The following is a 57,671-nucleotide window of genomic DNA, read 5'->3' on the forward strand; positions in this document are numbered from 1 at the left end:
AGTCCCAAAGTACTAAAAATGGTGCTGGAAGGCTTACTCCAAAAGGGGTATCAAGTAGATTTAATATCTTCCAAAGGTGGCACACTGGATGAATTACTGCATTACAAGAACTTGCGTAAGTACTCTTACTCTTACCGTTTTTCCAATAATCCAGCAATAACAATACTGCGCTATAGTACTGTACAGATTTACACCTTTTTATTGGCGTTCCGCTGGCTATTCCATAAAGATGTGGTATTCTACATCAACACTTTACTTCCTATCGGACCAGCATTAGCCGGGCGCATCATGGATAAACACGTAGTTTATCATTATCACGAGAACGCATTTGCAAAGGGGGCATTCTATAAGGCACTGGCTACTGCCATGCAGAAGTTAGCACATGAAATCATCTGCGTATCAGAATATCAAGCATCATTCCTGCAACGGAAAAAAGGTGTAACAGTTGTACCCAATGCTCTGCCAAAGAATTTCGTAAACAGACTGACTCCCAATCTTCAAACAGCCTTTGAGCGAAAACAGATTTTAATGCTCGGTTCATTGAAATTGTATAAGAGTCCACTAGAGTTTATCGAACTCGCACAAAGATTACCACAGTTTACTTTTGAATTAGTGGTGAACGATACGCAGGAAAACATTAACTGCTTTATGAAGGAACACAAGATAAATATCTGCAAAAACCTGACCATATATCCTCGACAGAATGATGTTGTACCTTTCTACAATCAGGCTTCACTCGTTTTGAATCTTTCCGATAAAGAACAGGTAGTAGAAACATTCGGACTGACGGCATTGGAAGCAATGACTGCCGGATTGCCAGTGATAGTGCCCACAGAAGGAGGAATTGCAGAAATGGTTGTAGACGGAGAGAACGGTTACAAGATAGACGTACAAGAACTGGATAAAATAGCCAATGCCATCAAGAATATTCTATCGGATAAAGCACTATACACACTATTGGCAACTAATGCTTTAAAATACTCTGAAAAATTTAATGCTGGCAATATGATTGGACAAATTACAAAAGTACTCGCCACATAAAAAACAGGCCACTTTCTGAGCCGCTGCATAATGTTGCACCTCAAAAAGTAGACACTGGAAGGTAGAAAAAAGATAGAGATTGGTTATCTTCGTAAGTGGATAAAGGAAGCGCCCTGTAGAGAGGGGGTAGCCCGAACGAAAGGGCGCTTCCTTAGCCCGTTTTGATTACCCCTGTCATCTACCGGAAAGGAGAAACTTTTATGGCAAAACATTTGAATCCATTGGAAAAAGAGTTCTTGATACGTAAGTTCAAGAGCAATTCCTTGATTAAGTTAAGTGACTTCTGTACAGTCAACAACATCTCTGACACAGCCTTCAAAAAATGGATAAGGCAGTATGATGAAGGTGGCTTAGAAGGTCTTGCGCGTGCTGACGCAGAGCTAAAGGGTGTTCTTCCTGAGGGTCTCAACCCTACGGAAGAAGCCTATAAGCGGGAGATTCTGCGACTCCGCATAGAGAACGAGCGTTTAAAAAAAAATTATGTGGTACGTCAGACCGAGGATGGGCAAACGGAGTATGTTCGTTTAAAGCCGAAGAATTTAAAATAGTCGATATGTTGTCAAGAGACTTTGCGATAGCGGATATCTGCCCCATGATGGGTGTGAGCCGTGCCGGCTATTATAAATGGAAGAGGCGTGAACCTTCTATGCGTGACATCACTAGGGAAGCGATGGTCGAAATCGTCGAACAGATCCATACGGAGCATCCGTCACATGGATACCGTTGGACGGCTGCTTATATACGTCATAATCTCAACCTCATTCTCAGTGACAACTTCGTCTATAAGTGCTTCCGATATCTTGGAATACAGTCTGAAACCTGCCACAAGGTGCATTATAAGCCTCGCAAGGTACGTGATCGATATCCTAATCTGATATTTTCCACATGGGATACGGTCGACCGTCCCCGCCAGGTGATAGTATCTGACATGACTGTACTTAAGTTCTGGATATTCTATTTTGAGCTGACTTTCTACTTTGACGTATTCACTAAAGAGATATTGTCCTGGAAGTTGGCCGAGCGTAGGGGCGCCCGTGAACAATATGTGGATGGATTGAAAGAGGTAGTGACCCTGTTGAAGGGCTCTTCCGAGTCTGTTGTACTTCATACGGATCAAGGCAGTGTTTATTCATCAATGGCTTATAATGACCTTATAAAAGATACTGTGATAGTAAGGTCTATGTCACGTGCCGGGAAACCCACAGACAATCCCGTAAATGAGGCTCTTAATGGATGGATAAAAGAGGAACTGATGATAGACTACCGAATTGACAATTGTCGTTCGCGCGATCAGGTAAGAACTGTTTTAGAGAACTACATGGAATACTACAATAAGCAGCGCCCCTGTTTTGCTATTGGGTATGATACTCCCGTAGGCTATCGGAAGAGATATTACAAAGGTGAATTAGACAGAAAAGACACTTTTTCTAAGAGGGAACTATCCGAATTACCGAAATTTGTACAGAAGAGGAAAAATCATGCTGATAATCAAAAGGTTGAATAAGATGTCTACTTTTAAAAAGAAAAACTTGTGAAAATAGATGAGAATGTCTACTTTCGCAAAAGAGAAATTAAGAAAAAGTGTAGTATTGACTACTTTTAAAAATAGTATTAACTAAAGATTATTTTTAGTGTCTACTTTATTGAGCTGGTACATAAAAATGGATCAATCATCGAAAAAATGCGCCAAACACCTTAATCTATCATCGAAAAAGTGTAATTTATCAGATAAAATATCATCGAAAAAGTGTATCTTTGCTGCGGACTATTTTTTGCCAAAGTATATTTAATCGCAATGATATGGAAAGAAAAATTATAGAAGAACTTAAGAAATGGAAAGATGAGCCCGGACGTAAACCACTCATCCTGTTGGGGGCACGTCAGGTAGGAAAGACTTGGGTAATGAAGCATTTCGGACAACTTGAGTTCGTAAATGTAGCTTATGTCAATTGCGATGAAGAACCCTTGGCGAAAGAATTGTTTGCCGCAGATTACAATATTCCAAGAATCTTATTAACGCTACAAGCGATAACCGGAACAAAAATAGAAGCAGGCAAGACACTGATTATTCTTGATGAGTTGCAAGAAGTCAAGCGTGGGTTGCACAGCTTGAAATACTTTCAAGAGAATGCACCCCAATATCATGTAATGGCGGCAGGTTCTCTGCTGGGCATAACAATCGGACGCGGTGAACCATTCCCTGTTGGAAAAGTCAACATTCTTCGAATGTATCCTCTTGATTTTGAAGAATTTCTGATGGCTGCAGGAGAGGATTCTTTGAGTAACCTCTTTCATCAGGCTGATTGGGAGCTGCTGAATATACTCCAGACCAAATACATCGACTTTTTGAGACAGTATTATTACGTAGGTGGAATGCCCGAGGTGGTGGCTGATTACGTAAAAAACCACGATTTGCAAAAAGTGAGAATTAAACAAAATGAAATACTCGACGCTTACCGACGTGACATTTCCAAACACGCCACCGCTACTGAGAGTATACGTATTGGTCAAGTGTTGCAATCTCTTCCTTCACAGTTGGCCAAGGAGAACAAAAAATTCATCTATAATGTACTGAAAAAAGGAGCACGTGCCACCGAATACGAGTTAGCCATCCAGTGGCTAATTGATGCCGGTATCGTCCATAAAGTTTGCAGGATAAAGGAGCTGCAAATGCCCGTGAAATTTTATGAAGACTTGGGAGCATTTAAACTATTCCTACTTGATTGCGGTCTGTTGGGTTGCATGACAGAAGCACCTGCCAGTCAGATGCTGGTAGGGAATAATGTATTCAAGGAGTTTAAAGGAGCCTTTACGGAACAATTTGTACTCCAGCAACTCGTTTCTATGGGTATTTCGACCTACTATTGGAGTAACGATTCGACCCCTGCCGAGATAGATTTCGTTATCCAAACGGACAAGCGTGTCATCCCCATCGAGGTAAAAGCCGAAGAGAATGTAAGAGCCAAATCCATGTCTGAATATATTAAGAGCCATCCGCAGTATGCATTGAAAGGATTACGCATATCAATGTTAGGTTATCAGGAACAAGATTGGATGGAGAATATTCCTCTGTTTGGTATTTCTAAATACTTTGCATCGAAATAACTTTCCGCTGCAATCTCGATTTGGATTTTCTGAAATAAGAACAAGCCTTGAACCCTTCTCTTCTTACGAAAAAGTAAAAGTAGTGCCCCTGTATGCACTATCGAACAAAATGTTGCAAGAATAAACAAAATAACGAAAGCGATATATTAGTTTTTGTTTAAATTTTCCTCCTATACTCCTTTAATAGCTTACTCAAAAAGATTCTGCAAGCAAAAATAATAGCAGAGAGAGATTTGCGCAGGAACTTCCTGCGTAATTCGTAAGCTATCCAATAAAAGCATCTAATCTTTTTATATTTATGAAACAAGTAGCTATCGTAGGCATCCAAGGTGTGCCTGCTAAATATGGCGGCTTTGAGACTTTAGTGGAGAACATTATCGGTGATAACTGTTGTCCCGAAGTCCGTTATACCGTTTTTTGTAGTGGTAAGGATTATGCCACACGCATGAAAACCTACAAAGGAGCACAACTGAAGTATATCCCGCTATTCCATGCCAATGGGATGCAAAGCACTCCTTATGATATCCTGTCGATGCTTAGATGTTTGCGAAGTTATGATACCGTAATCATATTAGGTGTGTCAGGCTGCATTTTTCTACCAGTCTTCAGACTGTTGTATCGGAAGCAATTAATAGTGAACATTGACGGGTTGGAACACCGAAGGGGCAAATGGGGTAAGTTTGCCAGATGGTTTCTGCGAACAAGTGAAGCGATGGCCGTACGCTATGCTGACGTAATTATAGCCGACAATAAAGGAATACAGGACTACGTATGGAATACGTATCATAAGAAAGCCGAATTAGTAGCCTATGGAGGAGATCATGCACAAAGAAATGTCACCGTAGAAAGACAGAACGAGATTCTGGGGCAATACGGAATCGCTCCTGGAAACTACGCCGTCAGTGTATGCCGTATTGAGCCGGAAAACAACTGTCATCTGATCCTGAAAGCCTTTGATACTTCTGGAAAGAATCTGGTGTTTGTGGGAAATTGGGAACGGAGCGAATACAGCCGACGGCTCAAAGAAGAATATTGCGGTCGGCAAAATATACAGATGGTAGACTCTGTGTATGACCTTGATATACTCTATGCACTGCGCAACCAATGCAGGTGCTATATCCACGGACATAGTGCAGGCGGCACAAACCCTTCGTTAGTGGAAGCTATGTTTTTCGGCAAACCGATTTTAGCTTACGACGTGATTTATAATCGTGAGACAACAGAAAACAAAGCTCATTACTTCAAAACAAGTGAAGAACTGGTAGAATTGCTACATGACAACCCCGAGGACGGATACAAGATGCGGGAGATTGCAAAGCAACATTATACCTGGGCTTTTATAGCTCAACAATATAAAGCATTACTTTCATCCCACAAATAACTAACCATCTTCACAAAAGAAAACTCATCAGTAAAATATTTTATAAGCTATCCGTACTTATCGAATTATTTATAGCGGCAAAGTGCCGGAAACAATCACCCTACCTGGTGATTGTTTCCGGTACTGTCTTTATAGAAGAGCCATAAGAAGGAAAACATTCATCATTTTCCTAACGTCCAGTTAATAGCATTCCTGAACATCTTCGTGAAGTCTTCCGTCTCATACAGCCTCTTGCTGTGCCCTATCTGGAAATAAACATTGCGCGCTTTTTTACCTTCGTTCACCCATACCACAGGATGATCGCCCATCTTGATGTCCGAAGCAGGCGTATAGGTAGCCTCATCAACACTGGCTAACACACGCACATTCAGACGTGGACTCTTGTCATAAGTGTACCACTCATCATCAGGCACCACGAAAGAAGCCTGCACTCCCTTCATCACCGGGTGTTTCTTATCCTCCACAATCACCGTACCATCAGCAAGCGGCGCTATATAATTCTGGAAACGTACACCGCCCATAAAATCAGAGAACCATTGCCACAAGGGAAAACCATCAAACTCACCCAGCAAAGTGGCATGATGGAAACCGATCCAACCGCCTTTACCTTCCTCTATATATTTAACGAAAGCATCTTCCGCCTCTTTCGGCCATGTATAAGGAGGATAATCCAACTGGATAATCAGATTGAACTGAGACAGATAAGTCTCCGTAATAGGTTTGGCATTGTTTATCTCGGTAATGCTGAAATTCATCTTTCCACTTTCATCGGTCAGCCACTTCAGACCCGCATCCGTAAATCCACCATGCTGACCACCTCTTTCCGTCAATACCAGCACCTTAGTTCTGTGCTTCTTACCAAGCAGATTCTCTGCCACCGTACGACGTAAATCTCCTTGCTCATTATCACCACTATAGTCCCAATACATACCACCCAATAAATCTCTATCCAGGATATATTGACACTTGATTGCCAGTGAACGGGCATTTTCAAAACCAAATACCAGCGTATCATTCTTATTAACCAGATAAGGAACCTGTGCAACCGTATCCCACTTTTCAGTATAATCACCACTGGTGCTTCCTACCTTATTAAAATCCTGGAAACTGGGATAGCCATCTCCACCACGGCCATAAAAAGGCATCCCCATCACCAGCATGGAAGGAGGTACACCGGCTTTCAGATGCGCAGTAACAGCCTCATCCGACGTAATGCCTCCGCTGTTTGCAGACCGATAAAGTGCCGAATGGTGTTTCGGGGCAGAGGCCATGTCATAAGCCATGATATTCACAAAGTTGATAAAAGGAAGAATAGCTTTGAAGTCGATATACTTCGCTGAAGCCACAGTGGCAAGTGTCAGTTCTTTCTGATCACCTATCGCTGCCCTGATATCTTTCATCAAAAGCGTAAAGTTCTCCGTGTCATCGGGTGAAGCTGAAATGTTCGCCATTGAACTCGTGGGATATTCCCAGTCGATATCGATGCCATCCAGGTCAAATTCCTTCACTACCCGGTCGCAATCCTTAGCAAATGCCCGGCGATATTCATCATTGGCAGCCATTTCACTGAAACGTCCGCTACCCCATCCGCCAACAGACAGAAGTACTTTCAATTCGGGATTTTGCTTCTTCAGGTCCACAATCTGTTTCAAGCGTTCTTCATTGTCAATCCTGACGCCATCAAAACTTTCGTTTACATGACCGAAAGCATAATTGATATGCGTCATGTACTGGGGGTCCGGCATGATGTCACTCCAGGAAGTTACATACGCCACAATCACTTTGGAACTCAAGGGGTTCGCTGTGCTTTCCCCCGACTTGGTGGTGCTGCATGAAGCCAATATGGCTAAAGCAACCGCCATCATCATTCTAATCTTCTTCATAAGTATTATAATTAATCAGCTGTTTGACGAATACGTGAACCTATCAATGCGTAATAGAGCATAAATATCTCGCCCAAAAGTACAATAAACCAAGACCATCTCCAACTTCCGAGCACATCAGCCAGTATTCCCTGCAACAAAGGCAGGATGGCACCACCCACTACACCTATCATAAACACCCCGGAAGCCACAGACGTATATTTACCCAAATGGGCTACGGACAGGGTAAAGATGGCTCCCCACATAATAGAATGGAACAGCCCGACTGCCGTCAGCAACCACGGATTATTCAGAAGGATAGCCAACAAGGCAAGCACTCCTGCCGAAACCGTAGTTACAACCAACTGCACACGAGGAGAAATCTTACTCAAAGAGCTTCCTACCAACCGCCCCACGAGCATCCCACCCCAATACAGGGTAGCCATTAATGCCGGAGATGCATAATTCATTTCAATGGCATACAGATTGATATTGGCACCTATACAGACTTCCACGCCCACATAACAGAAAATAGCACAGACTCCTAAAGTGAGATGCCGGAACGACCAGATACTCTTTTCCAGCTTCTCACCTTTCTCTATGCGGGTTCCCTGTATATCCGGCAAGGATAGTTTCATTAACAGGAAAACAATCAAAGAAATCACCACTATCAACACCAGGAACGGAACCATCAGCTGATCTATCCGGATATCTTCCATTGCCAAGCCACCGAAAACAACACCCGTAACAAAATAAGGTGCCAAAGTGGTTCCTACGGAATTGGCAGAGCCACCAATGGCAAGACGTTGAATGGCTTGTGTACCTTTCACATGGCAAGCCGTGAGATAAGGATTGATAACCACCTGCAAAATGGTAGCAGAGGCTCCCACCACAAAAGACCCCAAAAGGAAAATAAAGAAACCACCGGGAATAACATTTCCTCCGACATGCCAGTTGGCTTCCGGAAAGAAAACCGTAAAATAAGAGGAAGCGAAAAATAACCCCAAACCAACCACCATTACCAACAGTCCGCGCATCAGCGTACCTTTATAGCCATATTTACTAATCCAGGACGACCCTACCCGACCACAGACCGGATAAGCCAGGAACCAGGAAAAGGTGATCAATGTGGCGAATGTGTTTTTCAGGCCACCCACTTCGGCAAGGAATGTTTCTTTCAACGGTCCCTGGAACTGAGTATTGGCAGTTGTGAGGAAACCGACAATGAAGAACAGGAATACCATTGTGATAAATGGTCCCATATAGTTCACTTGTTTTTCTTGTTGTGTCATAGTATCATGCATTAAATAAAAGAAATTCGCAATTCGGGTGAAGCTGAAGTACCGATGCAGGAACTTCCGGTGTAACGGGCCCTTCCAGCATTTTCCTGACGATATCCGCCTTGTTCGCACCTTTGGCAACCAATAAGATTTTACGGGCCTGCATGATGTTCCTGATTCCCAAGGTAGCACCACCCAGTTCTTTCTCCGGTGGTGTATTCGTTTCCCGTCGGATACGTTCTTCCAGTTCAGCATTCATTTGAGTCACCCATGTTTCTCCGCCTAAGGGAGAACCTGGTTGGTTAAAACCCAGATGACCATTCTCACCCAATCCCAAAATCAAGAGGTCAATGCCTCCACGGCTCTCTATTTCTTGCTGGAAGAGCTTGCAGGCTTTGTCAAAAATGTCAGAGACTGTAGGTAGCATCAGGAAGTTGTCTTCTTGGATGCCCAGCGTATCGATCAGTTCTGTCTTCAGCATTGTGTAACATGCACCTGCATACTCACGGGGTACATTAGTCACCTCGTCCAGTCCGAAGAAGGTAACAGAAGAAACATCAAAAGGATATCGGGAATAGATTTCTCCAACCAAACGGTGCAGGTTGCCGGTAGTGCGCCCTGTAGAAAGTCCGATAACACTTTCCGGCTTATTCAGAATTTCACCAATAATGCGCCATGCAGCGATACAATCAAATTCTTTTTCACTCTTTGCTATAGTTATTTTCATGAGTCCACTTTCTTATCACTAATCATTAATCACTCTTTACATATTTATCGCCACCGCACCTGCACCCAGCAAACCTATAAAACCCGGGTTCAGTTTAGTGATTACCACACCATTGGTTACAAAGCGCATCGTAGTAGGATGAAGTTTCTCCAGTATTTTCTCATGGATATATCCGTCGGACACAATGCCTCCACCCAATACCACCGTATCAGGATCAGTAACCCGTACCAGATTCATGATAAGATTTGCCAAAGCTTCCGAGGCATTTTCAACCAGAGCCACACACAGAGGATCTCCTTTCTGGCTTAGCGCAAAGACTTCGCTGATCAGTACCCGTTCTCCCTTTTCTGCCGGGATATGCAGATTCGTTTCATACCGGTTGCGGAGAAGACGGGCGCAATTATCAAAACCGATACCGGCGGCAATGGCCTCCACACAATCCATTCTTCCACAACCACACTTAATGCCGAGGTTCACCCCCACACGCACATGCCCCACCTCACCCGCGTTGAAGTGGCTGCCACGTATCTGCCTGCCATTGATAACCGTACCGACAGCAATACCTGTACCTACATTAATATAAATAAAGTTCTTGGAAATTTGTCCGAATCCCCAGACGCGTTCGGCGCGAGTGGCGCTTTTCACATCATTATCTATATGGCAGGGAATACCATAAATATCCGACAATTCCTTTGCCAGTGCTATCGGTTGTGTCCGGCTCGGATCAATCTGTAACCAAATACCCTGATTAGGATCTACACGACCTATCAGCCCGACTCCCATACCGACAGGTTTCTGGTCGCACCAGCCCACCGTACGGATATAATCATCGAGTGATGACTTTATGATTTCCGAAGCAGCTTGCTGATTAAAATATCCGGAGTCATATTTCTTATACCTTAAAATATTACCATGGCTGTCCACCTCACCAATCAGTAGCTTGGTTCCACCCAAATCAAGACCTAAATAAGTTTCCATTCTTTATTGCGTTTTTTATATTGTTTACTGTCCACAATATTACGCACTATCAGGAAAACGGAAGTTGATTATCTAACAAAAAAGGTTTGATCCCTGTCCGTGGTGGTTAAAAAGCTATCTTTAATACTTTAAATCTTGCTGGGACTCGTACCAAACTGCTTTTTAAAGCAAGTACTGAAGTATTTTGAGTCAGAAAATCCAACCATGGAAGATACTTCACCAATCGAAAATCTTCGGGAAGCCAGAAGTTCTTTCGCCTTATTCAAACGGACAATACGGATAAAATCATTGGGTCCCTGCCCGGTCAAGGTCTTGATCTTATTATAGACGGAAGTACGGCTCATGCCCAGCATACGGCAAAAGTCGTTGATAGAGAATTCTGAATTAGAAAGTTCTTCATCGATCACTTCCATCACTTTATCCATAAACTCCTTGTCCAGCTGGCTGGTATAATCTGTATCTTCCGGTGGAGTATCCATGGACAACACCGTATCGCGAAGATGCTGCCTGTTCTGGAGGATATTCCGTATCCGGACTTTCAGGACAGAGAGGTCGAAAGGTTTGATTATATAATCATTCGCCCCGGCTTCGAGTCCGAATATGATATTCTCCCTTTCACTCAGAGCCGTCAATAGTATCACAGGAATATGGCTCGTATCGACAGAAGATTTCAGTATACGGCACAATTCATCACCTTCTAACACGGGCATGACAATATCCGAAATAATGATATCCGGGTTGATCTCCCTCGCCATCTGCAAAGCCTTCCCGCCATCGGGCACTCCGATTACTTTATATTCTGATGACAAACTGTTCATCAGATACTCCCTCATATCTTTATCATCCTCAGCCAGAAGCAACACATACTTGCCGGCATCTTCCTGCTCCGGGAAGGTATCAACAGCGGGTATTTCCTGAGTATTTTCTTTTCGCTCAACAACGATCCCCGATTTTATCTTCAACGGGAATGTAACGGTAAATGTCGTCCCTTTACCTTCCGTACTGCTAAACGAAATATCACCGTGATGCTGCTTCACAATCCTCCGTGTAATCATCAGTCCGATACCTGAACCCGTTTCCTGAAAGTTCATGGCATTCTGTGCCCGATAGTACTCATGGAAGATATTTCCTTGTTCTTCCTTCGGAATGCCGATACCTGTATCTTTTACTTCAATCAACCATTTCTTCTTCGTTGTTCTTACCGTAATATAGATAATCCCTTTCTCCGTATATTTCAAGGCATTCGAAAGGAGATTGTCCACAATATGATCCATCTTATCCCGATCCATCCACACCTGCGGCATGTCCGCCTCTGCCTTCAACTGAATTTCCACTCCCTTTTGCAGGACGGCCATGTGGAACTCCGCTATCTTTTCTTCCAGATAAGCTTTGATATCGTAAGGAGAGACTTTCAGGCATTCGGCATGCAGTTCCGTTTTCTGTAAGTCCAACAACTGAGTAACCATACTCAACAGTTTCTCGGCATTCTTCACAGCTACCGCCACTATCTTCTTACTTTCTTCCGGAAGTTCCCGCTGTGTTTCAAGTTCGCTCAGGGGTGCCTTTATCAGACTGATCGGGGTGCGTATATCATGCGCTATGCTGATAAAGGAACGTATCTTCTCCTTTACCCGGTCTTCATTGGTCTTATGCCTCCGATACTGCACAAAGATGTAAACAAAAACAGAAAGCAATATAAAATAAAACAGCAATGCCCACCATGAAACCCAGTAAGGACTATTGATTACCACCTTCAGACTGCGCTCCCCTATCCGTTGCCCGGTATATTTATCAAATGCCCGCAACCGGAATGTGTATGTACCGGAAGAAAGGTCCATATAGTTCACGCTCCGCACCGAATTGGAATGTTCCCATTCTTCATTATGCCCCTCCAACATATACTCATACCTGATTCTGTGCGGAGCCATAAAATTGATGGCAGAGAAAGAGATGGAGAATGAATTCTGATTATAGTTCAAGCCGATCTTCTGCGTATCGTTGATATTAGTCTTTAAAAGGGAACCTTTCATACCCGCCTTCACCGACTCATAAAGCAATTTAAAATCTGTTAGTATCAGTTTGACAGGACCATGCTGTCCGAAGTCCAGCGAAGGAGAAAAGGTGATCACTCCCTCCGCCGTACCCCAAGCAAGACATCCGTCATTCAGTTTAAAGGCTGCATTAGGGTTATAATATCCCCAGGTGATATCCAGAAAATCATTTGCACTGATCAGAATATCTTTTGATAAGTCCAGACAATAGAGCTCTTTTTCCGTACTGAACCAGATACGGCCGTCGTTATCTTCCAACAGGCTATTGATGGAATTGGAGGCAAGACCGTTATCCGTAGTATAGACACGCGCCTCTCCTCTATCAGGGTTGAAACGCACCAATCCTTCTCCGTCGGTGGCAAGCCATATATCCCCGGATGAAGATTGCAATAGACATCGGATAGGATAGTGCAGGGAAATGTCCCCGAACTTCTGGTGCCACTGTATTTCCCCCGTAGCTTTATCAAAAATAGCCAGACCACTACATCCTGCTATCAGTAATGAACCGTCTTTACCGGCCCTCAAGTCTCCTACACAATCAATCGGATAATAGGTATAAGTATCCGTCAGCATATTATAGCGTGTAAATTCGCCTTCAATACCTCCTACCCAAAGACAATCACCTTCCGCATGGATAGCATAAATGTAATCGGTTGCCACACCCTTGTCCGAACCGGTTTTCCGTTTTTCCATCTTTTGCACCTTACCTGTTCGCTTATGAATGGCATAAAGACCGATGCCATATCCGCCGGCCCAGATGTTTCCTCTTGAGTCTTCAGCAAGAGCCAACACTACTTTAGAGCCATGCCCTGTACCATCCAGGAAGTGCTTCCATTGGCGCTGTTTGGATTGGTAAAGGCTGATCCCATTGTTTGTGCCATACCAGCAATCTCCCTCCGAATCCTGAAATATGACATTGATATGATCCGATTTCAGGGAATTGGTATTATTCTGTTCATGCTTCATTCTCCTTACATCAGGAATATTGGGGTCTAAATAGCTGATGCCATTGGTGGAGGTACTCACCCAAATGCCGCCAAATTCATCTACACAGATATCAGAAACGGTATTACCATTCAGACTTCTTTCATCATCTTCATTGGTGATATAATGCTTCAGAAGTCGTTCCGTGGTTCTGTCTATCTGGAAAACACCGGCACCATCGGCTCCTATCAGCAAGGTGTTATCGGGAGCCTGTGCAAAAGCGCGAATGGGAACATGGGGGATGAACTCTTTGAAAGACCGCACTTTCCTTGTTGATTTGTCCACGACAAAAGCCCCGTCGGAAAAAGTACCTACAAATAATTTATCTCCGGAAGCATACAACGATTTGACATGCATTTCCGCGGGAAGAGGTATCGCTTCCTCTGAAGAAAAACCGGTTTTATTCGCTCGCTTCAGCCGATAGATACCTTGATTGGTTCCGGCACAGAATTCGGTATCATCTGTCTGCACCATGCAATTGACGCATTGGCCCTCCAACCCGGCAAGCAATAAGCCGGATTCTTCTTCCCAACAGTAAACACCCGTTGACATACACACCCAAAGGCGGTTGTCCGCATCAAAAAGGATATTATTCAAGACCGGAGAAGAAAGATATCCGGATGCATCGACACGCAGTTGAAAAGCATCCGTCCGGTTATCGTACGCGTATATCTTCCCGTTCTTCAAAGCAATCCAGATATTCCCCGAATAATCGCAGGTCATGGTAGTGGAAGACAGGATATGATCTTTGGACTCCACCGTTTCGTCCAGCTGATAGTGTTTTATTTCATTGCCGTCATACCGGTCTACCCCCATATGGGTATAGGCCCATATAAAACCGGCAGAATCTTTACTGACCTGGAACACCTGCCGACTGCTCAACCCTTCTTTTATACTCAGGGGACGAAACGAACCGGCAAATAAAGTGAAGCATTGAAGGAGAAATATAAGTAAGATGAAAATGTATTTTATCATAATATCGTTATTATCTGCCTGCATTACACATTTATAGGTTTCGCGGATGCAATATTAGACACAAATATAAAAAAAGTGGTTTAAAAACTATCCAAATAGGTTTGATTTCTATTACTTTTGTCCATCAAACCAATAAACCGTGATAAGCCATGCTCAGCAAGCTTAAATTAAACCAGCTCTATTTCAAAGACACGCAGTTCGCTAACTTGATGACGCGACGCATCTTCAACGTCCTTCTGATAGCCAATCCTTATGACGCTTTCATGCTGGAAGACGACGGACGCATTGACGAAAAAATCTTTAATGAATATACTTCACTTTCTCTGCGCTATCCACCCCGCTTTACCCAGGTATCGACTTGTGAGGAAGCCTTGGCACAACTCTCTACCGTACCGTTCGATCTCATCATCTGTATGCCGGGAACGGGAGATAACGACAGTTTCGATGTGGCGCGACACATCAAGAGCCTTTACGAACATATTCCCATGGTGATACTGACCCCTTTCAGCCACGGCATCACCAAACGCATCGCCAACGAAGACCTGAGTCCTTTTGAATATATCTTCTGCTGGCTGGGAAACACAGACCTACTGGTGTCTATCATCAAACTGATAGAGGACAAGATGAACCTGGAACACGACGTAAATGAAGTAGGTGTGCAGGTGATTCTGGTTGTGGAGGACGGTATCCGTTTTTATTCATCCATATTGCCCAACCTCTATAAGTTTGTATTGAAGCAGAGCCAGGAGTTCAGTACCGAAGCATTGAATGCCCATCAGCGGACGTTGCGTATGCGTGGACGTCCGAAGATTGTACTGGCCCGTACGTACGAAGAAGCTATAGGCATTTACGAGAAATACAAGAATAATATATTAGGAGTCATTACCGATGTCCGCTTTCCACGTGTGGAACGTGGTGAAAAGGACGGACTTGCGGGTATCAAGCTTTGCGCTGCCATCCGCAAGGAAGATCCCTTCGTACCGCTCATCATTCAGTCGTCCGAATCGGAGAATGCGCTTTATGCTTCAAAATATGGCGCCGCCTTTATCGATAAGAATTCCAAGAAGATGGACGTAGACCTGCGACGCATCGTATCGGACAATTTCGGTTTCGGTGACTTCATCTTCCGCAATCCCGACACGCTGGAAGAGATAGCGCGTGTAAAGAACCTGAAGGAATTACAAAACATCCTTTTTGCCGTACCGGCAGAGTCATTCCTTTATCATATCAGCCGCAACCATGTCAGCCGTTGGCTCTATTCACGCGCCATGTTCCCGGTAGCAGAGTTTCTGAAACCTATCACCTGGAACAGTTTGCAAGATGTGGATGCCCACCGTAAAATCATCTTCGAAGCAATTGTGAAATACCGCAAGATGAAGAACCAGGGTGTGGTAGCCGTGTTCAAGCGTGACCGTTTCGACCGCTACTCCAACTTCGCCCGCATCGGTGACGGTTCATTGGGAGGTAAAGGGCGCGGCCTCGCTTTCATCGACAATATGGTGAAGCATCACCCTGAATTCGAAGAATTCGATAACGCCCGCGTTGCCATACCCAAGACCGTAGTGCTCTGTACTGATGTCTTCGACGAGTTTATGGAGACAAACAATCTGTATCAGGTAGCCCTTTCGGATGCGGAGGACGATGTGATTCTGCGATACTTCCTGAAAGCGAAGTTACCCGACCGACTGGTAGAAGACTTCTTTACCTTCTTTGATGTAGTGAAGTCTCCGCTTGCCATCCGTTCGTCTTCTTTGCTGGAAGATTCACACTATCAGCCTTTTGCCGGAATATACAATACGTATATGATCCCCTATCTGGATGATAAATACGAAATGCTTCGTATGTTGTCCGATGCCATAAAAGGCGTGTACGCTTCGGTCTACTTCCGCGACAGTAAAGCATATATGCAGGCCACAAGCAATGTCATCGATCAGGAAAAGATGGCGGTCATTCTGCAAGAGGTAGTCGGCAACCAATATGGTGACCGTTACTACCCCAGTATGTCCGGTGTGGCACGCTCGCTGAACTATTATCCTATCGGTGATGAAAAAGCCGAAGAAGGTACTGTGAACCTCGCCCTCGGTTTGGGAAAATATATCGTAGACGGTGGCATGACGCTCCGCTTCTCTCCATATCATCCCCACCAGATATTGCAGACCAGCGAAATGGAAATAGCACTGAAAGAGACGCAAACCCGTTTCTACGCTCTCGACCTACGCAATGCCGGACATGACTTTTCTATGGACGACGGCTTCAACCTGTTGAAACTGCACGTGAAAGAGGCGGAAAAGGACGGAGCACTGAATTATATAGCCTCTACCTACGATCCCTACGACCAGATTATCCGTGACGGTCTATATCCCGGCGGGCGCAAAGTCATTACCTTCGCCAATATCCTGCAACACGACGTTTTCCCGTTGGCACGCATACTGCAACTGGTACTGAAATACGGTGAACAGGAAATGCGCCGCCCCGTCGAAATAGAATTTGCCGCCACCATGAGTCGGGAACAGGACAAATCGGGTACTTTCTACCTGTTGCAGATACGTCCCATCGTAGATACGAAAGAGATGCTAGATGAAGATCTGACAGCCATACCGGATGATAAAGTACTGCTTCGCTCCTACAATTCCCTGGGACATGGAATTATGAATGATATCTATGATGTCATCTATGTGAAGACGGATGATTACAGCGCATCACACAATCAGGAGATTGCCTGGGAAATAGAGAAACTGAACCAGCAATTCCTTGATGAAGGCAGGAATTATGTTCTCGTTGGGCCCGGACGTTGGGGTAGCAGTGACACATGGCTGGGTATTCCTGTAAAATGGCCACATATCAGTGCCGCCCGCGTCATTGTGGAAGCCGGATTGACGAATTATCGCGTAGATCCCAGCCAAGGGACCCACTTCTTCCAGAATCTGACTTCGTTCGGTGTGGGCTACTTCACTATTAATGCCTTTATGAATGATGGCGTGTATGATCAGGACTTCCTGAATGCACAACCGGCCGTACACGAAAGCAAGTATCTGCGGCATGTCCACTTCGAACAACCTGTAACAGTAAAGATGGATGGCAAGAAGAAGCTGGGTATTGTACTCTTACCCGGTGAGTGAACATGCAAAAGATGCCATCTTTTGATGTAAAACATGCCATCTAATGATGTTAAAGATGCCATCTTTTGTAGCGAAAGATGGCATCTTTTGTATGACAGGTCAGGGAGAACAGAGGAGAAGATAGTAATGAAAGGGGCGAAAGGTATTAATCTTTCTGCTGATGCAGTATAATCATCACCACTTCGCTGGGGGCAAAGAGCCGGATATTCTTATTGGATGTACCGATGCCATTGGTTATAATCATCGGTATGTGATGCGAGTTGTATTTCAATCCGGTGCGGAAACGCTTGCCATAATGGGATGGAATGATCGGTGCGTACAAGCCAAATAGAGTGACCTGCCCTCCATGAGTATGTCCGGCAAGTACGAGATCGGTATTCGTAATGGGAACATCTTCCGCATAGTCAGGCGTATGCGTCAGCAGAATGACAAAATCATCGGGTGAAAGTCCAAGTGTGGGAGATGTGCCATTCTTCTTTAAATTGAAAGGATTACGCACACCGGCAATCAAAATTTCTTCTCCGTTCCGTCTCAAAGTATCTACTTTATGTTCCAGCAAGTGCATACCGTACTTCTGCAATTCACGTACAATATCATCATAACAGGCTTCATAGTCATTATTGCCCAGTACGACATACGTCCCCATCGGTGTTTTCACCCCGGACAGGGCAGCCAAAAGGGGCTGAACATATTCGCAACCTTCATGCAAGTCACCACCTATCAACAAAGCATCTGCATGCTGGCTATTGAGCAACTTGACTAAATTGGCCAGTCCCTTCTCTTTGAAAAGACTTCTATAATGCAAGTCGGATATAAAAGCAATACGAAAACCATCGAAAGCGGTCGGTACATCGGGATGGGTAAATTCATAAGTCCTTACCCGGCTGATGCCTTTATATCCGGAACCGGACTTGGAAGACGAAAACATACTGCTACCCGACTTACAGGAAGAAAAGAATAGTAAGGAAAGGACGCATATATAAAATAAATTCTTCATCATAGGCAAGTATATTATTCATCGCAAATGAGCACATTATTCATCATAAACGAACACAAAGATAGGCATTTTCTGTATCTTTGCTACAAAATTGATAAATGAAAACTTACTTCTAAAACCGGAATATGAAAGAGATCAAACAGAATTCCCCCCGTGCATGGCTCCTTGCAGCCCGTCCCAAAACCTTGACGGGAGCTATCATTCCTGTGCTGATAGGTACTTCACTGGCATTTGCCGATGGACAATTCAAAATTGTTCCCGCTCTGCTGTGTATGCTCTTTGCCTGCGGTATGCAGATCGCCGCCAACTTCATCAACGACCTCTTCGACTTCCTGAAAGGTACCGACCGTACCGACCGCCTGGGGCCGGAACGTGCCTGCGCACAAGGCTGGATTACACCGGGAGCCATGAAAGTGGGAATCGGTGTCATTGTCATTCTTTCCTGTCTTTCCGGTCTCGGACTGCTATACACAAGTTGGGGAGAACTGCCCCATGGTGGATGGGAACTCATTGTGCTGGGAGTATTCTGCGTAATATTTGCCTTTCTTTATACCACCGTCCTCTCCTATCAAGGTTGGGGCGACTTACTGGTGCTGATATTCTTCGGCTTTGTTCCGGTAGGCGGCACATACTATGTGCAGGCATATACATTCACCCCAAACGTCATCATTGCTTCGCTCATCAGCGGACTGGTAATAGATACCTTATTAGTTGTGAACAATTATCGCGACCGCGATCAGGATGCCCTCAGTGGAAAACGTACGCTCATCGTCCGTTTCGGAGAACCTTTCGGCAGATACCTTTACCTCTGGCTCGGCATCATCGCGACGTTGCTTTCCTTCTGGTTTGCCCAAGGCTGGAACTATGCAGGTATCTTCATGCCTTTCACCTACCTTTATTTCCACGTAACTACCTGGAAACGCATGGTAAAGATACGAGGCGGTAAAAAATTAAACAGCATACTGGGCGAGACTTCGCGCAATATGCTGTTTATGGGGATTCTTCTTAGTGTTATAATAGCAATGATGAAATGAGAGTTATCATCTCTTTCCGTACATCTTCTCGTAATAGTGCTGATAATCACCGCTGGTTACTTCTTCCACCCAGTCCTGATTATTCAGATACCACTCGATAGTCTTCACGATACCGTCTTCGAATTTCGTTTCGGGATACCAGCCTAAAGCGGCAGTGATCTTTGCCGGATCGATGGCATAGCGCTGGTCATGGCCGAGACGGTCTTTCACGAAGGTAATCAGGTCTTCATTAATCCAGCTGATATCAATCTGACCGTCTTCATCCTTCACTTTCTTCTTCAGAACTTCACGATATTCCGGTTTCTCTGTCATCAATCGGTGGATAGTGGCAATAGTCAGCTTCACGATTTCGAGGTTGGTCTTTTCATTATGACCGCCTACATTGTACACTTCACCTTCTACGCCTTCGCGAACTACCAGGTCGATAGCTTTGCAGTGGTCTTCCACATACAACCAGTCGCGCACATTGCTACCGTCACCATAAACAGGAAGCTTCTTTCCTTCCAGAATATTCTTGATAATCAGCGGAATCAGCTTTTCGGGGAAATGATACGGACCGTAGTTATTGGAGCAGCGGGTAATGGTTACCGGCATCTTATACGTATCATGATAAGCCATAACCACCATATCGGCACTTGTCTTGGAAGCACTGTAAGGACTGTGCGGGCAAAGCGGAGTTTGCTCCGTGAAGTATCCTTCGGCACCCAATGAGCCATATACTTCATCGGTAGAAACCTGATGATAGCGTACACCCTTGCGCCAGGTAGGATAACCATTTTCATCCTTACCCGTCACCCAGGCACGACGCGCTGCATCCAGCAGGTTCTGCGTACCCAGAATGTTAGTAACCAGGAAAAGCTGCGGATTTTCAATACTGCGGTCTACATGACTTTCAGCGGCAAAGTTCACCACATAGTCGAATTTGAACTTGGCAAACAGTTCGTCAGCCAATACACGGTCGCAAATGTCACCCTTCACGAAGATACAACGTTCATCATCAATGTCTTTGGCGATGGTACCGAGGTTGCCGGCATAAGTCAAAGCATCCAGTATCACAAGCTTGACATCATCATGCTTTGCCAGAATGTGCTTGATATAATTCGCGCCGATAAACCCGGCTGCACCGGTTACGAGATAAGTCTTCATTGATTTATGATTTATGATTTATAATTTATGATTTTCTCAACGGTGGGAATTGGCAAGTTCCATCAGGTATGTACCGTATTCCGTTTTGCCGAGTTGTTCACCAAGACGATATAACTGATCGGCATCTATCCAACCTTTGCGCCAGGCTATTTCTTCGATACAGCTGACGCGGAAACCTTGTCGGTTCTGTATGGTAGCCACAAAGTTGCTTGCTTCCAACAGACTGTCACAGTTACCCGTATCGAGCCATGCAAAACCACGGCCGAAGATTTCAACTTTCAGTGTGCCTTCATCCAGATACAGGCGGTTAAGATCGGTGATTTCATATTCGCCACGGGCAGACGGCTTCAAAGCGGCAGCCTTGGCAGTGACAGTAGAGTCATAGAAATAAAGACCGGGCACGGCATAGTTGCTTTTGGGTTGCGCAGGCTTCTCTTCGAGCGAAATGGCTTTGCCGTCGGCATCGAATTCCACCACGCCATAGGCACGCGGGTCCTTTACATAATAGCCGAAGATACATGCGCCTTTTTCTATCGAAGCGGCACGCTTCAGCATAGCAGAGAAGCCCTGACCGTAGAACATATTATCACCCAGGATAAGACATCCCGGTTCACCGTTCAGAAACTCGGCCCCCAGGACAAAAGCCTGTGCCAGTCCGTTGGGTTTCTCCTGTATCTTATAAGAGAAGGACATTCCGAGCTCTTCACCCGTACCGAGCAATTCGCGAAACATGGGTAAGTCACGTGGAGTGGAAATAATCAACACTTCGCGTATCCCCGCCAACATAAGCGTGGAAAGCGGATAGTAAATCATCGGCTTGTCATAAACCGGCATAATCTGCTTGGAAATAGCCTTTGATAAGGGGTAAAGGCGGGTGGCGCTACCACCGGCAAGAATAATTCCTTTCATATTTCAGTTCTTTTTTCGGTTGATACAAATATAGAATAAAATAAGAAGGAGGACCAAGCCCCACGGCTCTCAATTTGCTATTCAGACCGCAAAGATAATGCAAAGCAAATGTAGTACAAAATAATTTAATTTATTTTTAGGAGCTTTCTCAACCTGCCAACTCTATTACTTCAAGATCCTTGAACACTCCATTGTCAACAATGAAACGGACCATTGTGCGTACCTTATGGAATCCGGACATACCTGCGGCACCCGGATTGATGTGCAGCATATCCAGTGTTTTGTCATACTTCACCTTCAATATATGAGAATGTCCGCTAATGAAAAGTTTGGGCGGACGCACCAGAATGCTTCCCCGTATGGAAGGATCGTAATTGCCCGGATAGCCGCCAATATGTTTTATCAGCACTTCAGCACCGTCAACAGTAAAACGGTTGATTTGCGGATAAACCTGACGGATGTCTTGCCCGTCAATGTTGCCATACACGGCACGGAAAGGACGGAATGCCGCCAACTTCTGCGCCACTTCCAGCGAACCGATGTCACCGGCATGCCAGATTTCATCACACGTTTCAAAATATTGCAGATACTTTTCATCCCAATATCCGTGTGTATCGGATAATAAACCAACTTTTGTCATCTTTCTTTTGTTTATCTGTGCAAAGGTAACTATATTTGGGCAAATCTTGATGAGTATGGAAAACCAATATCAATATTTTAAACGGGACATTAGTTGGCTGTCATTCAATTACCGCGTTCTGTTGGAAGCGGAAGATGACACCTTGCCTCTGTATGAACGCATTAACTTTATATCCATTTATTCTTCCAACCTGGAAGAGTTCTACAAGATACGTGTTGCCGACCATAAAGCAATAGCTACCGGTGCCGCACAAAGTGACGAGGAAACCGTACAGTCTACCATCGAACTGGTGGATGCGATAAACCTTGAAGTAAACCGCCAAATGGAGGACCGTATCCGTATCTACGAGCAAAAGATACTTCCTGCCCTGAAGAAAAATCATATCATTTTCTATCAGAGCCGAAATGTGGAACCCTTCCATCACGACTTCGTGCGACGTTTCTTCCGGGAAGAAATTTTCCCGTTCCTGCAACCTGTGCCGGTGTCCAAGGACAAGGTCATTTCGTTTCTGCGCGATAACCGTCTGTATCTTGCCGTCCGTCTTCAACAGAAAGGATTGCCGCCCGGTGCTCCGGGACGTACGCAATATTTCGTAATGAAACAGCCGTACAGCAAAGTACCACGTTTCATAGAGTTACCCAAAGTAGGAAACAACTATTATCTGATGTTCATAGAGGATATCATCAAGGCTAATCTGGATGTTATCTTTCCGGGCTATGATGTAGAAAGCAGTTATTGCATCAAGATTTCGCGCGATGCGGATATACTGATAGACGATGCCGCCAACACTTCCGAAATCATCGAACAGGTAAAGACTAAAGTAAAGAAACGCAAGATAGGAGATGTGTGCCGCTTTGTGTATGACCGTGCCATGCCGCAGGATTTTCTTGATTTCCTGGTGGACGCTTTCCATATCGACCGCCGCGAGTTAGTTCCGGGAGACAAGCATCTCAACCTGGAAGACTTGCGCCATTTGCCTAATCCCAACCCCAATATACACCCTATACGGAAGCCGCAACCGATGAAACTGACCTGCCTTGATGAACGGGAATCCATATTCCGCTATGTGGAGAAAAAGGATTTGCTGTTACATTATCCTTACCATTCATTCGAACATTTCATCCACTTCCTGTACGAAGCCGTACACGAACCTACCGTGCGTGAAATCATGGTAACACAATACCGGGTTGCCGAGAACTCCGCTGTAATCAATACTCTGATAGCCGCCGCACAGAATGGCAAAAAGGTTACTGTTTTTGTGGAACTGAAAGCCCGCTTCGACGAAGAAAACAACCTTGCCACTGCTGAAATGATGAAAGCTTCGGGCATTAATATCATATATAGTATTCCTAAATTAAAGGTACATGCCAAGGTCGCCCTCGTCCTTCGGCGCAACGCGGAAGGGAAAAAACTAACCAGTTATGCCTATATCAGCACCGGTAACTTCAATGAAAAGACGGCTACGCTCTACGCAGACAGTGGTCTATTTACTTGTAACCGGATCATCGTGAACGATCTGTACAACTTGTTCCGTACCCTTCAAGGTAAAGAGAATCTGAAGTTCCATCGCTTACTGGTAGCACGTTTTAACCTGATACCGGAACTGAACCGTCTGATTGATCATGAAATGGAACTGGCGAAAAAAGGAAAAGTCGGTCGCATCATACTAAAGATGAATGCACTGCAAGATCCTACTATGATAAACCGTCTGTATGAAGCCTCGCAAGCCGGTGTGGAAATAGACCTGATTGTCCGTGGCATCTGCTGCCTGATACCGGGGCAAACATACAGTCGTAACATTCGTGTCACACGTATTGTGGATACATTTCTGGAACACGCGCGTATATGGTATTTCGGTAATGGAGGAAATCCGAAACTATTCCTCGGCTCACCGGACTGGATGCGGCGTAATCTGTACCGTCGCATCGAGGCCATCACCCCCATACTGGATCCGGATGCAAAGCAGGAATTGATAGATATGCTTTCTATCCAGCTCTCAGATAAGCGTAAAGCCTGTTTTGTAGATGAGAATCTGCGTAACTGTTGGAAATCAGCTCATCCGCAAAAGGAAAAAGTACGTTCACAATATACTTTTTATGAATACCTGAAGGAGAAAACCGAATAGTTTTGTAACATCTATGTAATATGTATGACATTTCTCTGCAACACGATTTACGTTCCTTTGCAGCCAGAAATAAAATACATTATTATGGAAACTATTTATCTATGCATTGTCATCTTCCTGTTCGTCCTTGCGGTGTTCGACCTCATTGTGGGCGTCAGTAATGATGCAGTCAATTTTCTTCAATCGTCAGTCGGGGCAAAAGCTGCTTCTTTCAAAACCGTACTGTTTATAGCCGGTATAGGCGTATTCATCGGTGCAGCGTTGTCCAACGGAATGATGGACATCGCCCGGCACGGTATCTATCAACCACAGCATTTCTACTTTGCCGAAATCATGTGCATCCTGCTTGCCGTGATGCTGACGGACGTTGTGCTGCTGGACGTTTTCAACACAATGGGTATGCCGACTTCCACTACCGTATCCATGGTATTCGAGTTACTCGGAGGTACATTCGCATTGGCACTGATCAAGGTGCAAGGCAGTGATACGCTGGGACTAGGTGATCTCATAAACACAGACAAAGCGTTGTCCGTCATTATGGCAATCTTCGTTTCTGTCGCTATCGCCTTCTTCTTCGGTATGCTGGTACAATGGCTGGCACGCGTGGTGTTCACTTTCAACTACAAGAAGAAGATGAAATACAGCATCGGGATCTTCGGAGGTATTGCCGTTACGTCCATCATCTATTTCATGCTGATAAAAGGTTTGAAGGACAGCTCATTCATGACTCCCGACAACAAACAATGGATACAGGACAACACGGTTATGCTGATCGGTTTCTGTTTCATATTTTTCACGATACTCATGCAAGTACTGCACTGGCTCAAAATCAATGTATTCAAAGTAGTGGTTTTGCTGGGTACTTTCGCTCTGGCTCTCGCCTTTGCTGGCAATGACCTCGTAAACTTCATAGGCGTACCTTTAGCCGGATATTCTTCTTTCATCGACTTTACCACTAATGGAGCAGGCAGTTCGCCGGACGGTTTCCTGATGTCCTCACTTCTCGGTCCCGCCAAAACACCCTGGTATTTTCTCTTCGGAGCAGGTGTCATCATGGTATACGCTCTCTGCACTTCTAAAAAAGCACATAATGTAATCAAGACTTCCGTCGACCTTGCCCGCCAGGATGAAGGAGAAGAGAACTTCGGAAGCACGCCGATTGCCCGCACACTGGTACGTTTAAGTATGACAATGTCCAATAATATTTCTAAAGTGATGCCCGAAGGTATGAAGCGTTGGCTCGACACCCGCTTCCGCAAAGACGAGGCCATCCTTGCCGATGGCGCTGCATTCGATCTGGTTCGCGCTTCAGTAAACTTGGTATTGGCAGGTCTGCTCATTGCATTGGGTACTTCATTAAAATTACCTCTTTCCACCACTTATGTGACTTTCATGGTTGCCATGGGTACTTCCCTCGCCGACCGTGCCTGGGGACGTGACTCTGCCGTATTCCGTATCACAGGTGTACTTAGTGTGATTGGTGGCTGGTTTATTACAGCCGGTGCCGCATTTACCATCTGTTTCTTCGTTGCCATGATAATCCACTTCGGTGGTACATTTGCCATCATCGCGCTGATTGGCTTGGCAATATTCTCACTCATTCGTAGCCAGGTGATGTACAAGAAACGCAAAGCTAAAGAAAAAGGGAATGAAACCATCAAACAACTGATGCAGAGTAGCAACAATGCAGAAATTCTGGAACTGCTGCGTAAACATACCCGTGAAGAGTTAGTGAAGGTACTGGCATTTACCGAAGAAAACTTAGAACGTACCGTAACGGCGTTCCTGCACGAAAACCTTCGCGGATTACGTCGTTCCATGGGTTCAGTAAAATTTGAAAAACAACTCATTAAGCAGATGAAACGTACCGGGACCCTCGCCATGTGTCGTCTGGACAACAATACGGTATTGGAAAAAGGTCTTTACTACTATCAAGGTAATGATTTCGCCAGCGAACTGGTATACAGCATCGGACGTCTCTGTGAACCTTGTCTTGAACATATTGACAATAACTTCAAGCCATTGGATACCATTCAGAAAGGTGAGTTCTCTGACGTTACGGAAGATATAATCTACTTATTACAAGTTTGTCGTCACAAGATGGAAAATAACGATTATGAAAGCTTTGAGAATGAACTCCGGAAAGCGAATGATCTGAACGGACAGTTATCGCACCTGAAGCGTGAAGAGTTACAGCGCATTCAAAGTCAGGCCGGTAGCATCAAGGTCAGCATGGTTTATCTGACAATGATACAGGAAGCCCAGAACGTTGTTACTTATACAATCAACCTGATGAAAGTCAGTCGCAAGTTCCAACTGATGGAATAAAAAACAGATGGTTTGTCCGCAGTGAACAGACCATCTGTTAAACGCAAAGAGACCATCTATTCTGAGTGAATAGATGGTCTCTTTTGTATTAGTTTTATTTCCCCAACTGGAGAAATATATTTTCCTAACTGAGAAAAACAATTTTCCCAATCAGGGAAAAATCAGCAGTTAGTCTCTGCGTCCCATAAATATCATAATGTAGTAAATCAGCGTTGCCAATGAACCCAATGCAGCCACCACATAGGTATAAGCAGCGGAGCGAAGTGCATCTTCAGCCTGCTTATGATTGTAAGAGTTCGTAATGCCCGAACGGCTCAACCATACCAATGCACGCTTACTTGCGTCTATTTCCACCGGCAAAGTGACGAAACTGAACAGTGTGGTCATAGCAAACAGGATAATACCTGCCAGCAATAACTGCGGGAACGTGTTCAACAGCAAGATACCACCCAGCAACAACCAGGTCATCCATTGTGAAGCAAACGATACCACCGGCACCAACTTGCTACGCATAGTCAGCGGAGCATAAGCCCGTGCATGCTGCACTGCGTGCCCACACTCATGAGCGGCAACGGCAGCAGCCATGATACTGTTACTTTCATATACACCTTCACTCAGGTTTACTGTCTTATTGGCAGGGTTATAGTGGTCTGTCAGTTGTCCCGGCGTATGTGTCACCTGAACATCATAAATTCCATTGTCATGTAGCATCTGGAGGGCAACATCACGACCCGTCATTCCATTACCGGTAGGGATCTTGGAGTACTTCTTGAACTTGTTCTGCAAGTTCATTTGCACCAGCCAGCTGACTACAGCTATACCAATAAAGATAATCCATTGTATTCCTATCATTCCTTCCATAATCTTTTTCTGTTTTTAGTAATTAAAAATGTGTCGTTTGTTATATATAATACAAATTGTTTGCCAAAAATAAAGGGAAACCGTGAGCTTTACTACAGTTTCCCTTATATTTTAGGAAGAATTAGCGAAAACCGACTATTGCCCAACAAGTTGTAACTCTATCACGTAATCCGTATCTGCGGGAACTTCCGGTAATTGCAATACCACTCCCTGTCCGGTACGGGCAATTCGTACCGGGGATTGATCTTTAAACAGAAAGCCCTTCTTCACCATTTTTCCATCCAATGGAAGATAAAGCGCATTATCCTTCAAGTTCAGGATGTGAACAAAAAGTCGGTTTCCCTTTTGTGTTGTCACTCCCCAATCATGTGGAGGAATAATACCTCCACGAGTGCCATAAATCGTTTCGCCATACACTTTCATCCACTCTCCCACTTCTTTCAGCCTCTGAACTGCAACTTCCGGCAGACATCCGTCCGGCTGAGGGCCGATATTCATCAGTAGATTCGCATCCTTTCCGGCAGCCTTCACCAGATAATGTATTAATGTTTTCGTTGACTTATAATCTTGATCGGTAATCTTATATCCCCACATCCCGTTCATGGTTTCACAAGTTTCCAGAGGCAGGTGACTGACATCCTGCCCAGATAGTCCGGCACTGTTTTCCCCCGGCAGATCACGCTCGAAGATTTGTATATCTTCCCCTGGAAAAGGTACCTGATGATGGTTGTTCCCTACCAGACAAGCAGGTTGCAGGCGATGTATTAGCGCATATTGTTCCGGTAGCTGCCAATCAAAATCCGGATTAGCATCCTGGTCCCACCAGCCATCGAACCAGATAGCACCTATCGGACCGTAGTTCGTCAACAACTCCGTCAACTGGTTATTCATAAAAGTATAATAGCTTTTCCAATCTCCCTTCGGATTAGGTCTTCCGGTTCCACGCCCTGTACGCCCCCAAGGTGCATCTTCACGATACCAGTCGATATGGGAGTAATAGAAATGAAGCCGAATACCTTGTTTATGACATTCGTCTGCCAATTCTTTTACTACATCGCGCTTGAAAGGGGTTGCATCTACAATATTATAATCAGAATACTTGGTATGAAACATAGAGAACCCTTCATGGTGACGACTCGTAAAGCAGATATATTTGGCTCCCGATGCCTTAATGGCACTTACCCATTCAGCCGCACTAAACTTGGAAGGATAGAAACCTCCGGCAAGTTTGGCATATTCTTTATAGTTCAAATCTTTATTGGTCATCGTCCACTCACCGGTAGCCAACATACAGTATAGTCCCCAGTGCAGAAATATTCCAAACTTGTTGTCTTGAAACTCCTGACGGGCTTTCAGATTCTCGGCAGACGGTTGATAAGTCCGCGCTTTTGCAGGCAAAAAGGATGCTGCAAACAAAAGGGATAAAAGAAGGTGTGTTTTCATCATAAGTATGCGGATGGGTTAATAAAAAATGAGATTACATCAGCATGTATACTGATGTAATCTCATTATAATATAATTAGGCTTACTCTTCTGTATAACGTTCAATCGTCTGTCCACGATCAGGACCTACGGAAACAATCTTGATGGGCACACCAAGTTGTTCTTCCAGAAACGTCAGGTAAGCATTGAATTCTTCTGGGAATTCATCTTCGCTCTGCATTCTCGTCATGTCAGTTTCCCAACCGGGCAACTCAACATAAACCGGCTCAAGACCTTCGCTGATGTCATACGGGAAATAATCGATTTCTTCACCGTTTACTTTATAAGCTACACAGGCTTTGATTGTTTCGAATGAATCGAGTACATCGCTCTTCATCATGATCAATTTGGTAACACCGTCTACCATAATGGCATACTTCAACGCCACCAAGTCAATCCAACCGCAACGACGTTTACGACCTGTTACTGAACCGAACTCATGTCCCAGTGTACAAATCTGGTCACCTGTCTTATCAAACAGTTCCGTCGGGAACGGACCTGCACCTACACGTGTACAGTATGCTTTGAAGATACCATAGACTTCACCAATCTTATTAGGAGCCAAACCCAAACCGGTACATGCACCTGCACAAATAGTATTGGAAGAAGTAACGAACGGATATGAACCAAAGTCGATATCCAACATCGTCCCCTGAGCACCTTCACAAAGTACTGACTTATTATCGTTCAGCAGGTTATTGATTTCATGCTCGCTGTCTACCAACGGGAATTGCTTCAGGTACTCAATACCTTCCATCCAGGCCTTTTCAATTTCTGTCAGGTCATATTCATAGTTCAAACCTTTTAGAATTTGCTCATGACGAGCTTTGGCTTCAGCATATTTCTGTTCGAAGTTATGCAGGATATCACCTACACGCACACCGTTACGACTAATCTTATCGGTATAAGTAGGGCCGATACCTTTACCCGTTGTGCCTACTTTAGCATCACCTTTCGCAGCTTCGTAAGCGGCGTCCAATATGCGGTGGGTCGGCAAGATGAGATGCGCTTTCTTAGAGATATGCAAGCGCGCTTTCAGGTTATGACCGGATGCTTCCAATGCTTCAGCCTCTGCCTTGAAGAGAGCCGGATCAAGCACTACGCCATTACCAATGATATTCACCTTGTCACCTTGGAAAATTCCCGAGGGAATAGAACGGAGCACATACTTCTGCCCTTCGAACTCGAGTGTATGTCCGGCATTCGGTCCGCCTTGGAAGCGAGCCACGACATCGTATCTCGGAGTTAATACGTCAACGACTTTGCCTTTGCCTTCGTCGCCCCATTGTAATCCTAATAGAACATCTACTTTCATTTTTCTTTCTTATGGTTATTATTTTTCTTCTTACGTTTGTTAGCGCGGTCGCACTTACTGCACAATCCATACAGGTAAAGCGAATAATGCGACAGACTGAACCGACTCAATTTAGTATTCCCAATCGCCTGCTGTAACTCTTCGTTCTGAAATTCAGTCACCTTGCCACACTGCGTGCAGATTTGATGGTGATGCGTATCACGGTTATAGCTCTTTTCGTATTGGGAGGAGTTTCCGAACTGATGTTTGATTACCAGTCGTGCATTGATGAGAAGGATAATAGTATTGTAAAGAGTCGCGCGGCTCACACGGAAATTCTCCTGGTCAGCCATCAGCGAATAAAGCGTATCGATGTCAAAATGACCATCAATGGAATAGATAGTATCGAGTATGGCATAGCGTTCGGGAGTCTTGCGATGCCCGTTCGCGTTGAGATATTCAGTGAATATCTGCTTTACCGTATCTTTCACATTCTGACTTTCCATTTTGGCGGCGCAGTTTTTTACAGCCAACAAAGTTAAGCCTTTTTTGCGGAAAGCAAATGAGAAAGGGGAAAAAAAACAAAAAAAGAGTGATAGAGTAATCACCCTATCACTTTATTCTATTTCTTCTCTTACAAGATTATATAGCAACTGTTCGGCTTCCGATTCGGAATGTTCCATCTCTTCCACCCGACGGCACACTTGGAAAGCATGTTCTTCACTATGCTGCATGAAGCGGCGAATGGCCGCCATAGCTGCATTGCGCACGTGGTAGGAACCGGAAATGAAAGCGCAAACTGCCTGGTCGAGAAATTCATTCGCAGTACGTTCATTCATATCCCCCTTCTTCATCAGCAAGCGGGCAATGGTGAGGAAACCGCACGTCTGTACATACTCCCGCTCATCGGCAATCCATTGAAAAGACTTCGCAGGAGCATAAGGAAGATACTGGAACAGATTCATAGAAGTAAGTTCCGCTATTTCAATATTCTGAATATTTTCCACCCAGATATCAGCAATCTCCGGAAAGAAGCTGTCTACCGGCTGCAACAACCCTGCCAGAATCTTACATTCACGGATATCCTCTTTCCACAAAGCTTGCGCCAATGAGTGATCTTTTTCATACCCTTCGGCAATTGCCTTGATACGGGGAAGTTCTACACCGAAATTCAATTTATAGACCAGCCCCTTTTCACGCATACTTTGAGACACAGCCCCGTTCATAGAGAGGCGGAGCTGTGTCTTTATTTCTTTCAGTTGTTCATGTAGATCCACAAAACAATGATTTATAGTTAATTATTAATAGAAGGCAGATTAGAATAATCCTTACTGTAACGCAACATTTGTTCCGCATAACCTTCGTCATAAGTCACCTTTACGTCGGTTATCTTACCGGCTGCATCTACCACTGCTTCATATTTCGGATTTACAAATCCCTTGTACGGAGCCAGATTCAGTTTCTTATAACGTTCCAGAACTTCGGCATGCAAAGCCGGATCTACCTTCACTGCATAGCTTTCTACCAAATCATGCGCACTTTGATAGTCGCCTGTTGATTTGATACGTTGGATCTCGGACAGTAATTCACCGAAGAGTTCACGCAGTTTTTCGTAATCGTTCACCACCACATAAGTCTTACCATCTTTCTTCACCAGTTCTACTACTTTATCCGCCGCACCTTTCTCAAACACCCAGCGGGCAATGAGCTGACGATTACGCATGTGGGCTTCTTCCACATTATTACCCGGTTCAATGCGAACCAGCTGTGTCATCAGGCCGTTCATCAGATAAGTATAATATTCTGCTTTGTAAGCATCTTCATTGGGTGTCAGTCCCAATTCTACCAACTTAGGATCAGCTACATAATACAGACCGAATAAGTCCGCACGTGCTTCCTCGATCGTAGAGCCATAGGCTTTCAAAGCATCCGGATCAACTCCCGGAAGCAACTTTCCGGAACCATGTCCCAAACATTCATGTAAGTCCGTATGGAGTTCGCCTGTCAGATCGGCATATTTATCTATCAACTGCAATTCGGCATCGCTATATACAAACTCTTCATTGAATCCGTTGCCATGGGCCGCCTTATTATATGCATCCGTAATATTACCGATAGTCACAGATTTAGAACCATGATGGCTACGTATCCAGTTGGAGTTAGGCAAATTGATACCGATAGCCGTTGCCGGATAAAGGTCGCCGGCCAAAATAGCAGCCGTAATCACTTTGGCGGAAACACCTTTCACTTCATCTTTCTTGAATTGTTTATCTACCGGAGAGTGATCTTCAAACCATTGCGCATTGCCACTGATAATCTCAGTACGATGCGTAGCTTCCATATCCTTAAAGTTCACCAATGATTCCCAGCTTGCCTTCATACCCAACGGATCACCATAGCTTTCAGTAAATCCATTCACAAAGTCCACAAGGGAGTTCAAATCTTTCACCCAAAGGATAGCATATTCATCAAAAGTCTTCAGATCACCGGTCTCATAAAACTTTATCAGTTCGGCAATCACAGCCTTCTGTTCCGGATTTTCAGCTACGCCTTCCGCTTTCTTCAGCCAGTATACAATTTTATCGATAGCCTGTCCATACAGCCCACCTACTTTCCAAATCTTTTCCTGAATCTTGCCGTTCTCTTTCACCAGACGACTGTTCAGACCGTAAGAAACAGGCGTTTCATCTTTCGGATCTTTCATTGCATTATAGAAGTCTTCAGCTTCTTTCTGCGTCACACCGTCATAATAGTTGCAAGCAGAAGTCAGCACTAAGTCCTCTCTTGCTGCCTGGTTCACGCGTTTCGGCATCACAGCCGGATCAAAAATAACCGGAAATAATTCATCGCATAATTGCTCCGCGGTTTGTCCTTCAGCCAGCGGCAATGTAGAAGTATCTACGCTCAGCACAGCCTCTTTGAAAAATTCGGGAGCAAAACCCGGCACGAACTTCTCAGAACCATAATGATGATGAATGCCATTAGAGAACCACACACGTTTAAGGTACACTTCCATCGCCTTAAAATCAGGCGTATTTTTGTCTCCTTTATATCCTGTATAAACAGCTTCCAACGTTCTCCGAATGCGCAGGTTATATTTTCCATTCTGATCGAAGAGAATGTCACGGCCCTGCAAAGCAGCTTCCGTAAGGTAATACACCAGCTCTTTCTGTTGGAGCGACAAGTTCTCGAAACCGGGAACCCGGTAACGTAATATTTGTAAGTCTGCAAATTGTTCCACTGTATAATCAAATTTATCTGCCTCGGCAGTTGTTGTCTTCGAGCCGCTACAAGCTGTCAGCAATGCAAAAGCGGCACATGCTATTAGTTGTTTCTTCATGTGTCGGGAGATATGTGAGTTGGTATTTAGAAAAGACGAAAAGGAAGTATTCCGAAACAGTTGCTCCGGAATATTTCCTTTTTATACATTGTTCTACGCAGAATTATTGTTTTTTATCTGCGTGTTTTTTACGATATCCGTTAGGAGTTTCACCTACATTTTTGTAAAATGCAGCGTAGAAAGACTGACGGTTGGCAAAACCTACCATCGTGCTGATTTCTTCTACATTCTTGTCGGCATATCTCTTATCCGTCAATAAATGTTTTGCATCTTTTACTCTGTACTCATTCAACAGGCATGAATAGTTCATACCAAAACGAGAATTTACTACAGCAGACAGATAGCGAGTGTTGGTTTTCAACTCTTTTGCCAAATCTTTAGCTGAGTAATCGGGATCTTTGTACTTCTTCTGCACAACTACGATATTCAATATCTTGTCATACAACTCATCTGCCAATTCCGGACGAATCAACGAGCGGTAAGCAGCATTCTTCTCTTTTTTCTCTCTCAGGTTATAGGGGCGCTTCTTAGTAGCCGCTTCCTGATTCTTGTTTTCTAAATCACTCATTTGAATTAACTGGTTAGGGTTTGTTAAAAAATGAAAGCCCGAAGGATTTTCCTTTAGACTTTACAAAAGTCTGACATTTTTTTCTAATACGCAACTTTTATCGTACATATTTTTGATCTATAAACAACGAAAAAGGTTGAAAAGTAGTATTTAAGCCGATTTAATAAGAAACTTTAACTTTTGCAAAAGAGGTTATGATATAAAATGAATACGTTTACCAGCTTGTTTTATATACAATAATTAATGTACCTTTGCAGGATAAAACTTTATCAACGAAAATGATACAGACGCTTAAACGATATTTTGGCTACGATAGTTTCCGCCCTTTACAGGAAGAGATTATCCGCACATTACTAGCCGGAAGAGATTCCCTGGTATTGATGCCTACCGGAGGTGGAAAGTCCATTTGTTACCAGCTTCCGGCCCTGTTGTGCGAAGGAACTGCCGTAGTAGTTTCCCCTTTAATTTCCCTGATGAAAGATCAGGTGGAATCACTTTGTGCCAACGGCGTAGCCGCAGGCGCACTGAACAGCAGTAACGATGAGACGGAAAATGCCGCCCTACGCCGTTCTTGCATGGAAGGAAAGCTGAAATTACTCTACATTTCGCCTGAGAAATTAATAGCAGAAGCCAACTATCTTTTAAGAGATATGCACATCTCATTATTTGCCATTGATGAAGCACATTGCATTTCACAATGGGGACATGATTTTCGTCCGGAATATGCACAAATGGGATTCATACACGAGATGTTTCCGAATATTCCGGTCATAGCTCTTACAGCTACGGCAGATAAAATTACACGTGAAGATATTGTACGGCAGTTACACCTCAACCAACCGAAGGTTTTCATCTCTTCTTTCGACCGTCCCAACCTGAGTCTTACCGTAAAACGGGGATACCAACAGAAAGAAAAAAGTAAAGCCATACTGGATTTCATTGGTCGCCATCGCGGTGAAAGCGGCATCATCTATTGCATGAGTCGCAGCAAAACGGAGACAGTGGCACAGATGCTGCAAAAACAAGGGTTTCGCGCAGCCGTTTATCATGCCGGATTATCCTCCGCCCGAAGGGATGAAGCACAGGATGATTTCATCAACGACCGTGTACAAATAGTTTGTGCCACGATTGCTTTCGGTATGGGAATTGATAAAAGTAATGTGCGCTGGGTCATCCATTACAATCTGCCTAAGAGTATAGAGAGTTTTTACCAGGAGATTGGGCGTGCCGGACGAGATGGGTTGCCAAGTGATACTCTCTTATTTTATTCTCTGGCCGACCTCATTCTATTAACCAAGTTTGCGACGGAAAGCGGTCAACAAGATATCAACCTGGAGAAGTTACAACGTATGCAACAATATGCTGAAGCTGATGTTTGCCGGCGTCGCATCCTGTTGAGTTATTTCGGAGAAGCCACTACAGAGGATTGCGGGAACTGTGATGTCTGCAAGAATCCACCCCAACGTTTTGACGGAACTGTGATTGTACAAAAAGCTCTAAGTGCTATCGTCCGTACGGAACAGCAGATCGGCACGAGTATTCTTGTAGATATCTTGCGCGGAAATAATACTCCGGATGTATCAGAGAAAGGCTACCAGCAACTGAAAACTTTCGGTGCCGGACGTGAAGTTCCTGCCCGTGACTGGCAGGACTACTTGTTACAAATGCTACAACTGGGTTATTTTGAAATAGCATACAACGAGAACAACCATCTGAAAATAACAAGCAGCGGTAATGATGTTCTCTTCGGGCGGGCGCAAGCACGGTTGGCAGTAATCCGGCGTGAAGAGTTCGCACCCGCCAAAGGACGAAAGAAAAAATCAACCATTCCGGTCAGAGAGCTACCATTGGGGTTACCGAACACGGAAAGTGAAGAACTTTTCGAAGCCCTGCGTACGTTACGGAAAAGGCTCGCAGATCAAGAAGCACTACCGGCTTATATTGTACTGTCCGACAAGGTATTGCATTTACTCAGCACCGCCCGCCCTATTACAATGGAAGCATTCGGCAATATCAGCGGAATCGGTGAATATAAAAAGAAGAAATACGGGAAGGATTTTGTCGAGTTAATTAAGAAATACGTTTAATAACCCATTAGCGGGATTTCTTATGGCATAAATGATAATTCATTTTTCATCCGCAGATAACACGGATTACACGTTTTTTTATTTATCAAGATCTTTTAAATCTGTGTTATCTGCGGATGAGAAATAATATACTAAAGATGTAAACCACTTATCATTTGCATTGCTGTAGCAATCCCCTGAGATCCGCCTGCGGCACTCCAAGAGACATTGCTTTCTCAAAATCCTGCTTTGCCAAATTTTTCTTCTTCTGGGACAGATAGATCTGTCCGCGCATCAGATAGGCTTCCGTCTGCGAAGGATTCAGTTTTAGAGCTTCTTCCAGATCAATCATTGCCAGATCAACATGCTGCATATCCTGTTCTATCCCCGCACGTGCTACGTATAAGGCTGCATCCTGCGGATCTTCTACCAACATCTTATTCAATATCTCCAAGGCTTTCTGTAAGTTTCCATCTTTTTGCTCCAGAGTGGCGAGTCCTAAACGGGCATTATAATTCTGAGGATCGAGCTTCAGTAATCGTTCATAATCTGCCCGGGCAAACTTGAGATCGCGCTGGGTCACATAAATATAGGCACGCATCAGGAGTGCTTCCCGGTTATCCTTTTCCAGATCCAGCACTAAAGAATAGTCTACACGTGCCTGCTCATTCCGTCCCATTTCAAGATTCAGTGCGGCACGATTCAAGAGAATGGGAACAGCCCGTGGAGCAATGTTCAAGGCATACGTGTAGGATTCTAAAGCCTGATCATAATCCCGTTGCCGACGCTGGATAGTACCGAGATTAGAAAACAATAAGGCATTATGCGGATTAGCAGGTTCCAGTTTCAAAGCCTGACGGATATAATTTTCCGCCTGTGCCAGACTATCTTGTTCGGTACAGACGATGGCACGGTCGCTCAGTTCCTGATAAGTTTGGGAAAACACAGGGGTTACACCTATTATATATATAAGGAAAGAAAGAATAAACTTTTTCATAATGCTATTAAAGATTTTGTTACTTACAGATAAACGGCCGTTTCTCTTAATGGGAACTATTGTTTCTCCTCATGGGAACGCTCGTTTCCTCTAATGGGAACTACAGTTTCCCCTCATGGGAACGCCCGTTTCCTTTAATGGGAACTGTGATGATGTGACTTATACTAAAAACAGTTGGTACTTAATCCAGCGGATAAGTCTCAAATGCAAACAGCTCTGTCGACAGATAACGCTCTCCCGTATCAGGCAGAAGAACTACAATCTTCTTATCCGCAAAATCCGGACGTTGTGCCAGCAAACGCGCTGCATATACAGCCGCACCGGAAGATATGCCCGCCAGTAACCCTTCGGTAGACGCCAACTCGCGTCCGCCACGAATTGCTTCATCATCGGGCACAGGAAGCACTTCATCTACAACAGAGGCATCATAAATAGCAGGAACAAAATTGGCTCCGATTCCCTGAATACGATGCGACCCTGCCACTCCGCCTTCCAGAACAGGAGAAGATTCCGGTTCTACAGCAACAATATACACATCCGGATTATGTTTTTTCAAGGCACGTGCCACTCCGCAGATGGTTCCGCCTGTTCCCACTCCGGCAACAAAGACATCCACTTTTCCGTCTGTATCCGTCCAGATTTCTTCACCTGTAGTGAGCGTATGAATCTGTGCGTTAGAAGGATTTTCAAATTGTTGAAGGATGATTGAGCCGGGAATAGACGCCCTCAACTCCTGCGCTTTTGCAATGGAGCCTGCCATACCGGTCAACCCATCTGTCAGTACAATTTCAGCACCCAGTGCTTTCAGCAGATTACGACGCTCTATACTCATGGTTTCGGGCATCGTGAGCATCAGGTGATATCCTTTGATTGTAGCAACCATCGCCAGTCCCACACCGGTATTTCCACTGGTAGGCTCTATAATCGTCGCACCGGGCTTCAGTGCTCCGCGCGCTTCTGCATCTTCGATCATGGCAAGCGCCACACGATCCTTCACACTCCCAGCCGGATTGAACGCTTCCAACTTTGCGATAATATTCTGTTTCAGTCCATATTTACGACTGTATTCCACTAATTCCATAAGCGGAGTACGACCGATAAGTTCCGTCAGGTTCTTTGCTATTTTTGCCATAACAATCTAATTATTAAATATCTTCATTTGCAGGTATCTTCGTACAAAGATAATGCAAGCCGAAAGCAGAATAAAATGAACTCATTCATTTTTTATGCAGAGGTGCAGCTTATCTTCGTTTTTAAGCAAAGATAGATAAAAAACTATTTCACCGTTCAAGTGTTACATTTCTATCACGTAAATTTGCATAATAAAATTTATATAACTCTTACACCTTATTAAATATATGTCACGCGAACATTCACATCAGCATAGCCATGCCATCAACGCAGAGTCGCTGAACAAGGCATTTATTATAGGCATTGTTCTCAATTTAGCCTTTGTCGTCATAGAGTTCGCAGCCGGTTTCTGGTTCGATTCCCTCGCGCTGCTTTCCGATGCAGGACACAATCTAAGCGATGTAGTTAGTCTTGTGCTGGCATTGCTGGCTTTCCGCCTGGCCAAAGTCAAAGCCAATGAACGCTATACGTATGGCTATAAAAAAAGTACGATCCTGGTATCCCTGCTCAATGCAGTCATTTTGCTGGTAGCCGTAGGTGCCATTGTCATCGAAAGTATTCATAAGCTGAGTAATCCGGCGGTTGTTCCCGGTGGAGCCATTGCCTGGGTAGCGGGTGTGGGTGTACTTATCAATGCATTCACGGCTTTCCTCTTTATGAAAGATAAGGAAAAAGACCTGAACGTAAAAGGAGCTTATCTGCATATGGCGGCAGATGCTTTGGTATCAGTGGGAGTATTAGTGGCAGGTATCGTTATCAGCCGGACCGGCTGGTATATTATCGACCCGATTATCGGTCTGATTGTGGCTGTTGTCATTCTTATCTCTACGTGGAATTTACTGCATGACAGTCTTCGCCTGACGCTGGATGGCGTACCCACAAGTATAGATAGTCAGAAAGTAGTAAAAGCCATCCGTGCCCTTCCCGGCGTTGATGACGTTCACCATATACATATATGGGCCATCAGCACCACAGAGAATGCACTGACAGCCCATATTGTTTTAAAGCAACCGGAAGGTATGCAAGAGGTGAAACACCTCATCCGCCACCGGCTTGAAGATTTCGGCATCGGCCATGCCACCCTGGAGTTTGAAGTTCCGGGTGAACATTGCGAAGCCGTATTTGCCGAAGATTAGCTACGTTTGATATAATCTACCACCCACGCTCCTACTTCTTTGGTACCATACTTCGCACCACCTTCTACCTGAATTTCCGGTGTACGGACGTTAGCATCCAAAGAAGCATCTACGGCTTTGCGAATCAACGCGCCTTCTTCCAGCAAATTGAAATATTCGAATAACATGGCAGCCGAAAGGATTTGTGCCAACGGATTAGCGATGTTCAAACCTTTAGCCTGTGGCCATGAACCGTGGATCGGTTCGAATACAGGAGTACTTTCGCCTGTAGAAGCCGAAGGAAGCAATCCCATAGAGCCACTGATCACAGAACCTTCATCCGTAAGGATATCACCGAATGTATTCTCGGTAACCATCACATCGAAGAACTTAGGCTCCTGAATCATCTTCATGGCCGCATTGTCCACAAACATATAGTCCGTAGTCACTTCAGGATATTGCGGTGCCATTTCCTGGGCAATCTGTCTCCACAGGCGTGAAGATGCGAGCACATTGGCTTTATCTACCACCGTGAGGTGCTTATTGCGTTTCATGGCATACTCGAAACCAACTTTCAGAATACGTTCAATCTCCGGACGAGTGTACATATTGGTATCATACGCTTTGTCGTTGTCCTGATACTTCTCGCCGAAATACATACCACCGGTCAGTTCGCGGATACAAAGAAAATCTGCGCCATCCACCAGTTCTGCACGAAGCGGTGATTTATGGAGCAGACATTTGAAAGTTTGTACCGGACGGATATTGGCAAACAATCCCAGTTTCTTACGCATAGCCAGCAGACCCTGTTCGGGACGTACTTTGGCAGTAGGATCATTGTCGAATTTCGGATCGCCTACAGCCGAGAACAAAACAGCATCCGCGTTTTTACAAACTTCATAAGTAGCTTCGGGGAACGGATCGCCCACTTTGTCGATAGCATCTGCACCGCAGATGGCATATTCGTAGTTTACTTTATGTCCGAACTTCTCACATACGGCGGTCATTACGTCCACACCTACGGTGGAAATCTCCGGGCCAATGCCGTCACCGGCTAATACTGCAATTTTAAAATCCATTGTTTTCTTTATTTTTTAGGTATTCTTCTATTTTCTTTCCCTCAACAGAGCTCATCATTCTGATTTTTTAAGTTCATAATCATCCTCAATGATATTCAGCATCTTCATTGTCGCCTTAATCGCTGCCTCCGTTTGGTCGGCATCCAGTCCGCGTGTACGGAACACTGTGCCGTCATAGCTCCAGGTAATCACGGTCTGCACAAAAGCATCGGTACGCCCACCGGGAGGGATGGTTACGGCATAGTTCGTCAGCATGGGGAATTTGCGTCCCAACGTCACCTTATAAATCTTACGCAGAGCACGTACAAAAGCATCATACTGACCGTCACCGCTGGAACTTTCTTCAAATTCCTGTCCGTTGATTTCAATCTTCAGCGTAGCCATCGGCTTCAGACCGTAAGCAAGGTTCACGATGTATGTCTTCAGTTTCACTTTCTCATTCATCACTCCGTGCTTCAGTACATCCGAAACGATATAAGGCAAATCTTCCTGGGTAACCAGCTCTTTCTTGTCACCCAACTCGATAATCCGTTCCGTCACCTTACGCATGGAATCCTCATCCAGCGTCAGTCCCAGGTCTTCCAGATTCTTACGGATGTTCGCCTTACCACTGTTCTTGCCCAGTGCATATTCACGCTTGCGCCCGAAACGCTCGGGCAACAGGTCGTTGCAATAAAGGTTACTCTTATTGTCTCCATCTGCATGTACTCCCGCTACCTGCGTGAACACATTTTCACCTACAATCGGTTTATTAGCGGGTATGGCGATGCCCGAATAAGATTCAACCACCCGGCTGACTTCATTCAGACGCCCTTCGTCAATGTTAGTGATAGCATTGAAATGATCTTTCAGAATAGCCTGCACACTGGACAACGGTGCATTACCGGCACGTTCGCCTAGACCATTGATCGTGGTATGAAGTCCCTTCGCACCACTCAGCACGGCAGCCAGCACATTGCTCACTGCCAGGTCGTAGTCATTATGCGGATGGAAATCGAAGTGAGCATGCGGATAGCGCTTCACCATCTTCCGCATATATTCGATGACCTGCAACGGATTCAGCACACCCAGTGTATCAGGCAACATATACCGTTTGATATTCGTGTGCATCAGTGCATCCACCATCTGGAAGACATACTCCGGAGAATCTTTCATCCCGTTACTCCAGTCTTCCAGGTAAATGTTCACCTCCATATCCTGCTCATTGGCATAATTCACTACGCCAATAATATCCTCGATATGTTCTTCAGGGGTCTTTCTCAACTGACATGTGCAATGCTTCAGCGAACCTTTGCACAGAAGATTAATGACGCGGCAGCCGGTAGCGTGTATCCAGTCTACCGACGTATGCCCGTCTACGAAACCCAACACCTCCACCCGGGGCAACAGATTACGCCGTGCCGCCCAGTCACATATCATCTTGACTGCGTCGAACTCACCGTCCGAAACCCGTGCCGAAGCCACTTCCACCCTGTCTACTTTCAGTTCTTCCAGTAGCAGACGGGCTATCATCAGCTTTTCATGGGGGACGAACGACACACCGCTGGTTTGCTCACCGTCGCGGAGCGTGGTGTCCATGATTTCTATTTGGGGCTGTTTATACTTCATTTTTTATTTTCCCAAGCTTCTATTTTATCTTTATTCTCTACCAGGAAATCGATGTCATCCAGGCCATTCATCAGGCAATGTTTCTTGTAAGCATTGATTTCGAAAGTCTCACTTTTGCCTGTTGCCTTGTTGGTGATTGTCTGTTCCGGCAGGTTCACCACTACCTCCGTTTTCGGATCGGCGGCAATGGAATCAAACAATTCTTTCAGGAACGGTTCGCTCACCACTACAGGCAATACGAAATTATTCAGTTCATTATTCTTGTGAATATCTGCAAAGAAACTGCTGACTACCACGCGGAAACCATAATCTGCAATGGCCCATGCCGCATGCTCGCGGCTACTGCCCGAACCGAAGTTCTTTCCGGCTACAAGCACCTGTCCGCTATAGGTCGGATCGTTCAGAACGAAAGAGTCGATTTTGTTTCCTTGCTTGTCATACCGCCAGTCGCGGAACAGATTCTCTCCGAAACCTTCTTTCGTCGTAGCTTTCAGAAAACGTGCAGGGATGATTTGGTCTGTATCCACATTCTCCAATGGGAGGGGGACACAAGTACTGGTGATGATATTGAATTTCTGTTTCATTGTCCTATTATTTTAATATCGTTTTATTATCTTCCAGCAACGGGAAAACCGGCTGAAAATGGATTTTACCCCCGCTACAGCACATTCTGGAGGGGGTGGTGATGACATGCGCTTCTCATGGGTGATGACATGCGCTTCTCATGGGTGGTGACATGCGCTTCTCATGAGGGATGAGATACGTATGTCATGAGAGGTGAGATACGTATGTCTCTGTGAGTCCGGATACGGATAAACTATTTTTACCTCCGGCAGAAACATCATCCAATCAGTTCTCTCGGATCCGTAATCACTCCCGTCACCGCCGCCGCAGCCGCTACCAGCGGACTGGCAAGCAACGTGCGTGAACCCGGTCCCTGACGACCTTCAAAGTTACGGTTACTTGTAGAAACCGCATACATTCCGGCAGGCACCTTATCATCATTCATTGCCAGACAAGCCGAACATCCCGGTTGGCGGATAGCAAAACCTGCTTCCTCCAATACTTTATCCAAGCCTTCTTCACGAATCTGTGCATCTACCATCCACGAACCGGGCACCAACCAGGCAACCACATGTTCCGCCTTCTTATGCCCCTTCACTAACGAGGCGAAAGCACGGAAATCTTCAATACGCCCATTCGTACAAGCACCCAAAAATACATAATCTATCTTCTTGCCCAATACTCCCTCACCGGGTTGGAAGCCCATATAATCCATTGATTTCAGGAATGAAGCTTTTGCAGCCTCTCCCATTCCGTCAGTCGTGGGAATGTGCTGCGTGATGCCCATACCCATACCCGGATTTGTTCCGTATGTAATCATCGGTTCGATATCTGCCGCATCAAAATGCACTTCTTTATCAAACGTAGCATTCTCATCGCTCTTCAGCGTCTTCCAGTATGCCAACGCCTTCTCCCATTCCTCACCTGCCGGAGCATATTCACGGCCTTTGATATATTCGAATGTCACTTCATCCGGTGCCACCATACCACCACGTGCACCCATTTCTATACTCAGGTTGCACAGCGTCAGACGTCCTTCCATAGTCAGACTGCGAACTGCTTCTCCGGCATATTCCACAAAATAACCGGTTGCACCACTCGTTGTCATTTTAGACATCATATAGAGAGCAATATCTTTTGCCGTCACACCTTTACCCAGTTTTCCGTCCACTGTGATGCGCATCGTCTTCGGGCGTGTCTGCAAGATACATTGTGAAGCCATTACCATTTCGACCTCACTTGTACCGATGCCAAAAGCCACTGCTCCCATCGCACCGTGCGTTGAAGTATGCGAGTCACCACATACAATCGTCATTCCCGGTAATGTCAAGCCTCTTTCCGGACCTACCACATGGATGATACCATTCTTCTTATGTAGCATGCCGAAATGTGTCAATCCAAAATCTTCCGCATTCTTGGCCAGTGTATCCACCTGTGTTTTGGAGATCGGATCTTCAATCGGCTTGTCCTGGTCGTGGGTCGGTGTGTTATGGTCGGGCATACAAACAATCTTTTCCGGACGGAAACATTGGATACCGCGTGCGCGCATTCCCGCAAAAGCCTGCGGACTGGTTACTTCATGGCAATAAAGGCGATCTATATATAACTGTGTGGGACCATCTTCCACTTGCTGAACCACGTGGGCATCCCAGATTTTATCAAATAATGTATTCATATCTTTTAGTTGTTAGCTACAAGCTACGAGCTACAAGAGCCCTTCGGTATAACTTGTAAACTGTTCTTTTATTCCTAATATTAATTATTAAAACACATAACCACTACTCGTAGCTCGTAGCCTGTAGCCCGTAACTACTTGAACTTATTGATACAATCGATATAAGCTTCTACCGATGCGGCAATAATATCCGTATTCGCACCGAAACCATAATAGATATGATTGTCATATTCCACCTGCATGTGTACCTTACCCATATCATCACTACCTTTGCTGATAGCCTGGATCGTAAATTCCTTCAGTGTCATATGGCGATCAATGATCTTCTTCAAAGCCTTTATCGCTGCATCTACCGGACCGTTTCCACTGGCAGCCGCTTCAAACTTCTCACCGGAGATATTCAGTCCCAGACTGGCAACCGAACGTACACCTACTCCACTGGTCACTTGCAGATATTCCAGTTTCACGCGGTGGTTCTGTGTACGGTCTGCACCGGCAAGCACTAGTATATCATCATCATTAATATCTTTCTTCTTATCCGCCAATTTCAGGAAAGCTTCATATACCTTGTCCAGTTGTTCCTGTTCAAGATCCACGCCCAATACCTGCAAACGATTTTTCAAAGCAGCACGTCCGCTACGGGCAGTCAATACGATAGAATTATCGTCGATACCCACATCGTGCGGGTCGATGATTTCGTAAGTCTGCACATTCTTCAACACACCATCCTGATGGATACCCGATGAGTGTGCAAAGGCATTGCGACCTACGATAGCTTTGTTAGGCTGCACCGGCATGTTCATCAAACTTGAAACCATGCGGCTTGTCGGATAAATCTTCTGTGTATTGATGTTCGTTTCAATTTCAATATCTTTATGGCATTTGATAATCATAGCCACTTCCTCAAGTGAAGTATTACCTGCGCGTTCACCGATACCATTGATAGTAACCTCTACCTGGCGGGCACCATTCAGTACACCGGCCATCGTATTTGCAGTAGCCATTCCCAGGTCATTATGACAGTGTGTAGAGAGGATCGCTTTTTCAATACCACTCACATGCTCCATCAAATACTTGATCTTCGCTCCATATTCATCCGGCAGACAGTAACCGGTCGTATCCGGGATGTTCACTACTGTAGCCCCCGCTTTAATTACAGCTTCCACCACACGAGCCAGATATTCATTGTCCGTACGACCTGCATCTTCTGCATAGAACTCCACATCATCCACGTAACGGCGGGCATACTTCACGGCAGCTACTGCACGCTCGATGATTTCCTCACGATTGGAATTGAATTTATACTTGATATGCGAATCCGATGTACCGATACCTGTATGAATACGTTTGTGCTTGGCAAACTTCAGAGCATCCGCAGCTACATCTATATCTTTTTGTACCGCACGGGTCAATGCGCAAATAGTAGGCCATGTCACCGCTTTGGATATTTCAATAACAGAGTTGAAATCTCCCGGACTGGAAATCGGGAATCCGGCTTCAATAACATCCACGCCCAGCAGTTCCAATGCCTTTGCTACCTGAATCTTTTCCACTGTGTTCAATTGGCATCCCGGAACCTGCTCGCCATCGCGGAGCGTTGTGTCGAAAATAAATAACTTGTCACTCATTTCTTATAGTTTTTATAAATTATTGCCATTAAAAAAAGCCTTTCACACTTGGAAGTGAGAAAGGCTTTCGAATATCCTAATCGTTACATATATTCACGCACAGCACTCACTTCCACTAAACCTTGCCAGTAGAATAATAATACCACACAGTAGAATATATGTAAAGTTCTGTATCATTTTTATCTTCTTGTTTTTATTATAACGGTGCAAAGGTATAGATAATTTCGTAGCACACAAATAAATTCGTTACTTTTTTCTCTAAAAAAGCATCATTTTATAAGTTTGTTATCAAATAACTCTATAAAGTATAACAAAAAAGGGATATACAAAGTAGTATACCCCTTTTTATATGATCCTATGTGATAAGAATTACTTCTTATCGCAAGCTTTATCACATTCTTTTTTCTCTTTGCAACAAGCTTTTGTACTATCACAAGCAGCAGAATCTGCCTTGCAGCAAGCTTGTACTGAATCACATGCCTGTGCTTCTTCTACAACTTCAACTTCAGTAGCTTCTACTTCAGTATTAGCTGCTTTTTTGTTACCACAAGAAGTCACGGCGAAAGAAAATGCAACTGCAACAGCTGCCAAAAATAACTTTGTCTTCATCTCTAATTTTGCTTTAAACATTAATAATAAATAGTGCGGCGCAAATATAAGCAAAAAATTAGAATTATACAAACACAAAAAGCCTCCATATCATTTCGATATGGAGGCTTTCCTCTAAAACGGCAACTACCTACTCTCCCACTTGACGCAGTACCATCGGCGTGACCAGGCTTAACTTCTCTGTTCGGAATGGGAAGAGGTGGAACCCTGATGCTATAGTCACCTGAAATAAGTTAGACACGATGTAAAAAGTAAAGTTCGAAAACTGAACGTATATATCCGCCATACAAGGCAAAGACCAAAAGTCAACGGGCAATTAGTAATGCTCGGCTATGATGTTACCACCTGTACACCTGCATCCTATCAACGTTGTCGTCTTCAACGACCCTAAGAAATCTAATCTTGTGGCTGGCTTCGTACTTAGATGCTTTCAGCACTTATCCAATCCCGACTTAGATACCCAGCAATGCACCTGGCGGCACAACTGGTAAACCAGAGGTCAGTCCAACACGGTCCTCTCGTACTAGTGTCAGAGCCACGCAAATTTCATACGCCCACGATAGATAGAGACCGAACTGTCTCACGACGTTCTGAACCCAGCTCGCGTGCCACTTTAATGGGCGAACAGCCCAACCCTTGGGACCTTCTCCAGCCCCAGGATGTGACGAGCCGACATCGAGGTGCCAAACCCCTCCGTCGATATGAGCTCTTGGGAGGGATCAGCCTGTTATCCCCGGAGTACCTTTTATCCTTTGAGCGATGTCCTTTCCATACAGAAACACCGGATCACTATGCTCTAGTTTCCTACCTGATCGACTTGTAAGTCTCCCAGTCAAGCGCCCTTATGCCATTACACTCTGCCGCCGGTTACCAATCGGCGTGAGGGCACCTTTAGAAGCCTCCGTTACGTTTTTGGAGGCGACCACCCCAGTCAAACTACCCACCAAACAGTGTCCTCGCATCAACGAGTTAGAACTCAAATAACCAAAGGGCCGTATTTCAACAGCGGCTCCACAAATACTGGCGTACCTGCTTCAAAGCCTCCGGCCTATCCTACACATCAATTACCCAAATTCAATGTTAAGCTATAGTAAAGGTTCACGGGGTCTTTTCGTCCCATCGCGGGTAATCGGCATCTTCACCGATACTACAATTTCACTGAGCTCACGGTTGAGACAGTGTCCAGATCATTACACCATTCGTGCAGGTCGGAACTTACCCGACAAGGAATTTCGCTACCTTAGGACCGTTATAGTTACGGCCGCCGTTTACTGGGGCTTCAATTCAATGCTTCTCTTGCGATGACATCTCCTCTTAACCTTCCAGCACCGGGCAGGTGTCAGGCTATATACTTCATCTTTCAATTTGGCATAGCCCTGTGTTTTTGTTAAACAGTTGCCTGGACCGATTCTCTGCGCCCCACCTCGCAGTGGGGACCCTTTATCCCGAAGTTACAGGGTCAATTTGCCTAGTTCCTTAACCGTGAATCACTCAAGCGCCTTAGTATATTCTACCCGACCACGTGTGTCCGTTTACGGTACGGGTACCTTAAAGATTAAGTTTAGCGGATTTTCTTGGGAGTATGTTTACATGCGCTATTGGATTGTTCCGAAGAACGCTCCATACTATCAGGTTCGACTCTCGGGGCGGATTTGCCTACCCCGATCAACATCTACACCCTTCAACGGACTATTCCGTCAGTCCGCGGCACTGTCACGCCTCCGTCTCCACGTCACTCTTTAAGGTAGTACAGGAATATTAACCTGTTCTGCCATCGGCCTCACCGTTCGGCTGAGCCTTAGGACCCGACTAACCCTGATCCGATTAGCGTTGATCAGGAAACCTTAGTCTTTCGGCGAGGGGGTTTCTCACCCCCTTTATCGTTACTTATACCTACATTTGCTTTTCCACACGCTCCAGCAAAGCTTACGCTTCACCTTCAACGCAGAGTGGAATGCTCCCCTACCGATGTTTGCACATCCCATAGCTTCGGTAAATTGCTTATGCCCGATTATTATCCACGCCAAACTCCTCGACTAGTGAGCTGTTACGCACTCTTTAAATGAATGGCTGCTTCCAAGCCAACATCCTAGCTGTCTTAGCAATCTGACTTCGTTAGATCAACTTAGCAATTATTTGGGGACCTTAGCTGATGGTCCGGATTGTTCTCCTTTAGGACATGGACCTTAGCACCCATGCCCTCACTCCTGATATAGAACTAATACGCATTCGGAGTTTGTCAAGACTTGATAGGCGGCGAAGCCCTCGCATCTTATCAGTCGCTCTACCTCATATTAGTATAAATCAAGGCTGCACCTAAATGCATTTCGGGGAGTACGAGCTATCTCCAAGTTTGATTAGCCTTTCACCCCCACCCTCAGCTCATCCGGAAGCTTTTCAACGCTTATCGGTTCGGTCCTCCAGACAGTGTTACCTGTCCTTCAACCTGGCCAAGGGTAGATCACTTGGTTTCGCGTCTACTCCTTCCGACTATCCGCCCTATTAAGACTCGCTTTCGCTTCGGCTGCAGGTCTCAAGACCCTTAACCTTGCCGGAAAAAGTAACTCGTAGGTTCATTATGCAAAAGGCACGCCGTCACAGTTTACACTGCTCCGACCGCTTGTAGGCGCATGGTTTCAGGGACTATTTCACTCTTCTGTTCGAAGTGCTTTTCACCTTTCCTTCACAGTACTGGTTCGCTATCGGTCTCTCGGGAGTATTTAGCCTTACCGGATGGTCCCGGCAGATTCACGCAAGATTCCTCGTGTCCCGCGCTACTCAGGATACCACTAGGGTTAAATTAGCTTCGTATACCGGGTTATCACCGTCTATGACTGAACTTTCCAGATCATTCTACTCACTAACTGTCGTCCCATGACGTGGTCCTACAACCCCATACATGCCGTAACACATATGGTTTGGGCTATTCCCCGTTCGCTCGCCACTACTAGGGGAATCATTATTTATTTTCTATTCCTACAGGTACTAAGATGTTTCAGTTCCCTGCGTTCGCCTCCATCAAAAGATGGATAATATCTCTTCAAGATATTGGGTTGTCCCATTCGGAAATCCGCGGATCAAAGGTCATTTGCACCTACCCGCAGCTTATCGCAGCTTATCACGTCCTTCATCGCCTCCGAGAGCCAAGGCATCCGCCATGCGCCCTTACTTACTTTTAGTCTTACCTAGCCGTATGGCTCGATATATACTTTCAGCTTGTTATAACTTTACTTTTTTTTGTACATCATGTCAAAGATCGTATGAGAAAAACTTCGACCAGTCGAAGTTAGGATTGACTAAAGTCTATCCTATTCTCAAGAGTGGAGAATAACGGATTCGAACCGTTGACCCCCTGCGTGCAAAGCAGGTGCTCTAGCCAGCTGAGCTAATCCCCCGAAGTAAGCAACCAATAGATTACCAACTGCGTAGTCCCAGGCAGAGTTGAACTGCCGACCTCTACATTATCAGTGTAGCGCTCTAACCAACTGAGCTATAGGACTGTCGAGTTCAACCTCGCCTTGCGGCTCGGCTTCTTCTTTCTCAATATATATTATATAAACAAGTACGCGTAGTGCAAGAGGTTCTCATGGAAGCATACGAAAAGAACCGACTTCTAATCTTCGTGAGCGTCGCTCCAGAAAGGAGGTGTTCCAGCCGCACCTTCCGGTACGGCTACCTTGTTACGACTTAGCCCCAATTACCAGTTTTACCCTAGGCCGCTCCTTACGGTTACGGACTTCAGGTACCCCCGGCTTTCATGGCTTGACGGGCGGTGTGTACAAGGCCCGGGAACGTATTCACCGCGCCGTGGCTGATGCGCGATTACTAGCGAATCCAGCTTCATGGAGTCGGGTTGCAGACTCCAATCCGAACTGAGAGAGGCTTTTGGGATTAGCATCACATCGCTGTGTAGCTGCCTTCTGTACCCCCCATTGTAACACGTGTGTAGCCCCGGACGTAAGGGCCGTGCTGATTTGACGTCATCCCCACCTTCCTCACATCTTACGACGGCAGTCTCTCTAGAGTCCTCAGCATAACCTGTTAGTAACTAAAGATAAGGGTTGCGCTCGTTATGGCACTTAAGCCGACACCTCACGGCACGAGCTGACGACAACCATGCAGCACCTTCACAACTGCCTTGCGGCTATAATGTTTCCACTATATTCAGTTGCAATTTAAGCCCGGGTAAGGTTCCTCGCGTATCATCGAATTAAACCACATGTTCCTCCGCTTGTGCGGGCCCCCGTCAATTCCTTTGAGTTTCACCGTTGCCGGCGTACTCCCCAGGTGGAATACTTAATGCTTTCGCTTGGCCGCTTGCTGTATATCGCAAACAGCGAGTATTCATCGTTTACTGTGTGGACTACCAGGGTATCTAATCCTGTTTGATACCCACACTTTCGAGCATCAGCGTCAGTTACAGTCCAGTAAGCTGCCTTCGCAATCGGAGTTCTTCGTGATATCTAAGCATTTCACCGCTACACCACGAATTCCGCCTACCTCTACTGCACTCAAGACGACCAGTATCAACTGCAATTTTACGGTTGAGCCGCAAACTTTCACAGCTGACTTAATAGTCCGCCTACGCTCCCTTTAAACCCAATAAATCCGGATAACGCTCGGATCCTCCGTATTACCGCGGCTGCTGGCACGGAGTTAGCCGATCCTTATTCGTATGGTACATACAAAACAGTATACATACTGCACTTTATTCCCATATAAAAGAAGTTTACAACCCATAGGGCAGTCATCCTTCACGCTACTTGGCTGGTTCAGACTCTCGTCCATTGACCAATATTCCTCACTGCTGCCTCCCGTAGGAGTTTGGACCGTGTCTCAGTTCCAATGTGGGGGACCTTCCTCTCAGAACCCCTATCCATCGATGTCTTGGTGGGCCGTTACCCCGCCAACAAACTAATGGAACGCATCCCCATCGGTTATCGAAATTCTTTAATAACAAGAAGATGCCTTCTCGCTATACTATCCGGTATTAATCTTTCTTTCGAAAGGCTATCCCGGAATAACCGGTAGGTTGGATACGTGTTACTCACCCGTGCGCCGGTCGCCATCAACCTATTGCTAGGTCATGCTGCCCCTCGACTTGCATGTGTTAAGCCTGTAGCTAGCGTTCATCCTGAGCCAGGATCAAACTCTTCATTGTAAAAGTATTGTTATTACTAGTACGAAGACTAGTGATTTTGCTCTGTTCAGGACGCTCGGTTTATTAAAAGTTTTCAAATTACCTATATATATAAGTTACTTGACGGTTCTTTTTTATACCCAGAATGTACGTTCGGTTATTAATTATTCATTACTAACCACTGTAGCATTCTGCTCTTGTACTACTTGTATTGTTTATGTAAATTCTTCAAAGATCGCTTCTTTTTTAAACTGCTTTTCTTTTCAGAAAGCGGATGCAAAGGTAAGAACTTTTAAGTATATCTTCCAAATAATTTCAGAAGTTTTTTTTCTTTTTTCTTTTTCTCGTCGTCTCTCTTTGCGAAAGGGAGATAAAAGAGGAAAGAGAAAGGAGTTCTTAGCAACACCGGTTTCTTAATCAGCAAGTCAATTATCGATTGCCTTCGTTCGGAAAGCGGGTGCAAAGGTAAGAACTTTATCACATATCTTCCAAATGTTTCCGGAAGTTTTTTTTCTTTTTTCTTTTAGAATGCTGTATTCTTGGTCGGAATTAAGGCAAAAGAAAAGAAAAACGTTGGAGTTCCTACGCCGTTTCTGTCAGAATGTCAATTTCAAGGCTTACCGTCTCTTGGAAAGCGGATGCAAAAGTAGGGCATATTGCGATTCAATCCAAATATATCTATCACTTTTTCACCATATTTCTGAAACATTTTTGTAACTGACTGATTGATAAGGATGTTGTAGAACATAAATTTAAGAAGGAACGTGAACGGGCACAAGGCGCTATACATAATTATATTATGCGTGCGCGCGAAAGGCGGAAAGCCACTAAGCTCCTCCTCCACCGGAATCGCAGAATCACACTGGTACAAAAGGCAATGTCAGCACAAGACGACACCCTCCAGTATATTCCGCATCAACGTAAAGTGTACCTCCTAATTTCGTAGCCATGACACGGGCAATCGAAAGTCCCAACCCCGAACCTTGAGAAAAATTATTCAGCTTCTTGAAACGCTCAAACACGATTTCCTGCTGACCGGTCGGAATACCGATACCCGTATCAGTAACCGAATAACGAATCACCCCCTCTGATGGAGAAACGACAGTGTCGAGGATAATGCTTCCGGACTCAGTAAACTTAGCGGCATTATGCAACAGATAGTCCAGTATCAGCGTCACATAGGAAGGATTAGTATATATACGCATATCATCTTCCGAAGGATGGAAGATAAGTTCGACCTCACTTTTCACAAAAGATTTGGTTCCGTCTATGGCAGCATTGCAACTTGAATTAATAGTATCTACCACATCATAGGGTAAGTGTTCCACCTGATCGATATTGGAAAGCTCCAATACATCATTGAACAGTCGCAACAGATAACTGCTGTTTACAGTTATAAGCGAAGCAAATTCCTCCGTCTCAGATTCCTGGTAAAATTCCACCAATACCTGGGAGAAACCAACGATGGCATTAAGAGGAGTTCGCACTTCATGCGTTATATTTTGAATAAACTGAGTCTTCATCTGACTGGCATCTTCCGCCCTGTCCCTGGCCTTACGAAGTTCCTCGCTCGACTGCAACAGTTCACCATTCTGGCGCACTACCACCTGTTTTGACTCTTTCAGTTGGTGATTGAGCCTATATATATGAATAATAAAGAGAGCCGCAATAATCAAAATGCCAATTAAAGTTCCGATTGCCCAGTAGGTTGTCTTCAGCCGGCGATCCTGAATGTCAATCAGCAATTGCTGTTTCTCATGTTCCAGTTGCCGCAGGTTAAACAGGCCCGCTATCTCATCGGCAGACTTCTGCATGGAGAGCTTACGAATGGAGTCGTTTGCATAAATATAGTCACGATAATATTCAGCCGCAGCAGCCCGGTCGTTCATTTCCCAGTAGATATCCCCTTTCTTATTCAGGGTGAGAAGGTTAGTTTCAGAAGTAGGATTGTTTGTTCCGATAGAATCTATCACAGTAAGCGCCTTATCGTATTCCTTCGTACTCATGTAGTAGTATAGTTGGGATTCACGCAAATAGCCTGCATAAATGGACAACTCATCAGAAGAGGCAAACAACTGCTCTATTTTATCAATAGCCCTTTTAGTGCGGACATCATCTCCTTTTTTTATATAAAACTTCAGATAACCTTGTGCCAGACAAAGTCTCTGATAAGCCGTAACCGTATCAAGATCAGCCAGAAAAGCTTCCGCTCGATTCAATGTTTTTCCAGCCTCATCCAGACGCCCGATCTGCATCTGATTCTCTGCCAACGAATAGTAGTAGACAGGAAGATTGATATCCACAGGCTCTTCTTTTTCCGCTATTTCAATCAACTTCTGAAAATTCAAAGCAGCCTGTTCCGGATTAGACTGAATAAGATAAATATTAGCCATAGCCTTGTAACATTCCGCAATTCCGAGCAGAAAATTGTCGCTTTGTGCCTCATGGAACATATTCTGCGCTTCAAGAAGCGCATGATTCGGCAATCCACTTTTTAAATAGAAAGTAATCAGGCGGCTTCCCCAAACAAAATAATATGATTCCAGTTCATTGTATTCACGGCTTATGCGTTTCACTTCATCCACCAGTTGCAAAATCTTATCTTTATTTCCCTGATAATAATAATAATCGAGCACAACGGAACGCGCAATTACCTGGAAATGCTTATTGCCCACCTGGCTGGCACGATTGTAAAGTGTATCTGCCATTTGTAAAACATCGGCCGAGTGAAGTTGCGAAGCACATTTATAAAAATACTGTCTCAGCGACGCCTCCTGCTCTGTCGATACATCAGCAACAGCATTCAAGCTGAGTGGCAATAGAAAGAAGAATGATAGCAATATTCGGCTGGTTAATGAAATACCCTGTTCCATCCTACCTGTCGTCTTTTGTTTGTTAGTGTTAGGACAATGTGTCATAATGATTATATAATTCACAGATATACTGATAGTTAGTTTCATCTACACATTACCGCCACACTATCGGGAGCTAAAATACTGAATTTCTCTTTACCGCCAACAAATCTCACCAAAAATATTTTTACTATACTCCTTGCGCTCCTATCTATAAGCCGGATTCGGAGGTGGCGGATCATACGGAATTGTCGCGGCATCAAAACAGGGACATTCTTTTATCCACTCTTCCGGCTCAATTTCACCGTTATGATTCAGGTCGGGACTGAGGTCACGATGACCAGCAACCCTACTACCCGGATAATCTCTCAACAGTAGCATCACCAGCACACGGAGGGAATGTTTCTGAAAATCGGTTCTCGTATCAGCAGGACGGCCATTCGTATCCAGCCCACCCTCATAACAAATCCCGATACTGTTAGCGTTATGACCTTTCGCATGCGCTCCGGGCTTTTCAATGGGACGGAGACTTTTAATATCCCCGTTCTTCCTGATATAAAAATGATAGCCTGCGCCGGAGAAGCCCCGGCACAGGTGATCAGTGGTTAAGTCAAATTCCGTATAACAACGGTCAGCGCGGGTGGCGCTGCAATGAATGACGAGTAAATCAATCTTTCGCATGATTATGAATTTATCAGCGGACGCCCGTCATGGCATGTGCACTCAGCACGCCAACCAAAGCAGAAGCCACAGCAATAATTACTTTCAAAATCTTGTCCCAAGTCGTTTTTTTCATACTCAAATTAGTTATTAGTTATTAGCGGGCTGCGCAGCCTTTCATTCTTTAATTTCTTTATTTCTAAAGACAACGGCTTTAGAAACTATCCCAAAGGATTTTCGTCCAGGCCACCGGAGTTACCACCGGAGTTGCCGCCTTCCGATGAGCCGCCTTCCTTATCTTCCAATTTCTCTAAGGCAAAGGTTACATTTGCCGGACTTCTGGTCTGCGCATGGCTGTTGTTCACCAGTTTCAGCTCCTTGTCCGGAACAAAACGAATATTCACGCGCTTGATATTCTTCACGGTACACTCCTCCGAGGTGGCTACACCCGGACAGCAAAATGTCATGTGAAACGTTCCGAACTGATTCAACTTCACTTTGTTTCCGTTTGCCAGGCTTTCCTGAACCTCCTCCACAAGCGCCTCTATCACATGCTTCACATCACCCTTCGTCATCGCACAGCTTTTCTGTATGGCGGTGGCAAGAGTGTCTACATCCACAGTCTTGCACGTACCGGGTTTCTGACGAAGATAAAAGAACTTGGGAGAATTCTCATCAGTCACAATTTTTCTGCGCATATAGCGCTCTACGGTTACATCCATAAGTAAAATAAATTAAGTTAAGGTTTAAGTTTTCATAGCTCTTTCAAGCATATCACAAAGGTACTACATCCGGGAGGCGAAATCAAGCATTTTGCCAAATATTTTCAAACCATATCCAACCGAATTCCACCCATCTTCACCCAATTCACTTCGCGTGCTTCATCAGCCACTCACAAGGCGGAACATAGTCTCCCATTTTCGTCAGACTGGGGTTGTGTCCAAAGTAAACATCACCTGTTTCGCCATTTCTGTGCTTCGCCACAATCACCATTCCAAGCCCCTCGGAAGGATACTTGCTCTTGTGCTCCGTTTTCAGGCCGCACAAAGCAGGACGATACAAAAGCATCACCATATCCGCATCCTGTTCAATTGCCCCGCTTTCACGCAAATCGCTCAGGAGCGGACGGCAATCGGGACGCCCTTCACTCATGCGATTCAACTGGCTGAGCAACAATACCGGTACATCCAGTTCCTTTGCCATCAGCTTTGCCTTGCGGGTGGCTTGTGCCACTTCCTGCTCACGGTTGCGGTTGTTCTGGTCGGACTTCATATCACAAAGTTGCAGGTAATCCAGAATAATCATGTCACACTCTCCTTTGCTTTTCAGCATACGGGCCACCGAACGCACATGATCCATACTCACCACCGGACTATCGTCCACACGGATGGAAAGTTGTGAAAGCTGCCGGGAAGCCTCACGCACCTGCCGCAATTCCCCCGTATCGAGCAGCCCGCGGCGCATATGCGAAGCATCCACATCTTCAGTAGCGGCAAGCAACCAGCGGTCTCCCAAACGTTCACCCTGCATTTCCAGACTGAAAACCACCGTATGATAACCGCTTGCAGCAGCCGTCTTTGCCAAATGCAGGGCGAAAGCCGTTTTTCCCACTGCCGGACGTGCAGCAAGGATATCCAGATCTCCCCGTTGCCATCCCGAAGTCAGTTTGTCCAGATCGGAGAAACCGGTAGGGATACCTGTAATACCATTCCGGCTATTCTCAACACGGGCTTCCACTTGCGTCAGGGTATCTTCCATCAGTTGCCCCATAGTGCGAAGATGGTCGGTAGCCCCCATATCTCCTTCAAGGCGGTCCAGCAAATCGTGCATGCCCACCAATACATCCGTGATGTCTACCGACTCATCGGCAGCGGCAGCCAGTTGCTTATACGAACCGAGAATCACCTCACGACGGATAAACAGTTCCCGAAGTATGCACGCATGATATTCCAGATGGGCACTCGATGCGATGCGCGAAGCAAGCCGCATCAGATTATAAGGCCCGCCCACCTTCTCCAGGTTGCCGCATGAAGCCAGTTCATTCTTTACCGTAAGAATATCAATCACCTTCCCCGCACGGAACATAGCCAGAATAGCGACATAAACCATCCGGTTCTGATCGTTATAGAACATTTCCGGGCGCAATTTATCGGCAACCAGGGATATAGCTTCGCTCTCTACCAAACAAGCACCCAGCACGGCTTCTTCCAGTCCGGCATCCTGTGGATTTAAAATTTCATTCATTTCCCTCTTTTATTCCTATCATTAATTGTCATATTCATCCTGAAACAGTTTGTTAGCCAGATATTTCGCAGCCTGA

At 45.0% G+C, this 57,671-nt stretch carries 40 protein-coding genes, 2 tRNA genes, 3 rRNA genes and 1 pseudogene (2 of these 46 only partly in view); 11 read left to right on the forward strand and 35 right to left on the reverse strand.

Translation table 11 applies throughout. The annotated features are described in order from the left end of the window. The 5 genes and pseudogenes from K6V21_RS25660 to K6V21_RS25680 form a co-directional block, all read left to right on the forward strand. A protein-coding gene (locus K6V21_RS25660) for a glycosyltransferase family 4 protein (protein ID WP_224320343.1) crosses the window boundary here: on the forward strand, positions 1–1,041 show its 3' portion. Its footprint begins 45 nt before the window's first position; 1,041 of the gene's 1,086 nt are visible here — the last part of the coding sequence; its start codon lies beyond the left edge, outside the window; it ends in the stop codon at positions 1,039–1,041. Between the two features lie 200 nt (positions 1,042–1,241). Beyond that, complete coding sequence (locus tag K6V21_RS25665; RefSeq protein ID WP_224319009.1) at positions 1,242–1,589, forward strand: hypothetical protein; 348 nt, start codon at positions 1,242–1,244, stop codon at positions 1,587–1,589. Continuing rightward, a pseudogene (locus K6V21_RS25670) lies at positions 1,562–2,545 on the forward strand (IS3 family transposase); the annotation flags it as partial. The gene K6V21_RS25665 and the pseudogene K6V21_RS25670, both read left to right, overlap by 28 nt. Positions 2,546–2,841: 296 nt before the next feature. Continuing rightward, a complete protein-coding gene (locus tag K6V21_RS25675; protein ID WP_224320344.1) occupies positions 2,842–4,146 on the forward strand; it encodes an ATP-binding protein in 1,305 nt (434 codons plus the stop codon). Positions 4,147–4,444: 298 nt separating this feature from the next. Then, the gene (locus K6V21_RS25680; protein ID WP_224320345.1) at positions 4,445–5,527 is read left to right on the forward strand and encodes a DUF1972 domain-containing protein; all 1,083 of its coding nucleotides are present in this window, start codon (positions 4,445–4,447) and stop codon (positions 5,525–5,527) included. 161 nt (positions 5,528–5,688) lie between these two features. On the opposite strand, the gene K6V21_RS25685 is transcribed toward K6V21_RS25680, so the two are convergent. The 5 genes from K6V21_RS25685 to K6V21_RS25705 form a co-directional block, all read right to left on the reverse strand. Continuing rightward, positions 5,689–7,410 (reverse strand): glycosyl hydrolase family 18 protein, encoded by a 1,722-nt coding sequence (locus K6V21_RS25685; RefSeq protein ID WP_224320346.1) that lies wholly within the window; start codon positions 7,408–7,410, stop codon positions 5,689–5,691. Between the two features lie 11 nt (positions 7,411–7,421). Next, positions 7,422–8,681 carry an MFS transporter gene (locus tag K6V21_RS25690; RefSeq protein ID WP_217716007.1) on the reverse strand — a complete coding sequence of 420 codons (1,260 nt, stop codon included), beginning with the start codon at positions 8,679–8,681 and terminating at the stop codon, positions 7,422–7,424. A gap of 4 nt (positions 8,682–8,685) precedes the next feature. Then, complete coding sequence (locus tag K6V21_RS25695; RefSeq protein ID WP_224320347.1) at positions 8,686–9,396, reverse strand: 6-phosphogluconolactonase; 711 nt, start codon at positions 9,394–9,396, stop codon at positions 8,686–8,688. A gap of 36 nt (positions 9,397–9,432) precedes the next feature. Next, entirely contained in the window at positions 9,433–10,374 is a 942-nt protein-coding gene (locus K6V21_RS25700) for an ROK family protein (RefSeq protein ID WP_224320348.1), read from the reverse strand. A 128-nt stretch (positions 10,375–10,502) separates the two neighbouring features. Further along, the gene (locus K6V21_RS25705; protein ID WP_224320349.1) at positions 10,503–14,384 is read right to left on the reverse strand and encodes a hybrid sensor histidine kinase/response regulator transcription factor; all 3,882 of its coding nucleotides are present in this window, start codon (positions 14,382–14,384) and stop codon (positions 10,503–10,505) included. 149 nt (positions 14,385–14,533) lie between these two features. On the opposite strand from K6V21_RS25705, the gene K6V21_RS25710 reads away from it, so the two are divergent. Further along, complete coding sequence (locus K6V21_RS25710; protein ID WP_224320350.1) at positions 14,534–17,503, forward strand: PEP/pyruvate-binding domain-containing protein; 2,970 nt, start codon at positions 14,534–14,536, stop codon at positions 17,501–17,503. 145 nt (positions 17,504–17,648) lie between these two features. On the opposite strand, the gene K6V21_RS25715 is transcribed toward K6V21_RS25710, so the two are convergent. Continuing rightward, on the reverse strand, positions 17,649–18,500 hold the full coding sequence (locus tag K6V21_RS25715; RefSeq protein ID WP_408912919.1) for a metallophosphoesterase: 852 nt from the start codon (positions 18,498–18,500) through the stop codon (positions 17,649–17,651). 125 nt (positions 18,501–18,625) lie between these two features. Here K6V21_RS25715 and menA point away from each other — a divergent pair, with 125 nt between their 5' ends. Next, a complete protein-coding gene (menA, locus tag K6V21_RS25720; RefSeq protein WP_224320352.1) occupies positions 18,626–19,534 on the forward strand; it encodes a 1,4-dihydroxy-2-naphthoate octaprenyltransferase in 909 nt (302 codons plus the stop codon). Positions 19,535–19,540: 6 nt separating this feature from the next. Here menA and rfbB read toward each other — a convergent pair whose 3' ends face one another. From rfbB to K6V21_RS25735, 3 genes are all read right to left on the reverse strand, one after another. Continuing rightward, on the reverse strand, positions 19,541–20,680 hold the full coding sequence (gene rfbB, locus K6V21_RS25725) for a dTDP-glucose 4,6-dehydratase (protein ID WP_007214971.1): 1,140 nt from the start codon (positions 20,678–20,680) through the stop codon (positions 19,541–19,543). Between the two features lie 36 nt (positions 20,681–20,716). After that, positions 20,717–21,589 carry a glucose-1-phosphate thymidylyltransferase RfbA gene (rfbA, locus tag K6V21_RS25730; protein WP_007214972.1) on the reverse strand — a complete coding sequence of 291 codons (873 nt, stop codon included), beginning with the start codon at positions 21,587–21,589 and terminating at the stop codon, positions 20,717–20,719. A gap of 148 nt (positions 21,590–21,737) precedes the next feature. Beyond that, positions 21,738–22,229, reverse strand: a complete 492-nt coding sequence (locus K6V21_RS25735; RefSeq protein ID WP_217716012.1) for a metallophosphoesterase family protein — start codon at positions 22,227–22,229, stop codon at positions 21,738–21,740. 55 nt (positions 22,230–22,284) lie between these two features. On the opposite strand from K6V21_RS25735, the gene K6V21_RS25740 reads away from it, so the two are divergent. Further along, on the forward strand, positions 22,285–24,354 hold the full coding sequence (locus K6V21_RS25740; protein WP_224320353.1) for an RNA degradosome polyphosphate kinase: 2,070 nt from the start codon (positions 22,285–22,287) through the stop codon (positions 24,352–24,354). Positions 24,355–24,438: 84 nt separating this feature from the next. Beyond that, positions 24,439–26,682 carry an inorganic phosphate transporter gene (locus K6V21_RS25745; RefSeq protein WP_224320354.1) on the forward strand — a complete coding sequence of 748 codons (2,244 nt, stop codon included), beginning with the start codon at positions 24,439–24,441 and terminating at the stop codon, positions 26,680–26,682. A 168-nt stretch (positions 26,683–26,850) separates the two neighbouring features. Here the strand turns inward: K6V21_RS25745 and K6V21_RS25750 are convergent, their stop codons facing one another. The 7 genes from K6V21_RS25750 to K6V21_RS25780 form a co-directional block, all read right to left on the reverse strand. Continuing rightward, on the reverse strand, positions 26,851–27,543 hold the full coding sequence (locus tag K6V21_RS25750) for a zinc metallopeptidase (RefSeq protein ID WP_007214977.1): 693 nt from the start codon (positions 27,541–27,543) through the stop codon (positions 26,851–26,853). Positions 27,544–27,678: 135 nt separating this feature from the next. Then, positions 27,679–28,986, reverse strand: a complete 1,308-nt coding sequence (locus K6V21_RS25755) for an alpha-L-fucosidase (RefSeq protein ID WP_408912920.1) — start codon at positions 28,984–28,986, stop codon at positions 27,679–27,681. Positions 28,987–29,068: 82 nt separating this feature from the next. Further along, complete coding sequence (locus K6V21_RS25760; protein ID WP_224320356.1) at positions 29,069–30,340, reverse strand: adenylosuccinate synthase; 1,272 nt, start codon at positions 30,338–30,340, stop codon at positions 29,069–29,071. After that, positions 30,337–30,825: a Fur family transcriptional regulator gene (locus tag K6V21_RS25765; protein WP_007214981.1), complete on the reverse strand. Its 489-nt coding sequence runs from the start codon at positions 30,823–30,825 to the stop codon at positions 30,337–30,339. Before K6V21_RS25765 ends, K6V21_RS25760 begins: the two co-directional genes overlap by 4 nt. A gap of 111 nt (positions 30,826–30,936) precedes the next feature. After that, entirely contained in the window at positions 30,937–31,596 is a 660-nt protein-coding gene (locus K6V21_RS25770) for a DNA alkylation repair protein (protein WP_224320357.1), read from the reverse strand. A gap of 17 nt (positions 31,597–31,613) precedes the next feature. After that, complete coding sequence (locus K6V21_RS25775; RefSeq protein ID WP_007217265.1) at positions 31,614–33,659, reverse strand: dipeptidyl-peptidase 3 family protein; 2,046 nt, start codon at positions 33,657–33,659, stop codon at positions 31,614–31,616. Positions 33,660–33,762: 103 nt separating this feature from the next. Further along, entirely contained in the window at positions 33,763–34,227 is a 465-nt protein-coding gene (locus tag K6V21_RS25780; protein ID WP_007214984.1) for a helix-turn-helix domain-containing protein, read from the reverse strand. Positions 34,228–34,505: 278 nt separating this feature from the next. Between K6V21_RS25780 and recQ the strand changes: the two genes are divergently transcribed. Then, positions 34,506–36,314 (forward strand): DNA helicase RecQ, encoded by a 1,809-nt coding sequence (gene recQ / locus K6V21_RS25785; protein WP_224320358.1) that lies wholly within the window; start codon positions 34,506–34,508, stop codon positions 36,312–36,314. Positions 36,315–36,465: 151 nt separating this feature from the next. On the opposite strand, the gene K6V21_RS25790 is transcribed toward recQ, so the two are convergent. Both K6V21_RS25790 and cysK read right to left on the reverse strand, forming a co-directional pair. Continuing rightward, positions 36,466–37,290 carry a tetratricopeptide repeat protein gene (locus K6V21_RS25790; protein ID WP_224320359.1) on the reverse strand — a complete coding sequence of 275 codons (825 nt, stop codon included), beginning with the start codon at positions 37,288–37,290 and terminating at the stop codon, positions 36,466–36,468. Positions 37,291–37,471: 181 nt separating this feature from the next. Then, the gene (gene cysK, locus K6V21_RS25795; protein WP_044263505.1) at positions 37,472–38,422 is read right to left on the reverse strand and encodes a cysteine synthase A; all 951 of its coding nucleotides are present in this window, start codon (positions 38,420–38,422) and stop codon (positions 37,472–37,474) included. Positions 38,423–38,648: 226 nt separating this feature from the next. Here cysK and K6V21_RS25800 point away from each other — a divergent pair, with 226 nt between their 5' ends. Further along, on the forward strand, positions 38,649–39,557 hold the full coding sequence (locus tag K6V21_RS25800) for a cation diffusion facilitator family transporter (RefSeq protein ID WP_007217261.1): 909 nt from the start codon (positions 38,649–38,651) through the stop codon (positions 39,555–39,557). On the opposite strand, the gene leuB is transcribed toward K6V21_RS25800, so the two are convergent. The 17 genes from leuB to K6V21_RS25885 all read right to left on the reverse strand — a co-directional run. Further along, a complete protein-coding gene (gene leuB, locus K6V21_RS25805; RefSeq protein ID WP_007214989.1) occupies positions 39,554–40,615 on the reverse strand; it encodes a 3-isopropylmalate dehydrogenase in 1,062 nt (353 codons plus the stop codon). The genes K6V21_RS25800 and leuB overlap by 4 nt on opposite strands. Before the next feature lie 54 nt (positions 40,616–40,669). Further along, entirely contained in the window at positions 40,670–42,223 is a 1,554-nt protein-coding gene (locus K6V21_RS25810; protein ID WP_007214990.1) for an alpha-isopropylmalate synthase regulatory domain-containing protein, read from the reverse strand. Continuing rightward, positions 42,220–42,807: a 3-isopropylmalate dehydratase small subunit gene (leuD, locus tag K6V21_RS25815; RefSeq protein ID WP_007217260.1), complete on the reverse strand. Its 588-nt coding sequence runs from the start codon at positions 42,805–42,807 to the stop codon at positions 42,220–42,222. The genes K6V21_RS25810 and leuD overlap by 4 nt, the downstream gene beginning before the upstream one ends. Positions 42,808–43,064: 257 nt before the next feature. Further along, a complete protein-coding gene (leuC, locus tag K6V21_RS25820) occupies positions 43,065–44,462 on the reverse strand; it encodes a 3-isopropylmalate dehydratase large subunit (RefSeq protein WP_007217259.1) in 1,398 nt (465 codons plus the stop codon). Between the two features lie 134 nt (positions 44,463–44,596). Next, the gene (locus K6V21_RS25825) at positions 44,597–46,090 is read right to left on the reverse strand and encodes a 2-isopropylmalate synthase (RefSeq protein ID WP_044263508.1); all 1,494 of its coding nucleotides are present in this window, start codon (positions 46,088–46,090) and stop codon (positions 44,597–44,599) included. Between the two features lie 369 nt (positions 46,091–46,459). Further along, positions 46,460–46,699, reverse strand: coding sequence for a hypothetical protein (locus K6V21_RS25830; RefSeq protein WP_007217257.1), 240 nt, complete (start codon positions 46,697–46,699; stop codon positions 46,460–46,462). A 117-nt stretch (positions 46,700–46,816) separates the two neighbouring features. Beyond that, a 5S ribosomal RNA gene (gene rrf, locus K6V21_RS25835) occupies positions 46,817–46,926 on the reverse strand. Between the two features lie 69 nt (positions 46,927–46,995). After that, positions 46,996–49,878: ribosomal RNA gene (locus tag K6V21_RS25840) — 23S ribosomal RNA — on the reverse strand. A gap of 142 nt (positions 49,879–50,020) precedes the next feature. After that, a tRNA-Ala gene (locus K6V21_RS25845) sits at positions 50,021–50,094 on the reverse strand. A 31-nt stretch (positions 50,095–50,125) separates the two neighbouring features. After that, positions 50,126–50,199 (reverse strand) — tRNA-Ile (locus K6V21_RS25850). 138 nt (positions 50,200–50,337) lie between these two features. Further along, a 16S ribosomal RNA gene (locus K6V21_RS25855) occupies positions 50,338–51,860 on the reverse strand. Together the 16S, 23S and 5S rRNA genes with 2 tRNA genes alongside form the textbook arrangement of a ribosomal RNA operon. 836 nt (positions 51,861–52,696) lie before the next feature. Next, on the reverse strand, positions 52,697–54,757 hold the full coding sequence (locus K6V21_RS25860; protein ID WP_217714282.1) for a sensor histidine kinase: 2,061 nt from the start codon (positions 54,755–54,757) through the stop codon (positions 52,697–52,699). 141 nt (positions 54,758–54,898) lie between these two features. Further along, positions 54,899–55,372 (reverse strand): N-acetylmuramoyl-L-alanine amidase, encoded by a 474-nt coding sequence (locus tag K6V21_RS25865; protein WP_224320360.1) that lies wholly within the window; start codon positions 55,370–55,372, stop codon positions 54,899–54,901. Positions 55,373–55,385: 13 nt separating this feature from the next. Next, a complete protein-coding gene (locus K6V21_RS25870; protein WP_009130907.1) occupies positions 55,386–55,487 on the reverse strand; it encodes a smalltalk protein in 102 nt (33 codons plus the stop codon). Between the two features lie 85 nt (positions 55,488–55,572). Further along, complete coding sequence (locus K6V21_RS25875; RefSeq protein ID WP_217714280.1) at positions 55,573–56,073, reverse strand: HU family DNA-binding protein; 501 nt, start codon at positions 56,071–56,073, stop codon at positions 55,573–55,575. A gap of 145 nt (positions 56,074–56,218) precedes the next feature. Continuing rightward, positions 56,219–57,595 carry a replicative DNA helicase gene (gene dnaB / locus K6V21_RS25880; RefSeq protein WP_224320361.1) on the reverse strand — a complete coding sequence of 459 codons (1,377 nt, stop codon included), beginning with the start codon at positions 57,593–57,595 and terminating at the stop codon, positions 56,219–56,221. A 21-nt stretch (positions 57,596–57,616) separates the two neighbouring features. Further along, on the reverse strand, positions 57,617–57,671 hold the 3' portion of the coding sequence (locus K6V21_RS25885) for a hypothetical protein (RefSeq protein WP_224320362.1). The gene runs 563 nt beyond the window's last position; the window shows 55 of its 618 coding nt (coding positions 564–618); its start codon lies off the right edge, out of view — the gene reads right to left on this strand; it ends in the stop codon at positions 57,617–57,619.

The sequence above is a fragment of the Bacteroides cellulosilyticus genome, from assembly GCF_020091405.1.
Taxonomy (GTDB): Bacteria; Bacteroidota; Bacteroidia; order Bacteroidales; family Bacteroidaceae; genus Bacteroides.

Bases quoted from the DNA above. Each gene is read 5' to 3' on its own strand.
- K6V21_RS25665 (WP_224319009.1), top strand. From the start codon at position 1,242: ATGGCAAAACATTTGAATCCATTGGAAAAAGAGTTCTTGATACGTAAG.
- K6V21_RS25675 (WP_224320344.1), top strand. From the start codon at position 2,842: ATGGAAAGAAAAATTATAGAAGAACTTAAGAAATGGAAAGATGAGCCC.
- K6V21_RS25680 (WP_224320345.1), top strand. From the start codon at position 4,445: ATGAAACAAGTAGCTATCGTAGGCATCCAAGGTGTGCCTGCTAAATAT.
- K6V21_RS25685 (WP_224320346.1), bottom strand. From the start codon at position 7,410: ATGAAGAAGATTAGAATGATGATGGCGGTTGCTTTAGCCATATTGGCT.
- K6V21_RS25690 (WP_217716007.1), bottom strand. From the start codon at position 8,681: ATGACACAACAAGAAAAACAAGTGAACTATATGGGACCATTTATCACA.
- K6V21_RS25695 (WP_224320347.1), bottom strand. From the start codon at position 9,396: ATGAAAATAACTATAGCAAAGAGTGAAAAAGAATTTGATTGTATCGCT.
- K6V21_RS25700 (WP_224320348.1), bottom strand. From the start codon at position 10,374: ATGGAAACTTATTTAGGTCTTGATTTGGGTGGAACCAAGCTACTGATT.
- K6V21_RS25705 (WP_224320349.1), bottom strand. From the start codon at position 14,384: ATGATAAAATACATTTTCATCTTACTTATATTTCTCCTTCAATGCTTC.
- K6V21_RS25710 (WP_224320350.1), top strand. From the start codon at position 14,534: ATGCTCAGCAAGCTTAAATTAAACCAGCTCTATTTCAAAGACACGCAG.
- K6V21_RS25715 (WP_408912919.1), bottom strand. From the start codon at position 18,500: ATGAAGAATTTATTTTATATATGCGTCCTTTCCTTACTATTCTTTTCT.
- menA (WP_224320352.1), top strand. From the start codon at position 18,626: ATGAAAGAGATCAAACAGAATTCCCCCCGTGCATGGCTCCTTGCAGCC.
- rfbB (WP_007214971.1), bottom strand. From the start codon at position 20,680: ATGAAGACTTATCTCGTAACCGGTGCAGCCGGGTTTATCGGCGCGAAT.
- rfbA (WP_007214972.1), bottom strand. From the start codon at position 21,589: ATGAAAGGAATTATTCTTGCCGGTGGTAGCGCCACCCGCCTTTACCCC.
- K6V21_RS25735 (WP_217716012.1), bottom strand. From the start codon at position 22,229: ATGACAAAAGTTGGTTTATTATCCGATACACACGGATATTGGGATGAA.
- K6V21_RS25740 (WP_224320353.1), top strand. From the start codon at position 22,285: ATGGAAAACCAATATCAATATTTTAAACGGGACATTAGTTGGCTGTCA.
- K6V21_RS25745 (WP_224320354.1), top strand. From the start codon at position 24,439: ATGGAAACTATTTATCTATGCATTGTCATCTTCCTGTTCGTCCTTGCG.
- K6V21_RS25750 (WP_007214977.1), bottom strand. From the start codon at position 27,543: ATGGAAGGAATGATAGGAATACAATGGATTATCTTTATTGGTATAGCT.
- K6V21_RS25755 (WP_408912920.1), bottom strand. From the start codon at position 28,986: ATGAAAACACACCTTCTTTTATCCCTTTTGTTTGCAGCATCCTTTTTG.
- K6V21_RS25760 (WP_224320356.1), bottom strand. From the start codon at position 30,340: ATGAAAGTAGATGTTCTATTAGGATTACAATGGGGCGACGAAGGCAAA.
- K6V21_RS25765 (WP_007214981.1), bottom strand. From the start codon at position 30,825: ATGGAAAGTCAGAATGTGAAAGATACGGTAAAGCAGATATTCACTGAA.
- K6V21_RS25775 (WP_007217265.1), bottom strand. From the start codon at position 33,659: ATGAAGAAACAACTAATAGCATGTGCCGCTTTTGCATTGCTGACAGCT.
- K6V21_RS25780 (WP_007214984.1), bottom strand. From the start codon at position 34,227: ATGAGTGATTTAGAAAACAAGAATCAGGAAGCGGCTACTAAGAAGCGC.
- recQ (WP_224320358.1), top strand. From the start codon at position 34,506: ATGATACAGACGCTTAAACGATATTTTGGCTACGATAGTTTCCGCCCT.
- K6V21_RS25790 (WP_224320359.1), bottom strand. From the start codon at position 37,290: ATGAAAAAGTTTATTCTTTCTTTCCTTATATATATAATAGGTGTAACC.
- cysK (WP_044263505.1), bottom strand. From the start codon at position 38,422: ATGGCAAAAATAGCAAAGAACCTGACGGAACTTATCGGTCGTACTCCG.
- K6V21_RS25800 (WP_007217261.1), top strand. From the start codon at position 38,649: ATGTCACGCGAACATTCACATCAGCATAGCCATGCCATCAACGCAGAG.
- leuB (WP_007214989.1), bottom strand. From the start codon at position 40,615: ATGGATTTTAAAATTGCAGTATTAGCCGGTGACGGCATTGGCCCGGAG.
- K6V21_RS25810 (WP_007214990.1), bottom strand. From the start codon at position 42,223: ATGAAGTATAAACAGCCCCAAATAGAAATCATGGACACCACGCTCCGC.
- leuD (WP_007217260.1), bottom strand. From the start codon at position 42,807: ATGAAACAGAAATTCAATATCATCACCAGTACTTGTGTCCCCCTCCCA.
- leuC (WP_007217259.1), bottom strand. From the start codon at position 44,462: ATGAATACATTATTTGATAAAATCTGGGATGCCCACGTGGTTCAGCAA.
- K6V21_RS25825 (WP_044263508.1), bottom strand. From the start codon at position 46,090: ATGAGTGACAAGTTATTTATTTTCGACACAACGCTCCGCGATGGCGAG.
- K6V21_RS25830 (WP_007217257.1), bottom strand. From the start codon at position 46,699: ATGAAGACAAAGTTATTTTTGGCAGCTGTTGCAGTTGCATTTTCTTTC.
- K6V21_RS25860 (WP_217714282.1), bottom strand. From the start codon at position 54,757: ATGACACATTGTCCTAACACTAACAAACAAAAGACGACAGGTAGGATG.
- K6V21_RS25865 (WP_224320360.1), bottom strand. From the start codon at position 55,372: ATGCGAAAGATTGATTTACTCGTCATTCATTGCAGCGCCACCCGCGCT.
- K6V21_RS25870 (WP_009130907.1), bottom strand. From the start codon at position 55,487: ATGAAAAAAACGACTTGGGACAAGATTTTGAAAGTAATTATTGCTGTG.
- K6V21_RS25875 (WP_217714280.1), bottom strand. From the start codon at position 56,073: ATGGATGTAACCGTAGAGCGCTATATGCGCAGAAAAATTGTGACTGAT.
- dnaB (WP_224320361.1), bottom strand. From the start codon at position 57,595: ATGAATGAAATTTTAAATCCACAGGATGCCGGACTGGAAGAAGCCGTG.